At 61.2% G+C, this 57,671-nt stretch carries 49 protein-coding genes (2 of these 49 cut by a window edge); 23 read left to right on the top strand and 26 right to left on the bottom strand.

What is annotated here, in order from left to right; translation table 11 throughout:
* The 6 genes from ABID12_RS14635 to ABID12_RS14610 all read right to left on the bottom strand — a co-directional run.
* On the bottom strand, positions 1-627 hold the 5' portion of the coding sequence (locus ABID12_RS14635) for a M20 family metallopeptidase (RefSeq protein WP_354434851.1). 603 nt of this gene lie to the left of the window's left edge; only the first 627 of its 1,230 coding nucleotides appear in the window; the start codon lies at positions 625-627; the stop codon falls past the left edge of the window.
* Between the two features lie 136 nt (positions 628-763).
* Positions 764-2,407: a nickel ABC transporter ATP-binding protein NikE gene (nikE, locus tag ABID12_RS14630; RefSeq protein WP_354434850.1), complete on the bottom strand. Its 1,644-nt coding sequence runs from the start codon at positions 2,405-2,407 to the stop codon at positions 764-766.
* Between the two features lie 10 nt (positions 2,408-2,417).
* Positions 2,418-3,245, bottom strand: a complete 828-nt coding sequence (locus ABID12_RS14625; protein ID WP_319520594.1) for an ABC transporter permease — start codon at positions 3,243-3,245, stop codon at positions 2,418-2,420.
* Positions 3,238-4,185, bottom strand: a complete 948-nt coding sequence (locus ABID12_RS14620; RefSeq protein WP_354434849.1) for an ABC transporter permease — start codon at positions 4,183-4,185, stop codon at positions 3,238-3,240. Before ABID12_RS14620 ends, ABID12_RS14625 begins: the two co-directional genes overlap by 8 nt.
* Before the next feature lie 112 nt (positions 4,186-4,297).
* Positions 4,298-5,851: an ABC transporter substrate-binding protein gene (locus ABID12_RS14615; RefSeq protein ID WP_354434848.1), complete on the bottom strand. Its 1,554-nt coding sequence runs from the start codon at positions 5,849-5,851 to the stop codon at positions 4,298-4,300.
* Positions 5,851-7,197, bottom strand: a complete 1,347-nt coding sequence (locus tag ABID12_RS14610) for a M20 family metallopeptidase (protein ID WP_354434847.1) — start codon at positions 7,195-7,197, stop codon at positions 5,851-5,853. The genes ABID12_RS14615 and ABID12_RS14610 overlap by 1 nt, the downstream gene beginning before the upstream one ends.
* A 112-nt stretch (positions 7,198-7,309) precedes the next feature.
* On the opposite strand from ABID12_RS14610, the gene ABID12_RS14605 reads away from it, so the two are divergent.
* The gene (locus ABID12_RS14605; protein WP_354434846.1) at positions 7,310-8,077 is read left to right on the top strand and encodes a GntR family transcriptional regulator; all 768 of its coding nucleotides are present in this window, start codon (positions 7,310-7,312) and stop codon (positions 8,075-8,077) included.
* A 34-nt stretch (positions 8,078-8,111) separates the two neighbouring features.
* Here the strand turns inward: ABID12_RS14605 and ABID12_RS14600 are convergent, their stop codons facing one another.
* The 7 genes from ABID12_RS14600 to ABID12_RS14570 form a co-directional block, all read right to left on the bottom strand.
* Positions 8,112-9,410 carry an amidase gene (locus ABID12_RS14600; protein ID WP_354434845.1) on the bottom strand — a complete coding sequence of 433 codons (1,299 nt, stop codon included), beginning with the start codon at positions 9,408-9,410 and terminating at the stop codon, positions 8,112-8,114.
* Complete coding sequence (locus ABID12_RS14595) at positions 9,407-10,504, bottom strand: M20 family metallopeptidase (RefSeq protein WP_354434844.1); 1,098 nt, start codon at positions 10,502-10,504, stop codon at positions 9,407-9,409. Before ABID12_RS14595 ends, ABID12_RS14600 begins: the two co-directional genes overlap by 4 nt.
* 4 nt (positions 10,505-10,508) lie before the next feature.
* Entirely contained in the window at positions 10,509-11,216 is a 708-nt protein-coding gene (locus tag ABID12_RS14590) for an ABC transporter ATP-binding protein (protein ID WP_354434843.1), read from the bottom strand.
* On the bottom strand, positions 11,216-11,992 hold the full coding sequence (locus ABID12_RS14585) for an ABC transporter ATP-binding protein (protein ID WP_354434842.1): 777 nt from the start codon (positions 11,990-11,992) through the stop codon (positions 11,216-11,218). The genes ABID12_RS14590 and ABID12_RS14585 overlap by 1 nt, the downstream gene beginning before the upstream one ends.
* Complete coding sequence (locus ABID12_RS14580; protein WP_354434841.1) at positions 11,989-13,167, bottom strand: branched-chain amino acid ABC transporter permease; 1,179 nt, start codon at positions 13,165-13,167, stop codon at positions 11,989-11,991. The genes ABID12_RS14585 and ABID12_RS14580 overlap by 4 nt, the downstream gene beginning before the upstream one ends.
* Positions 13,168-13,170: 3 nt before the next feature.
* Complete coding sequence (locus ABID12_RS14575) at positions 13,171-14,091, bottom strand: branched-chain amino acid ABC transporter permease (RefSeq protein WP_354434840.1); 921 nt, start codon at positions 14,089-14,091, stop codon at positions 13,171-13,173.
* 86 nt (positions 14,092-14,177) lie between these two features.
* A complete protein-coding gene (locus ABID12_RS14570; protein WP_354434839.1) occupies positions 14,178-15,359 on the bottom strand; it encodes a branched-chain amino acid ABC transporter substrate-binding protein in 1,182 nt (393 codons plus the stop codon).
* A 214-nt stretch (positions 15,360-15,573) separates the two neighbouring features.
* Here ABID12_RS14570 and ABID12_RS14565 point away from each other — a divergent pair, with 214 nt between their 5' ends.
* Positions 15,574-16,239 carry a cupin domain-containing protein gene (locus ABID12_RS14565; RefSeq protein ID WP_354434838.1) on the top strand — a complete coding sequence of 222 codons (666 nt, stop codon included), beginning with the start codon at positions 15,574-15,576 and terminating at the stop codon, positions 16,237-16,239.
* Positions 16,240-16,283: 44 nt separating this feature from the next.
* Here the strand turns inward: ABID12_RS14565 and ABID12_RS14560 are convergent, their stop codons facing one another.
* The 6 genes from ABID12_RS14560 to ABID12_RS14535 all read right to left on the bottom strand — a co-directional run bounded on the left by ABID12_RS14560 (position 16,284) and on the right by ABID12_RS14535 (position 23,452).
* A complete protein-coding gene (locus ABID12_RS14560) occupies positions 16,284-17,324 on the bottom strand; it encodes a DUF475 domain-containing protein (protein WP_354434837.1) in 1,041 nt (346 codons plus the stop codon).
* Positions 17,325-17,381: 57 nt separating this feature from the next.
* Positions 17,382-18,332, bottom strand: coding sequence for an alpha/beta fold hydrolase (locus ABID12_RS14555; RefSeq protein WP_354434836.1), 951 nt, complete (start codon positions 18,330-18,332; stop codon positions 17,382-17,384).
* A 72-nt stretch (positions 18,333-18,404) separates the two neighbouring features.
* A complete protein-coding gene (locus ABID12_RS14550; protein WP_354434835.1) occupies positions 18,405-20,027 on the bottom strand; it encodes a dipeptide ABC transporter ATP-binding protein in 1,623 nt (540 codons plus the stop codon).
* A complete protein-coding gene (locus tag ABID12_RS14545; RefSeq protein WP_354434862.1) occupies positions 20,020-20,946 on the bottom strand; it encodes an ABC transporter permease in 927 nt (308 codons plus the stop codon). Before ABID12_RS14545 ends, ABID12_RS14550 begins: the two co-directional genes overlap by 8 nt.
* Positions 20,947-20,967: 21 nt before the next feature.
* Complete coding sequence (locus ABID12_RS14540; protein WP_319520578.1) at positions 20,968-21,882, bottom strand: ABC transporter permease; 915 nt, start codon at positions 21,880-21,882, stop codon at positions 20,968-20,970.
* A 70-nt stretch (positions 21,883-21,952) separates the two neighbouring features.
* Positions 21,953-23,452, bottom strand: coding sequence for an ABC transporter substrate-binding protein (locus ABID12_RS14535; protein WP_319520577.1), 1,500 nt, complete (start codon positions 23,450-23,452; stop codon positions 21,953-21,955).
* A gap of 327 nt (positions 23,453-23,779) precedes the next feature.
* On the opposite strand from ABID12_RS14535, the gene ABID12_RS14530 reads away from it, so the two are divergent.
* Positions 23,780-24,958, top strand: a complete 1,179-nt coding sequence (locus tag ABID12_RS14530; protein WP_354434834.1) for a sialidase family protein — start codon at positions 23,780-23,782, stop codon at positions 24,956-24,958.
* Positions 24,959-24,970: 12 nt separating this feature from the next.
* Entirely contained in the window at positions 24,971-26,095 is a 1,125-nt protein-coding gene (locus ABID12_RS14525; RefSeq protein WP_354434833.1) for an iron-containing alcohol dehydrogenase, read from the top strand.
* A 14-nt stretch (positions 26,096-26,109) separates the two neighbouring features.
* On the opposite strand, the gene ABID12_RS14520 is transcribed toward ABID12_RS14525, so the two are convergent.
* Positions 26,110-26,844, bottom strand: a complete 735-nt coding sequence (locus ABID12_RS14520; RefSeq protein WP_319520575.1) for a FadR/GntR family transcriptional regulator — start codon at positions 26,842-26,844, stop codon at positions 26,110-26,112.
* Positions 26,845-26,855: 11 nt separating this feature from the next.
* Positions 26,856-27,890 (bottom strand): four-carbon acid sugar kinase family protein, encoded by a 1,035-nt coding sequence (locus tag ABID12_RS14515; RefSeq protein WP_354434832.1) that lies wholly within the window; start codon positions 27,888-27,890, stop codon positions 26,856-26,858.
* A 173-nt stretch (positions 27,891-28,063) separates the two neighbouring features.
* On the opposite strand from ABID12_RS14515, the gene pdxA reads away from it, so the two are divergent.
* Both pdxA and ABID12_RS14505 read left to right on the top strand, forming a co-directional pair.
* Positions 28,064-29,038 carry a 4-hydroxythreonine-4-phosphate dehydrogenase PdxA gene (gene pdxA / locus ABID12_RS14510; protein ID WP_354434831.1) on the top strand — a complete coding sequence of 325 codons (975 nt, stop codon included), beginning with the start codon at positions 28,064-28,066 and terminating at the stop codon, positions 29,036-29,038.
* 5 nt (positions 29,039-29,043) lie between these two features.
* The gene (locus tag ABID12_RS14505; RefSeq protein WP_354434830.1) at positions 29,044-29,928 is read left to right on the top strand and encodes a dihydrodipicolinate synthase family protein; all 885 of its coding nucleotides are present in this window, start codon (positions 29,044-29,046) and stop codon (positions 29,926-29,928) included.
* Between the two features lie 242 nt (positions 29,929-30,170).
* Here the strand turns inward: ABID12_RS14505 and ABID12_RS14500 are convergent, their stop codons facing one another.
* Positions 30,171-30,872, bottom strand: coding sequence for a GntR family transcriptional regulator (locus tag ABID12_RS14500; RefSeq protein ID WP_354434829.1), 702 nt, complete (start codon positions 30,870-30,872; stop codon positions 30,171-30,173).
* A gap of 284 nt (positions 30,873-31,156) precedes the next feature.
* On the opposite strand from ABID12_RS14500, the gene ABID12_RS14495 reads away from it, so the two are divergent.
* The 6 genes from ABID12_RS14495 (at position 31,157) to ABID12_RS14470 (ending at position 39,382) form a co-directional block, all read left to right on the top strand.
* The gene (locus ABID12_RS14495; RefSeq protein WP_354434828.1) at positions 31,157-33,082 is read left to right on the top strand and encodes an ABC transporter substrate-binding protein; all 1,926 of its coding nucleotides are present in this window, start codon (positions 31,157-31,159) and stop codon (positions 33,080-33,082) included.
* A 100-nt stretch (positions 33,083-33,182) separates the two neighbouring features.
* Positions 33,183-34,169, top strand: a complete 987-nt coding sequence (locus ABID12_RS14490) for an ABC transporter permease (RefSeq protein ID WP_354434827.1) — start codon at positions 33,183-33,185, stop codon at positions 34,167-34,169.
* Positions 34,166-35,311, top strand: a complete 1,146-nt coding sequence (locus ABID12_RS14485) for an ABC transporter permease (protein WP_354434826.1) — start codon at positions 34,166-34,168, stop codon at positions 35,309-35,311. The genes ABID12_RS14490 and ABID12_RS14485 overlap by 4 nt, the downstream gene beginning before the upstream one ends.
* The gene (locus tag ABID12_RS14480) at positions 35,308-37,008 is read left to right on the top strand and encodes an ABC transporter ATP-binding protein (protein WP_354434825.1); all 1,701 of its coding nucleotides are present in this window, start codon (positions 35,308-35,310) and stop codon (positions 37,006-37,008) included. The genes ABID12_RS14485 and ABID12_RS14480 overlap by 4 nt, the downstream gene beginning before the upstream one ends.
* A gap of 4 nt (positions 37,009-37,012) precedes the next feature.
* Positions 37,013-38,218 (top strand): D-mannonate dehydratase ManD, encoded by a 1,206-nt coding sequence (manD, locus tag ABID12_RS14475; RefSeq protein WP_354434824.1) that lies wholly within the window; start codon positions 37,013-37,015, stop codon positions 38,216-38,218.
* 9 nt (positions 38,219-38,227) lie between these two features.
* Entirely contained in the window at positions 38,228-39,382 is a 1,155-nt protein-coding gene (locus ABID12_RS14470) for a mandelate racemase/muconate lactonizing enzyme family protein (protein ID WP_354434823.1), read from the top strand.
* A gap of 36 nt (positions 39,383-39,418) precedes the next feature.
* Here ABID12_RS14470 and ABID12_RS14465 read toward each other — a convergent pair whose 3' ends face one another.
* On the bottom strand, positions 39,419-40,216 hold the full coding sequence (locus ABID12_RS14465; RefSeq protein WP_354434822.1) for a helix-turn-helix domain-containing protein: 798 nt from the start codon (positions 40,214-40,216) through the stop codon (positions 39,419-39,421).
* 227 nt (positions 40,217-40,443) lie between these two features.
* On the opposite strand from ABID12_RS14465, the gene ABID12_RS14460 reads away from it, so the two are divergent.
* The 6 genes from ABID12_RS14460 (at position 40,444) to ABID12_RS14435 (ending at position 49,676) form a co-directional block, all read left to right on the top strand.
* Positions 40,444-42,024, top strand: a complete 1,581-nt coding sequence (locus ABID12_RS14460; protein ID WP_354434821.1) for an ABC transporter substrate-binding protein — start codon at positions 40,444-40,446, stop codon at positions 42,022-42,024.
* A 50-nt stretch (positions 42,025-42,074) separates the two neighbouring features.
* The gene (locus ABID12_RS14455) at positions 42,075-43,106 is read left to right on the top strand and encodes an ABC transporter permease (protein ID WP_435528239.1); all 1,032 of its coding nucleotides are present in this window, start codon (positions 42,075-42,077) and stop codon (positions 43,104-43,106) included.
* Positions 43,103-43,927, top strand: a complete 825-nt coding sequence (locus tag ABID12_RS14450; protein ID WP_354434820.1) for an ABC transporter permease — start codon at positions 43,103-43,105, stop codon at positions 43,925-43,927. The genes ABID12_RS14455 and ABID12_RS14450 overlap by 4 nt, the downstream gene beginning before the upstream one ends.
* A gap of 58 nt (positions 43,928-43,985) precedes the next feature.
* Positions 43,986-45,572, top strand: a complete 1,587-nt coding sequence (locus tag ABID12_RS14445; protein ID WP_354434860.1) for an ABC transporter ATP-binding protein — start codon at positions 43,986-43,988, stop codon at positions 45,570-45,572.
* Positions 45,573-45,646: 74 nt separating this feature from the next.
* Positions 45,647-47,641, top strand: a complete 1,995-nt coding sequence (locus ABID12_RS14440; protein WP_354434819.1) for a CocE/NonD family hydrolase — start codon at positions 45,647-45,649, stop codon at positions 47,639-47,641.
* A gap of 295 nt (positions 47,642-47,936) precedes the next feature.
* The gene (locus tag ABID12_RS14435; protein ID WP_354434818.1) at positions 47,937-49,676 is read left to right on the top strand and encodes a M14 family metallopeptidase; all 1,740 of its coding nucleotides are present in this window, start codon (positions 47,937-47,939) and stop codon (positions 49,674-49,676) included.
* A gap of 62 nt (positions 49,677-49,738) precedes the next feature.
* On the opposite strand, the gene ABID12_RS14430 is transcribed toward ABID12_RS14435, so the two are convergent.
* The gene (locus ABID12_RS14430; protein WP_354434817.1) at positions 49,739-50,527 is read right to left on the bottom strand and encodes an IclR family transcriptional regulator domain-containing protein; all 789 of its coding nucleotides are present in this window, start codon (positions 50,525-50,527) and stop codon (positions 49,739-49,741) included.
* 221 nt (positions 50,528-50,748) lie between these two features.
* Here ABID12_RS14430 and bglB point away from each other — a divergent pair, with 221 nt between their 5' ends.
* From bglB to ABID12_RS14405, 5 genes are all read left to right on the top strand, one after another.
* Positions 50,749-51,855, top strand: coding sequence for a beta-galactosidase BglB (gene bglB / locus ABID12_RS14425; protein ID WP_354434816.1), 1,107 nt, complete (start codon positions 50,749-50,751; stop codon positions 51,853-51,855).
* A gap of 47 nt (positions 51,856-51,902) precedes the next feature.
* Positions 51,903-52,880, top strand: a complete 978-nt coding sequence (locus ABID12_RS14420) for a TRAP transporter substrate-binding protein (protein WP_354434815.1) — start codon at positions 51,903-51,905, stop codon at positions 52,878-52,880.
* A gap of 4 nt (positions 52,881-52,884) precedes the next feature.
* Positions 52,885-53,397 carry a TRAP transporter small permease gene (locus ABID12_RS14415; protein WP_354434814.1) on the top strand — a complete coding sequence of 171 codons (513 nt, stop codon included), beginning with the start codon at positions 52,885-52,887 and terminating at the stop codon, positions 53,395-53,397.
* A gap of 1 nt (position 53,398) precedes the next feature.
* The gene (locus tag ABID12_RS14410) at positions 53,399-54,697 is read left to right on the top strand and encodes a TRAP transporter large permease (protein WP_354434813.1); all 1,299 of its coding nucleotides are present in this window, start codon (positions 53,399-53,401) and stop codon (positions 54,695-54,697) included.
* A 207-nt stretch (positions 54,698-54,904) separates the two neighbouring features.
* A complete protein-coding gene (locus ABID12_RS14405; RefSeq protein WP_354434812.1) occupies positions 54,905-55,942 on the top strand; it encodes a Gfo/Idh/MocA family protein in 1,038 nt (345 codons plus the stop codon).
* 288 nt (positions 55,943-56,230) lie between these two features.
* On the opposite strand, the gene ABID12_RS14400 is transcribed toward ABID12_RS14405, so the two are convergent.
* Positions 56,231-57,445: an ABC transporter ATP-binding protein gene (locus tag ABID12_RS14400; RefSeq protein WP_354434811.1), complete on the bottom strand. Its 1,215-nt coding sequence runs from the start codon at positions 57,443-57,445 to the stop codon at positions 56,231-56,233.
* A gap of 15 nt (positions 57,446-57,460) precedes the next feature.
* On the bottom strand, positions 57,461-57,671 hold the final stretch of the coding sequence (locus tag ABID12_RS14395; protein ID WP_319520552.1) for a carbohydrate ABC transporter permease. It continues 719 nt past the right edge of the window; only the last 211 of its 930 coding nucleotides appear in the window; the start codon falls outside the window, past its right edge; the stop codon is at positions 57,461-57,463.

The raw sequence follows: 57,671 nt of genomic DNA, 5'->3' as shown, positions 1-57,671 counted from the left end.
AACGGCTTCCTCGCGTTTCGACAGGTGACGGGTGTCGCCGGTCAGCTCGATGGTAAAGCCGCTGCCTTCCGCATGCATGGTCAGCGCATAAAGGTCGGTGGGCTCGGAATTGATGAAATAGTCGGCCTTGTAGCCGGCCTTGATGGCATTATAGGTGCCGACGCCGCCCTGCAATTCGCCGACGACGAAGGTCAGGATGACATCGCCCTTCAGCTTGATCCCGGCGTCCTTCAGCGTCTTCAGCGCGCAGAAATAGGCCGCATCACCGGCCTTCATGTTGGAAACGCCGATCCCGTAGATAAACTTGTCGTCGACAATTCCGCCGACAGGGTCGATCGTCCAGCCTTCGGTCACCGGATTGGTGTCGAGGTGGCCGTTGAACAGCAGGCTCTTGCCGCCGCCCTGCCCTTTCCAGGTGCCGATGGCGTTGTAGCGCGTGCCGCCCTTGCCATCATCGAAGGCCTGAAGGTCGGAGACGACCCCAAGCGCTTCAAGCTCCTTCGCCATCACCTTGGCGAGTTCCTTCTCGCCTTCGGTCTCGGAGTGGCTGCGGTGCTGAACCATCATCGACAGAAAGTCGAGGCATGCTTTCTCGTCAACACGGTTGATGAGGTCTTTAGGGTCCATTTTGGTCTCCTTGCTAGAGCAATTCCAGCAAAGGGGAGAACCGGTTTGCATGCAGAATTGCGAAAATTACGTGGGCAGAGTGTCGTTTCGATGGGAGGGGGACCCGACACTCTGCCGCACAGCCTTGCAGGTCTGTCTACACAGACGCCTGCCGGGCAAGCGGAACGGGAACGGCGGCCAGCAGCCGGCGGGTATAATCCGCCGTTGCGGCCCCGGCGATATTGTCGGCGGGCAAAATCTCCATGAGATCGCCGCGATACATCACCGCGACGCGGTGGGCGATCTGGCGGATCAGGTTGAGATCGTGGGTAATGAACATATAGGCCGTGCCCTGCGCCCGATGCAGTTCCAGCAGCAGATCGACAATCGACGACTGGACCGACACATCGAGCGCCGATGTGATTTCATCGCAGATCACCAGACGCGGCTTCGAAGCAAAGGCGCGGGCAATCGCCACGCGCTGCTTCTCGCCGCCGGAAAGCTGGTGCGGGTAACGCCCGGCATAATCGGCCGGCAGATGCACCTGTTCCAGCAACGCGCCGATCCGCTCCTGAAGACGGCCCTCGCCCGGCGTGCCGAACAGTTTGAACGAGCGGCCGAGGATTTCGGAAATGCGCTGGCGCGGGTTGAGCGAGGCATCGGGATGCTGAAAGATAATCTGCACATCCTTGCGATAGGCCGCGTTCATGTCGCGCAGTCCGGTCAGCGGCCGCCCCTCGAAGGTGAAGCGCCCGTCAAAGGGCAAAAGCCCGGTCAGCGCCTTGGCAAGCGTGGATTTTCCCGATCCGCTTTCGCCGACAATGCCGAGAATTTCGCCCGGCCGAATGTCGAGACTGACATTGCGGTTGCCGTAAACCTGATCGGACCCCCGGCCCGCCAGCCGGTCAATGATCGACTTGCGCCCGTAGCGCACGCTGACATTGTCCACCGCAAGCAGCGGTTCGGCCTTCATGTCGGGAACCGTGTCCGTCAACCGGTGGTCCGGTTGCGGCACGGCAGCAATCAGCCGGCGGGTATAGTCGTGCTGCGGGTCGTGAAACACGGCATCGGCTTCACCCGTTTCCACCACATCGCCACGTTTGAGAACCGCCACCCGCGAGGCCGTGCGCGAGACAAGCGCCAGATCGTGGGAGATATAAAGCGAGGCGACGCCGGTTTCCGCCTGCAGATCGAGAAACAGATCGATAACCTGCCGGGAGGTGATGACGTCCAGCGCCGTTGTCGGCTCGTCGAAGATGATGCATTCAGGATTGCAGGCAAACGCCGTGGCGATCACCACGCGCTGTTTCTCGCCGCCGGAAACCTCGTGCGGCATCCGCTGCATCATCGCCGCCGGGGTCTTCAGCCCGACCCGGCCGAGCATGGCAATGCCTTCTTCCCAGGCCTGCTTGCGCGTCAGGCCGCGATGCTGTTCCAGCACTTCGGAAAGCTGCCGGCCGAGCGACAGCGTCGGGTTGAGCGATGTCGACGGGTCCTGAAACACCATCGATATCCGCCGGCCGCGAATGGCCTGCATATCTTTCTCGCCCAGCCCCTCCAGCTCATCGCCGCCAAGGCGGATCGCGCCGAATTTTTCAATGGCATTGCGCGGAAGATAGCGCATGATCGCCCAGGCCAGCGAGGTCTTGCCGGACCCGCTTTCGCCGACCAGGCCCAAAACCTCGCCGCGTTCAATGTGCAGGTTGATGTCGTTCAGCGCCGTAAACGGCCCGGCGGGTGTCTCGTAGGCCAGCGAATAGTTGCGGATTTCGAGAACGGGAGATGATTTTTCATTCAGCATGATCGTCTCCTCAGGCCGTCTTCGGGTTGAAGGCATCGCGCAGGCCGTCGCCCAGCAGGTTGAAGCCGATCGCCACCGTCGCGATGGCAAGGCAGGGCCAGAGCAGCAGCCAGACGGAGCGGTGCATGTACTGACGCGCCTCCGAAATCATCAGCCCCCATTCGGCCGCCGGCGGCTGCGCGCCAAGACCGAGGAAGGAGAGCGTGGCAAAGAGCAGAACCGCGAAGGAAACGCGGATGGTCATCTCGATGATGATCGGGGCCACCACATTCGGCAGCATTTCGCGCAGAACGATATAGGCGGTGCCCTCGCCGCGCGCGACGGCTGCGGAAACATAATCCTGCTTGCGCACCGAAAGCGCCACCGAGCGGGTGATGCGCGCCATGCCGGGCGCAAAGGCGATGGCGACCGACAGAAGCGCATTGACGGCGCTGGTGCCGAGCAGGTTGACGATCAGAAGTGCAAACAACAGGCTCGGGATCGCCATCACCGCATCGACGGTGCGCATGATCGCCTCATCGAAACGGCCGCCGAGATAGGCCGATGTGGTGCCGAGAACCGCACCGATGGCCGCGCCCAAAAGCGTGGCCGCAACGGCCATCAGCACCGTGGCGCGCGCGCCCACCAGAAGGCGGCTCAGGATATCGCGGCCATACTGGTCGGTCCCGAACAGATGGGTCATTTCCGGGCCCTGGAAACGGGCCAGCGGCGACATGTCTTCGGCACCATAAGGCGCCAGCATCGGTCCGAAAACGGCAGCCAGCAGCACGAGGACAACGAGGGCGGTCCCGATCGCGCCCTGCGGCGTGCGCACCAGGCGTTTCAGGAAATCAGTCATATTGGATCCTCTTGTCCAGCACGGCGTAAAGCAGATCGGCAATGAAATTCACGATGCAGTATGTCGCGGCCATGATCAGCGTTCCCGCCTGAATGGCCGGCAGGTCACGGGCCTGAATGGCGACAATCAGTGCACGGCCGATCCCCGGAATGGCGAAGATTTCCTCCACGACGATCACCCCGCCCAGAAGATAGCCGACATCGAGCGCGACGACGGTGATGGCGGGCAACAGCGAATTGCGCACGGCATGGCGGAAAAGAACAGTGCGGCGGGGCAAACCTTTAAGCGTTGCCGCGCGGATATAGTCGCTGTGCAGCACGTCCACGAGTTCGGAGCGGATCATGCGCGAAACATGCGCAATCATCACCACGGAGATGACGCAGACCGGCAGGATCAGATGCTGAAGACCGCCCCAGAAATTTTCCGTCAGCGGCACATAGCCTGTGGGCGGCAGCCATTTCATGTAATCGGCAAACAGGGTGATGGCCAGCGTCGCGGTCACGAATTCAGGCAGCGACACGCCGAGATAGGAAACCAGGCTGACGACCAGATCGGCAATGCGCCCGCGCCGCACCGCTGCCAGAATGCCGAGCGGCACGGCAATCACCAGCATCAGCGATATCGACAGCACGGCCAGGAGAAGCGAGCGCCCGAGCGCCTGCATCATCGCCGGGCCGACGGGCTGGCTGGTGCGCAGCGAAATGCCGAAATCGCCGCGAATGACATTGCCCACCCAGCGCAGATACTGCATCCAGAGCGGATCGTTGAGGTGCATCTGCGTGCGCAGCGCCGCAAGCGCCGCGTCGGTCGCGTTCTGGCCGAGCATCATCACCGCAGCATCGCCGGGCAGAACCTGCGTCATGGCAAAAACGATCAGCGACACGATGAACAGCGTGTAGACGATCAGCAGCAGGCGTTTGATCAGATAGGGTGTGGACAAACCGTCCTCCGTTTACACAGACGCGCCCGAGCAAACAGGCGGAAAACGTCCGTTACGCAGGAACTTCCGCGGCACCCGGCCGCGGAAGCGATAGAGATAATGACGGGCGCAATCAGCCGCGACGCGGCGCGTCTTCGGCCAGCCAGACCTCGTCGATCATGAACACGGCCGCGCGCGGGTGTACATCATAGCCGTTAACCCAGGACCGCTTGGCGCCGAGAATGTCCATGAACGCCGGAATGATCGACGGCACGTCCTCGTTCATCAGCTCCTGTGCCTTGCCGTAGAGCTCGGTACGCTTGGCCTCGTCAGCCGTGGCTCTGGCCTCGTCAACGAGCGCATCGAACTCGGTATTGTTCCAGCGCGTTTCGTTCCACGAAGCATCCGAGGTGTAAAGCAGCTTGAAGATGCCGTCGGCCGTCGGCTGCATGTTGTAAAAGCCGATGTAGAAATTGCCCTTCTTCCAAACCTGGTCGAGATAGGTGGCATGCGGCATGGTCTGAACATTGATCTTGATGCCCGCATCCTTGGCCATTTCCCGGAGTGCGACGGCCATCTGCGTGCGCACCGGCGGATTTTCGGATGCCACCAGCGTTGCCTCGAAACCATCCGGCATGCCGGCTTCGGCCAGCAGCTTCTTGGCTTCGGCAATATTCTGTTCGCGCTGCGGCAGGTCCTTGTAGAAGCGATAGGCGGGGCTGATCGGCGTGTCGTCGCCGAGCGTGCCGAAGCCTTCGGTCACGAAATCCAGCATGGCATTGCGGTCGACCGTCAATGCCAGCGCCTTGCGCACGCGCGGATCGTTGAAAGGCGGCGTGTCACAGCCGAAATTGACATTGCAGAACTGCCCGGAGGCGACCCGCAACATGTCGACGCCATCGCTGCCGTCCATGCGCAGATATTCGCCCGGATTGACCGGCGTGATGATATCGACATCGCCTGCAATCATCGCCGAGCTTTCAGCGCTGGTATCGGGATAGACGGAGACGACGACCTCGTCGACATAGGGTCGCTCGGGATCATAATAGTCAGGGTTCTTGGCAACCACGATCTCGCGGTCGGGCTCGTAGGAAACCAGCGTGAACGGACCGGTTCCGACAGCCTTGGAGGCCAGGACATTGATATCGCCGCCGGCAATTGCCGCGGGAATGATCTTGGCATTGGTATAGGCAACGGCGACCGGGAAGTCGGCATAGGCCGTGCTCAGCCGGAACAGGACGCTGAGGTCGTCAACGGCTTCGATAGTGTCGATCGGACCGACATTCTTGCGGCCCGGCGAGGCATTATCCGCGTTCAGAATGGCCTGGAAAGTGGCGACGACATCTTCCGATGTGCAGGGCGTACCGTCGTGGAAGACGATGCCGGAACGCAGCTTGAAGGTCCATTCCGTCAGGTCGTCATTGGCCGTCCAGCTTTCCGCCAGATCCGGCGCGACCGACATGTCGCGGCGCAGTTTCGTCAGCGCGCTGTAAAGCATTTCGGCAACGAGATATTCCGGGTTGACCCGGACCTGCAGCGGATTGATGACGCTGACGGCCTGATCGACGGCAATGTTCAGCGTACCGCCCTTGACCGGTTCGATGGTTTCGGCATGGAGGCCAAGCGGCGCAACCAGTGCTGCTGCAGCAACGCTACTGAGAAAAGTTCGGCGGCTAATATCAAACATCAGTTCGGTTCCCCTTTGATTTTGGATGAAGTCTGTTCCGGGATCATGCCCGTGGAAAAGTCGCGGGCGAGATAGGCAAGGATCGCGCGCGCCAGCGCGGTCAGATCCGAAATCGTGGTGTGCTCATCGGGTCCGTGGCCGTTTCGGCCCGGCCCGCCAAGGCCGCTCAACAGCGCCTCCTGCGTCAGGCCGGTGCGCTGCACGTAACCGAAATCGGAGGCGCTGGCGCCGGCCCATTTGGCAAAGCTTTCCGGGGCATAACCGAAACCTTTTGAAAGTGCGGCCTGCCAGCGCGGCCAGTGCGGCCCGTCGGCATCCGCCGTCGGCGTCAGATGGCCGATAAGATCGATCGAAAGTCCCAGCCCTTCGCGGGCGGGAACGGCATCGCGGATCAATTTTTCAAGCCCGTCGCGCAGCGTGTCGAAATCCTCTTCAAGTGCATAGCGGCGCGAGACAGTAACCTCAAAGGCGGCAGGAATCTGGCCGCCGCAGGTGCCGCCATGGGCGGCCGAGAGCGACAGGACCGGGCGCAACGGGCCTTCGGCATCAGGCGGGGCCGGCATGGCCGAGGTGATCGCCGCGACATTCGCCTTTTCAGCCACGAGCGCGTTCATCATCGGCAATGCCGCTTCGATGGCGTTGATGCCGCTGGCCGACGAGCCGTGACTGGTCACACCGGTGATCCGCACCAGAAGGCTGAACGAGCCGAAACTGCCGCCCCAGATGCGCGGCGCGGCGACGCCGTTGAAATTGAGAAGATGCGGCGGGAGCAGCCCCTGTTCGGCGAGGTAGCGCACGCCCGGATAAAGACCGCCCTCCTCATCCGTGCAGAAATAAAGCTGCGGACTGTAGGCAAGCGCAATCCCGGCTTTTTTGGCCGCGGCCAGCGCCAGCCATGTGGCCGCAATCGTGCCTTTCATGTCGGCAGCGCCAAGGCCGTAAAGACATTCGCCCTCGCGCGTCAGACGAAACGGGTCGCGCGTCCATCCGGGCGCGACAGGCACGGTATCGACATGATAGTAGAGGCCAAGGGCGGCCCGTTCCTCATCCTGCATCCAGGACTGTGCAGCGGGCTCGCCGATAACATTGATGCGGTCGCCGGAAGCGGGGCCGCCGGGGACATGCCACAGTGATTCAGGAACGGTTACGCGCCGGAAATCATAGCCAAGATCGACAAACAGGCCTTCGACCAGATCGGCAAAACCGGCATAGCCACTGCCGGGCGGGAACGTCGTGTCAGCGGCGACCAGCGCGGAGAAAACATCCAGCGCCGGTTCCAGCAGACCATCCAGCAATGCCGCCGCATCATCAAATCCATCGCGACGATCGATATTCCCGTTCTTCACCTAAAATCCTTTATGCGTTCCAAAACAGGCGCGACAATCATTTCTATATTCTATATAGAAATATAGAAGGTTTTCCATGTCAACTCCGAAAAGGCCGGACTCCGATTTCCCAATGACAAAATCATCCCAGACAACGCCCATCGACTTCGCCTCGGTTGATAAAACCGCCATGCCGCGCTTTGAGGTGGTCAAACAGCAGATCACCCGGGAAATCCTCGACGGGACATGGGCGGCGGGCACCGTTCTGCCCGGAGAAACGGCCATGGCGCAGCAGTTCGGCGTTGCCGTCGGCACGGTGCGGCGCGCGCTCGCCGATCTGGTTCAGGAAGGTCTGTTGAGCCGGCGGCGGCGCACCGGAACGGTGGTTACCGGACGCATGCCGAAACATTCCATGCGGTTTTTCTACGACTATTTCCGCCTGCACGACCAAGAAGGCAAGCTGCAACGCTCGCAACCGACATCACTTTCGCTGGAGCGCCGCGCGGCATCGGCCGAAGAAGCGGAAAAGCTGGAAATCCCCAAGGGCAGCGAGGTTATCGCATACCACCGTCTGCGCAGCGTTGCGGACCGCCCGATCATGCACGAAATTTACCTGATCCCCTCGGCCCTTGTGCCAGGCTTTCCCGAACAGGCCGAAGACGTCCCGGAATTCCTGAGCCGCGCGCTGGCGGAAGACTATCATCAGCGGATCACCGCGATCCGCGAGGCGGTGACCGCCGAACTTGCCACGGAAGAAGATGCCCGCCTGCTGAAACTTGAACGCCCTGCCGCCATTCTCCGGATCGTTTCCGTCAACTACGACCAGAGCTCCCACCCGGTCCTGATCGCCACCCATTGGGCCACGACCGAAGGGCAGCTCTATATCAACGAGATTTTCTAGACACCAGATATTCTAGACACCACATTGCGCCGGTTCACCGGGCGAACAGTCTCATAAGCCAGTCGGCCACGGCGAGAACGCCACGGTCATTGCCCATGGTCCCGGTGACCTGCACGCCCATCGGGCGGCCTTCCGCATCCGAAAGCAAGGGTATGCTGCAGCTCGGCAGTCCCAGCAGGGACCAGGTCTGGTTGAAGGCCGGATTGCCGGTGGTGTTTTCCTCCAGACGCGGCGCGGGGCCGGTGGAGGACGGGCTGAGCCAGACGGCATCAGCCGGCAGGCGTTCGATGAAACCGGCGCGCAGATGACGCAGGCGGCGATAGTCGTCAGCCCGTTTTTCGGCAGGCGTTGAACGTCCGCCCGCAAGCTGGCGCGCGAGCCCTTCGGACAAGAGTTCGGGCGCTGCGGTTGTTTCATACGCCAGAGCATCGGCGGCTTCCGCGGCCATGATCCGCGCATGAAGCGACAGCGCATCCTCAAGTTCGGGCGCGAAAGCGGATGGCGCAGCGTCGCACAGCGCCACGCCTGCCGCCTGCAGGTCGCGTTCGAATGCCTCCCATGCGGCAATCATGGCGGGTTCGGCATGCGCCCACGCCGCCGACCGGAACAGGCCGAGCGGGGCTGGCTGGGCCCCGATGTCGGGAGCCGTCATCGGCAGCCCGCTGAGCGCTTCGATGGCGAAGGCGACATCGCCGACACTGCGCGCGAACACGCCGACGGTATCAAAGCTGCGGGCAAATGCCGCCATTCCATAGGTGTCTATCGTGTCGAAACCGGGTTTGAACCCGACCACGCCGCAATAGGAGGCCGGCCGGATGATCGACCCGGACGTCTGGGAGCCAAAGGCCAGCGGCACCATGCCGGAGGCAACGGCTGCGGCCGAACCCGACGACGATCCGCCCGGCGTACGGCCGGGTGCGGCCGGATTGAGGGTCGCGCTCGGCTTGTAGCCGGCAAACTCGGTGGTGACCGTCTTGCCGAGGATAACGCCGCCTGCACGGCGTGCGATGGCCACCGACGACGCATCGAACGCCGCGTCACGGGCGGCCCAGATCGGCGATCCGCACCGCCACGGCAGTCCTTTTACCGCAAAGATGTCCTTCACGCCGATGCCGGTTCCGTGCAGCGGCCCGCGCTCCGGCCCCTGATCCAGAAGCCGTGCGGTTTCGCGCGCGCCTTCGGCATCGACAGCCACCCATGCGCCGATTGCGGGCTCCAGCGCGGCGATGCGCGCGAGCAGGTCTTCAACCGCCGCCACAGCCGTCAGCCGCCCGGACGCAATCGCCTTGCGGGTTTCAAGCGCCGAAAGCGGCGCATCCGTTTTTGTCGTCATCGCTTGTGTCCGTCCCAGCCTTCAATCGCGGCGCCATAGATCGCACAGGCCTCATTGAGCCTTTCGATCGAAACGCTTTCATCGGTCTGGTGGGCCAGTTCGGGATCGCCGGGGCCGAGAATAATGGTCGGCACATTGCCGAGGGCCGGGGTCAGGATCGAGGCATCGGTAAAGTAGGACGCCGCCGATACCGAAACATCAGCACCTGCGAGACGCGCGGCATGTCCGGCCATTTCGGTGATCCATGGGTTTTGCGGATCTGTCCACACCGATGGAAGGTCGATCAGCCTGTCGATTTCGATGTCGGGTCCGCAGCGTTCGGCAAGATCGGCATAGATGCCGGCATGGTCGACACCCGGCACGGAGCGCATATCCACCGTGACTTCGCAGAGATCAGGCACCGAGTTTGTGTTCAGACCGCCACGAATCGTACCCACATTGAGCGTCGGCTTGCCCATGACCGCATGGGCGGAACCGGGAACATAGCCCTCCAGCGCGACCAGAGCCCGCACCATCCGGCTGATGGCATTGTCGCCCTTTTCGGGCATCGAGCCATGGGCCGTAATGCCGCGCGCGCGCAGCCGCAGCCAGAAGGCACCCTTGTGCCCGTAAACGGGACGGTTGGATGTCGGTTCGGCAACGATCAGGCCGCCGATTTCGGGAAGTCCGCCGGCTTCAGCCATCAGGCGCGCGCCTTCGCTGCCGGTTTCCTCGCGGACGGTCAGCATCAGCGCAATGCCGCCCGGCGGTGGCGGCCTAGTGATTGCCGCACACACGAAAGCGGCGACGCCACCCTTCATATCCGTTGTGCCGCGCCCGAAGATCCGGCCATCGGCGATGGCTGCGTCATGGGCGGGATAGCGCCATGGCGCATCGCCAAGGGGCACGGTATCCAGATGGCCGGTGAAGGCCAGTGCCGCAGCGCCGTCGGTGATCCCGCGCGTGGCCAGCAGGTTGCCCTTTCCGGCTTCCCGGCAGTCAAACCCCGCCTCGGAAAGAAGACCGGCACAAAGCGCCATCGCCTCTTTCTCGTTGCCGGGCGGGTTCACCGTATCGATGGCGACGAGACGGCGGGTCAGTTCTGTTACATTCATTGCCTTATCCAAAATATGCCGCGTGGACGGCGCTGTCGTTTTGCAGCGCGTCGGCCGTGCCTTCGCCCACCAGTTTTCCGCCCGAAAGAACATAGCCGTAATCGGCGATGGCCAGTGTCTGGCGCACGTTCTGTTCGACCAGAAACACCGTGATCCCCTGATCGCGGATATCCTTGATGATGCGGAAATTCTCCTTCACATAGAGCGGCGAGAGGCCCAGCGAAGGTTCATCGATGAGCAGGATTTTCGGCGCGCCCATCAGCCCCCGGCCAATGGAAACCATGGCCTGTTCGCCGCCGGACATGGTCCCGGCCAGCTGGTCGCGGCGTTCGGCCAGCCGCGGAAACGCCGAAAACACGGTTTCCATCCGCTCGCGGATCACCTTTTCCTCACGCACCTGAAACGCGCCGAGACGCAGATTTTCCGTCACGGTCAGCTTGGGAAACATCTTGCGCCCTTCGGGAATGGCGGCAAGGCCACGGGAAATGATCCTGTGGGTCGGCAATCTGGTGATGTCCTCGCCGTCGAGGAGAATTTTTCCGGTATGGGGCTGCGTCAGGCCGAGGATTGCCCGGATCAGCGTCGATTTTCCCGCACCGTTGGATCCCAGCAGGCAGGTAATCGAACCGGGTTTGATCTCAAGCTTGATATCATGAAGGACATCGGCCTTGTCATAGGCTGCATAAAGTCCCTGAATTTCAATTCCGGCCATCAGTCCACCCCCAGATAGGCATTCTGCACCTCTGCATCCGAGGCGACTTCGGCATAGGTTCCCTCGGCGATCTTGCGCCCGTAGCTGAGAACGACGCAGCGGTCGGTAATCCGTTCGATAACACCCATCTCATGCTCGACGATGATGATCGAAAGGCCGTCGCCACGGGCGCGAACGTCGAGAATATCGCTCATCAGCTGATCCGTCTCGTCATGGGTCATGCCGGCGGACGGTTCATCGAGCAGAAGCAGTCTCGGATCGGAAATCAGCGCCCGGCAGATTTCGATCCGGCGGCGTTCGATCATCGGCAGGCTGCCGACGGGCTCGAACATCCGGTCCGCAAGATCGCCGGAAAAAGTCGCGACGAGCGAACGCGCCTTCTCGAAGGTTTCATCGAACTGGGTGCGAAACTGCCGGCGGCGAACGAGGTTCGACCACAGCCCGCCATTCAGACGCGCGGTGTCGCCGATCATGATGTTGTCGTAGATCGACAGCGGCAGGCACAGGCGGGAGCGCTGGAACGTGCGCACGATGCCCGCTTCATAGACCTTGCGGGCGCTCAGATTGGTGACATCGCGGCCGTCAAAATGGATGCTGCCGTCCGATGTCGGGTAAATCCCCGTCAGCAGATTGAAGCTGGTCGTCTTGCCGGAACCGTTGGGGCCGATCAGCCCCAGGATTTCGCCACGGTTCAGCTGCATCGAAAATCCGTCAAGCGCGGTAACGCCGCCGAAACGCTTGGTCAGATTGCGGAATTCAAGAAGCGAAGAACTCATCGGCCACTCCTCATGCCCGGAAAATACTGACGAACCTGGCGGGGCAGAAGACCGTCCGGGCGGAACAGCAGCATCAGGATCACCAGAACCGAAAACAGAAGGAAGCGATATTCCTGCAGGATCTGCAGCTTTTCCGGCAACAGCACGACGATGGCGGCCGCAATCGCGCCGCCCCATGGGCTGCCCATGCCGCCGAGAAGCACGATGGACACCATCAGAAGACTGTCGGCAAAGGTGAAGGATGTCGGCGCGATGAAGCTGATCATCATGCCGTAAAGCGCACCGGCAATGCCGAGGATCAGATTGCCGGAAAGAAAGGCGATGATCTTGGTGCGATGAACCGAAATGCCGAAACAGGCAGCCGCCGTCTCGTCAAGGCGTACGGCATCCATATGCATGCCCAGCCAGCTGCGCTCAAGCCGCCGGATCAGAATGAAGATCAGCGCGGCAAGCACCGTCGCCAGAATGGCGTAATTGGCATAAAAAGACATTTCCACGCCGAAGATCACAGGGCTGTTGTCAAAACTCCAGCCCGGCAGCCGCATGGCGTTGACCATCAGCCCCTGCGGCCCGCCCAGCACTTCGTTGACCTCCAGAAAGGTCTTGAACAGGACCACGAAGGCAATGGTCACGATGGCCGAGTAATGACCGGTTGTGCGAATGATCGGGAAAACCAGAAGCAGGCTGAGGGCCATGGCCACAATGCCGCCCGCAAGAAGCGTCAGCAAGGGCGGAAACCAGGCCTGTGTGCCGAGCACCGCAGCGGTATAGGCCCCGGCGCCGAAAAACGCCGCCCCGGCGAAATTGACCATGCCGGCGTAACCGAACTGGATATTCAGCCCGAGCGACACGATGAAATAGATCAGCATCGTGGTCAGCATCAGCAGCGGGAAGTGCTGGTCAGACAGCGCGAAAATGACGGCAAGAAGCCCCAGAACGGCGCCGCCGTTCAGCATTTTTTCGTTGTCAGCCCAGGACGCCTTGAGGCGCGGGCCAAAACCCGTTGCCCATCCGGCAACAAAGGCGGCTGCGGCCAGCACCAGCAGGCCGATGACCTCCCAGTTTTCCTCGGCACGCAGAAAGGCCCAGCCATAGACGGCAGCGGCAATGATGGCGGCAGCGCCGATCAGCCAGCCCTTCGGCTGCGACGGCGTTTCAATGGCAATATCACTCATCAGTCAGACCCGGTCGCTGGTACGTTCAGGAATAAGGCCGGTCGGCTTCCACGCCATGATCGCGATGACCACGGCAAAGGCGAACACATCCTTGTAGGCGGAGGCGAAGGGCAGAACGGCAGCGCCGATCGTCTGCAGCGCGGCGAACATAAAGCCGCCGAGAATTGCGCCATAAAGATTGCCCAGCCCACCGACGATTGCGGCGGAAAAGCCGATCAGGCCGAGCAGAACGCCCATGTTGAAGTTGATTTCATTGTAATAGAGACCGTTCATGACGCCGGCGAAGGCGGCAACGCCCGAACCGATGGCGAAGGTCGCAAGAACGATCAGCATATAGTTGATGCCCATGATCCTTGCCGTTTCCTCGTCCTGCGCCACGGCCCTGATCGCCAGACCGAGCCGCGTATGGTTGAGGACAAGGCTCAGCCCGATGATCAGCGACAGGCCGGCAATCACCAGGATGACGCTGTCGGCGCGCAGCAGGAAACCGCCGAGATCAACGGACATATCGGGCAAAAGCGCCGGAAAGGCTTTCGGGTTGGAGCCATTGGGGTAGAAAAGCCGCACGCATTCACGGATCGCGGTCCCCAGCATCAGGGTCACCAGCAGAATGTTGAGCGGCGGCGCCTTTTTCAGCGGCAGCACCAGCCATTTGGCGATGACCGCGCCTGCGGCGGCGGTGAAGGCCATGCTGGCGATCAGGATCACGATCAGCTGCAGCCACGGATTGACAATTCCGACCGCTTCAAGCCCGAGCCAGACGGTGAAACCGGCAAAGGTGCCGAGCATCAGCACATCGCCGTGGCTGAACTTGACCACGTCCAGAACACCGAAGAAGAGGGTGAAGCCGACAGCGACAAGAGCATACATTGTACCCAGCATGACCCCGTTGGCCACATACTGTGCGATCAGTCCGAAATCCATGTTCGAGCCTTATCTGAAGAAAGGTGACGCCTTGATTTCCGTCCGGGCCGGAAAACCGGCCCGGGGAATATTTTGCGAGAGCGGTCTTATTGGCCGGGAAGCGTCCGGGCGCCCATGGCATATTCGCTGTCGTCCCAGAGAACCCACTTGCCATCCTGGGCCACATAGGCGGTGATCAGGGCAACGGTATTCTGTCCGTGGTCGTCAAATGTGATCGGACCGGTAATCGAATCGTGGTCGGACACCTTGGTCAGGTATTCCGTGACCTTCTTGCGGTCGGGGCCGACGGCTTCGACTGCATCGATAAGAAGGTCCATGGCGGCAAACGCGAACGGGCCATAGGCTTCCGGCGCGCTGTCATATCCGGCCTTTTCATATTCGCTCAGGAAATAGGCGCCGCCGGGCAGTTTTTCCGCCGGTGCCCCCTCGAGGAAGGTGAACGTGCCTTCGGCAAGTTCCGGACCGAGCCCGTCGAAATAGGCATCCGACTTGATGCCCGAAACGCCTTCGAAAGCGGCATCGATACCGAGCTTGTCCATCTGCTGGCGCACGCGCACGCCGAGCGGCGTGAGGCCGGCGAAGTAGACGACATCCGGGTTAAGCTGCTTGATCTGGGTAAGTTCCGCCGTGAAATCCTGCTGGTCGGAGGTGACGCCGAATGTGCCGACGATTTCGCCGCCGTCTTCCTGCAGAAACTTCGAGAAATACTCGTTATGCCCCTTACCGTAGTCGGTGGTGTCGTGAATGATCGCAAAGGTCTTGTAGCCGTGATCGACCATGAATTTCGCGGCCGTCTCGTTCTGGTTGATCATCGTGCCGTTGACGCGCGAGATCTCGGGATAATCATTGCCATAGGTGATATCGGGCAGGACCGCGCCCCAGACAATCGCCGGCAGGCCGAACTTGTGGTAGATATCGACCGTTCCCATGGCAACGGCCGAGCAATAATGGGCGATCGTGCCGATGACCTTGCGATTGGCCGCCAGTTTGGTCGCGACCTGAACGCCGACATTGGGCTTGCACTCATCGTCCAGCGCTTCAAGTTCGTAGGTGTATTTGGCATCCGGATCGGCATTGCGAAGCGCGATCGCCAGATCGGCGGAGTTGCGGCCGCCAACGCCAACCGAGGAAACGCCGCCGGTCAGCGGCCCGACGAAACCGAGTTCCACCGTGTCCTTGGCCATGGCCGGCGCGCTCAGGGTCAAGAGTGCCGCTGTTGCGGCCGTGAATGACAATGTCTGCGCCAGGCGCAGGATATTTGAATGCATTTCGCTGTCCCTCTACTATGATTTATAAATATTGCAGCTTAGGATCGGCGCATGAGACCGCGATAGGTCGATACAATTGCCTTATGTAAAGGCTTGCAGGAATTTGAATTCTATTCAACTTTTTTTCGGTAGTTTCGCCAATAATTTGAATAGAATTCAAGTTTTGTTATTTTATTGAGCAGTTTGGTGCGCCTTGAGCGCAAAAGATAGGCAGATGGCATACGCTTCCGGTTCCACCACAGTGACGCAGTCAGATTCTCAAGGCGACACGGCACAGAAAAACGCGACCGGCGACGACAACCGGACAGAAACGGCGATGTCGGATCTGGGCGCGCGAATCCGGCGGCTGCGCAAATCCAGAAAACTGACCCTGCGCGAGATTTCCGCCAAGGTCGGGTGCTCGCCATCCATGCTTTCGAAGATCGAGACGGAGCAGGCCACCCCGTCGCTGCGCACGCTTCACCGCATCACCGCGGCCCTCGACACGTCGATTGTCGGTCTGTTCGGTTCCGACGACACGCCCGCCGAAGACATCAGCGTCATCCGGTCGGCTGAACGACCCGCCGTCCGGGTTCGCCGCGATGGCGGCGGGGCGTCGATCACGCTGGAGCGCCTGTCGCCCACATTCCCCGATCTGATGCTCGACGCCAATATCCACACCCTTGAAGAAGGCGCGGAAAGCGGCGGCAATATTCAGCACGCCGGCCAGGAGGTCGGCTATGTCCTGCAGGGCGCAGTGGAACTGATCGTCTCGGAGAAAAGTTACCGGCTTCAGGCCGGCGACAGTTTTTACTTCGCATCGAACCTGCCGCACCGATACCGGAATCTGGACGCGGGCACGACCCGGATTTTATGGGTGGCGACGCCGCCGACGTTTTGAACCGGTCCGAAGAATGGCGTTTTGCCCACCTTTTCCGAAGTGCCCTAATACTCCCGCGCCTGCCGGTTAAAGCGCAACGAGGAAATCAGCGACAGCGCGATGATCGAGGCGCCCAGCAGACCGGTAATCACCTCCGAAATATGGACGAAGCTCTGCGCGAACATGATCACGGCGAGCGCGAAGATCGAATAGAACGCTCCGTGTTCGAGAAAACGGAACTGGTTCAGCGTTTCCTTTTCCACCAGCATGATCGTCATGGACCGCACATACATCGCGCCGATGCCAAGACCGATGGCAATGAGGATGAGATTGTTGGTCAGCGCGAACGCGCCGACCACGCCGTCGAAACTGAAAGACGCATCCAGCACTTCCAGATAGAGAAAGGCCCCCAGCCCGCCGGCGCGCGCGGCATTCTGCACTTCCGCCTGCGCATCCAGAACGTGGCCCAGCGTTTCCACGCACATGAACACCACAAGGCCCAGAATGGCCGCCCTGAAAAAGGTCGCCTGATCATTGGTATCGAGAAGGAAGCCGAATCCGAGAACCAGAAGCAGAACGAGACCATAGGTCACGCCCTTGATCGTGCCCATTCGCCGCAACCGCTTTTCGATACGGTGGATCCAGTCGACGTCCTTGGCCTCATCCACGAAAAAGGAAAGCGCGACCATGGCCAGAAATGCGCCCCCGAAGGCGGCGATGGAAAGGTGGCTTTCGTCCATGATACGCGCATATTCCTGCGGCTCCCTCATGGAAAGAACCAGCGCCTCGACCGGCCCGACATGCGCGGCAACCGCCACGATGGCAAGCGGGAAGACGATGCGCATGCCGAAGACAGCTATCAGGATACCCCAGGTCAGAAACCGCTGACGCCATAGCGGCGTCATGGTCTTCAGCTTGTTGGCATTGACGATGGCGTTGTCGAAGGAGAGCGAGATTTCCAGCACAGCCAGAACCATGCCGATGAGCAGAAAGGAAAGCCCCGCGCTCACCGTGCCGTCGGTCCGGTAGCCAAGCCAGAAGCTGCCGACCAGACCGATAAGGGTGACAAGGAACGCCCATTTGAAGTATTGTAAAGCGCTTGCCATGAAGGGCTCCCTCGGCAGGAGCTGCGACAGCACATCCGTCGCAGCAAAGGTAAAATGTCAGTCAGTGTTGCGCAGGGTGCGGGTGAAAAAATCAATCAGCCCCTGTTCGATCTGTAGCGTGGTCATCGTGTCCTCAATCGAGTGACCCAGCCCTGCGACCCGCAGAAAGGTGGCGTCGACGCCCGCGTCGGTCAGCGTGTCGTAGAAACGTTCGCTTTGCGTGACCGGAACGATGGCGTCGGTCGTCCCATGGATCAGCAGCACCGGCGGGTCGCCTGCATCGACATGGGTCGCGGGTAAACCGGGCGCCACCGCTTCGGCATTGGCCGGGTCGCCCGCCATCAGACCGAAATGCTGATTGATGAGGCTCAGGCCGTCGCCAGCCATTTCGTCGGGATAGATCGCCGGATAGATCGCAGCGATGGCCTGCACGGCGGCACTCTCCCCCTCGGTCCCGGCGCCAAAAGCCGTCTCGTCGCTCAGCCCTGCCAGAAGAGAGATATGCCCGCCTGCGGAATTGCCCATGATCCCGATGGCCTCGGGATCGATGTTCCAGGTTTCAGCATGGGCGCGGATATAACGGATCGCGCGTTTCACGTCCTCCTGTGGCGTGGGAAACGTGACCTCGCCAATGCCGCGATAATCGACCGCCGCCACGGCAAAACCGGCCTCGGCGAGCGGCACGAGTTGCGGCAGCACACGGGTGACCTCGACCGGTTGCCAGCCGCTGCCCAACACGAAGACAATCACCGGAGTGGGCGCATCTGTCACCGGGCGCAGCAAATGGAAATAGAGTGCGTCGCGCTTGAAGCCGTGATCGTTTTGCGCGAACTGGATTTGAGGCAGGAAATCGACCGGCAGACGCGCAGCATGTTCGGGGGTGATGTCGATGATGTCGGCCTCAGCCTTGAGACTGCCGAGCCCGAACAGGGCCGCAATCAGCGCCAGGCGTCCACAGTTGGACAGTGTTTTCCATGTCAGCCCTTGGCTGACTGTCTGTCGTGCCATCGAAATTCCTCCTCCTGGAAAATCCCATCGGCCTGCGGCAAGCTCTGTGCCCGCCCGCGCCAAAAGCAGCCCTCAGCCGTCGGCCAGTGCCATGCGGATCCGGCGGCGTTCAGCCTGAACATCCGGATCGGCATCGAGCCCTGCGGCCAGCAATTTCTGGGTATAGGTTTCGCGCGGTGCTTCGAAAATCTGCTCCACGCTTCCCTGCTCCACGATTTCGCCCTGCTGCATGACCAGAACCCGGTCGGCAAAATCGCGCACCACCGGCAGGTCATGGGCAATGAAGATGAAGGCAATGCCGAGTTCATCGCGCAGCTTGCCGAGAAGCGCGATCACCTGCGCCTGAATGGAAACATCCAGCGCCGAAACCGCCTCGTCGCAGATGATCAGATCCGGTTCCAGCGCCAGCGCGCGCGCGATGGCAATGCGCTGACGCTGCCCGCCGGAAAACTGGTGGGGATGACGTTCCGCATGCTCTGCCTTGAGGCCGACCTGATCCAGAAGCTGGTTCACGCGGCTGCGCCACTGGGATTTCGGCACGATACCCGGATGGATGACCCAGGCCTCCGAAATAATCTCGAAAACGGACATATGCGGATTGAGCGACTGGGTCGGGTCCTGAAACACCATCTGCAGGTGGCGGCGCAATTCCCCCATCTGACGCGGCGATTTGGTCAGAAGGTCTTCGCCCCTCCAGCGCACCGCGCCGCCGCTGGCCTCTTCAAGGCGCAGCATCAGCCGCGCAACCGTGGACTTGCCCGAGCCGGATTCGCCGACAACAGCCAGCGTTTCGCCCGCATGCAGGTCAAAACCGACGCCCTTCAGCGCGACAAAGGCACCGTAGTTCTTCTTCAGGTCGCGCACTTCCAGGATCGGCCGTCGCGCCTCGCCGGCCTTGCGCATTTCGCCCCGGCCGGGGGCTGCCGCCAGAAGCTTGCGCGTATAGGGGTGCTGGGCATTGTGATAGAGATCGCGCGGCGTGCCGCGCTCCACAATCCGCCCGCCTTCCATCACCACGGCGCGCCCGGCCGCTTCCGCGACAACGCCCAGATCATGGGTAATCAGCAACAGCCCCATGCCTGTCTCTTCCTGCAATTCTTCCAGCAGCGAAAGCACTTCGGCCTGAACCGTCACGTCCAGCGCGGTGGTCGGCTCGTCGGCAATCAGGATGTCGGGCTTCAGGACAAGCGCCATGGCAATCATCAGACGCTGACGCTGGCCGCCGGAAAATTCATGCGGGTATTTTTTCATGGCGGCTTTTGCATTGGGAATGCCGACGCGTTCCATCAACTGAAGGGTGCGCGCATAGGCTTCCGCCCTGCCCTGACCGTGCGCCATCGCCGTTTCGGCAATCTGCCAGCCGACGGGATAAACCGGGTTGAGATGGCTGAGCGGATCCTGAAAGATCATCGAAATCCGCTTGCCGTTCAGGCTCCGCCTGTCTTCATCCGTCGCTTTCAGGAGATCCACGCCGTCAAACAGGATTTCCCCGCTGACGATCTCGCCCGGCGGCATGTCGATCAGGTTCATGATGGCGGAGGCGGACACCGACTTGCCCGAGCCGCTTTCCCCGAGAATGGCAAGGGTTTCGCCACGGTCGAGATGCCAGGAAATACCGTTGACCGCATTGACCGTGCCGGTTGCCGTGTGGAAGCGAACCGACAGATCGCGCACTTCGAGAAGATGCTCAGTCATTCTTTTTGCCTCCGGTTTCAAGGCGCCAGCGCTGGGTCGGATTGAGCGCGATGCGCATCCAGCTCGAAAGCAGGTTCAGCGACATGGTGGTGAGGATGATCGCCAGACCGGGCCAGAAGGCCAGCCACCAGGCGCTGGTGAGATATTGCCGCCCCTGGCTGACCATCAGCCCCCAGGTGATTTCCGGCGGCTGGATGCCGATACCGAGGAAGGAAAGCGCGGATTCGGCAAGCATCACGAAGGCGAAATCCAGCGTGCCAATCGTCAGCAATGTCGGCAGGATCACCGGCAGTATATGCCTGAACACGATGCGGATATTGGAAGCCCCCATCACCCTTGCAGCCTGCACAAACATGCGTTCGCGCACCTCAAGCATTTCGGCCCGGGTCGTGCGCAGATAGATCGGGATGCGGGTGATCGCCAGAACCAGCACCAGATTGGCGATCGACGGCTCGAGCATGTAGAGCACGATAACGGCCAGCAGCAGCGAGGGAAACGACATGATCACGTCGGCCAGGCGCATGACGATTTCGCCCGTCCAGCGCCCCGCATACCCTGCGACCAGGCCGAGCATGGTGCCGATGACCAGCGAGGCGGACACCGCGCCGGCGGCAATCACCATCGTGTTTTGCGCCGCCACGATAATGCGCGCCAGCAGCGGACGGCCCAGCGCATCGCCGCCGAGAATATAGAGAAAGCCGCGGTCGAGCACGAACGGAGCGGCATTGCGCGCCCGCAGGTTGGTTTTTGCGGCAACGTCGCCAAGCAGGGCGGGACCGAAAATCGCAAAGGCGAAAATCACGATCAGGAACAAAACTGCCACAAAGGCAAACTTGTCGGCCCACAGCAACCGCAGAACCCGCATCGGCGCGGAGACTGCATTGGCTTTCTGTTCGCTCTCAAAAGTCGGGTTCACCATTTCACTACTCATGCTCGCCCCTTAGGTACGGATACGCGGATCGAGGAGCGCGTAGGCGATATCGATCAGAATGTTCATTACGAAGATGGCCACGGCCGTGACCATGATGGCGGCCATGATCACATTGAAGTCGCGTTGCAGAATGGAATCGATCATCAGTTTGCCGATGCCCGGAAACCCGAAAATCGTTTCCACCACCACCGCGCCATTGAGGAGTGCCGCCCCCTGGTCTCCGATCACGGTCACCACCGGCAACATCGCGTTTCGCAGCGTATGAACGAAGATGATCTTGCGGTTCTTCACACCCTTGGCCCGCGCCGTTTTCACATAAGCGGAACCAAGCGCATTGATCATGGACCCGCGCACGACCTGCAGAATGAGACCGAACGGACGGATGAAGAGAACCGAAACCGGCAGGATCCAGTGCCAGATCGAGCCGGTGCCCGAGGTCGGCAGCCATTGCAGCTTGACCGAAACCAGCACGATACCGACGATCGCGACCCAGAAATCGGGAGCCGAGGCGCCGATGAGCGACATCAGCGAGGCAAAGCGGTCAAACGGGCTGCCCACATGAAATGCAGCCACGGAGCCCACAACGATTGCGCAGACCGTCACCAGCGACATCGTGATCAGCGCCAGCCAGAATGTCCAGACGAAGGCTTCCAGCACCACATCGATGGCGGGCCGCGCCTTGCGCAGGCTCTCGCCGAAATCCAGATGGACGAGATCGGAAATATAATGGCCGAACTGAACCAGAACGGGGTCGTTCAACCCGTGAATTTCACGGAAATTCTCGCGCATTGCATCGGATGCATCAACCGGCAGATACAGTGATGCCGGATCCCCTGTCAGCCTTGAAAGGAAGAACACAAGAACAACAAGAACCAGCAGCGAGACGAAACTCGACAGGGACCGTTTTCCCAACTTCGCAAACATGGGGCTCTCCAATCGGAAGGAAAACACGCGCGAACCGGTTGTCCGCGCGTGGCATTCGGTTTTCAGGTGCTTACTTCACGCCAACCTCTGCAAGCTGCAGCTGGCTGTTGGTGGCAATCGTCGGCGTGAACGCCACGTCATTGCCGATCCGGGCGTGACCGACCATGTGGAACAGCAGCACATCGGCAACCACATCATCATGCAGGTAGGCAAACAGCTCGGACCACAGGGCTTCACGTTCTTCACCCGTTGCCGCCGTGGCACGCGCGATCAGATCGTCCGCCTTGGCATCGGAAATGCCGGACTGGCGGCCTTCCGAGTCGTATTTGAAGTACATGGTGAACACCGGATCGCCGCGCGAATTGTCATGCTGCGCACCGACCAGGATCGGACCGCGATCATCGACATATGGCTTGGAGTAATACTGTTCGTGCTCGGCCACCTCGACCATTTTCAGGTCGATGTTGAAGCCGACTTCCGACAGCATCGACTGGATCGCCTCAAAGGTCTCGGTCGCGCCGGGGAAGTTGCCGATACGGCCCACCAGTTCGATTGGCGTGTCCACGGGAACACCGTCGGCCTTCGCTTCGGCCAGAAGCTCCTCCGCACGCTCGGGATCATAGGGCCAGGCTTCGACGTCCGGGTTCCAGCCGAGCGTCGTCGGTACATTCAAAGCCGTGGCGATCTGCGTGCCCTCCGACAGGATCGTGCCGATGAAGGCCTCGCGATCGATACCGAGATTGAGGGCTTCACGGACCCGCTTGTCATTGAGCGGCGCTACGGAATTATCGATGCGCAGATAGGTGGTTTCGGAATTCGGATACGCATGATCCATATCGGTCGTGGCATCGATGGCGGAAATCGACGGCGCGATGTCGGCCTCACCGGTCTGCACCATTGCCGCACGCACAGACGGATCGGCGCGGAACAGATAGGTCGCGGATGTAACCTCCGGCTCGTCGCCCCAGTAGCCGTCACGGCGGTTGAGCGTAATGCTCTGGCCCGGCTTCCAGTCGGCAAGCGCATAGGGGCCCGTTCCGACCGGCTCGCGGGTGAATTCCATCGGCGTCTCGGACGGCACGATGGTCAGCAGCGACAGCAGCAGCGGCAGGATCGGCTGGGCCGGATCGGTGGTGAAATCGATCGTATGCTCGTCCACGACGGTCGGCGTGATGTCGATACCTTCGTAATAGCGCGACACTTCACAGGTGATCTGGTCGCTCTCTGCGCGCTCGAAGGAGTGCTTCACGTCTTCGGCATCAAAAGCCGTGCCGTCGGAAAACGTCACGCCCTCGCGCAGATGGAAACGCCAGGTATTGTCGCCGGTCATCTCCCAGCTTTCAGCCAGGCGCGGCTTGACGCCTTCATCGCCACGCACGTCGAGTTCGGTCAGCGTTTCACTGATATTGCCGAGAAGAATGCGGCCGATATTGGAACGCGTGGCCATGCACGGCTCCATCAGGTCCGGCTCCTCGCCCAGAACGATCGTGACGTCTTTTTCCTGTGCAAATGCAGGGCTTAGCGCCGAAGCGGACAGAAGCACGCCTGCCAAAAATGCAGAATATTTCATATTCCCTCCCTGAAAGCCGATTGCTTTCCTCAAAATCCTGACGTCACCGACCATGTCAGCCTTGTGCCGACGCATCGTGCAACGACCAAATGACACGACCGCCTCCTGTGGCCGCGCCGTAAATTCATATTGGTAAAGTTGAAAATAAATGTCAAACGTCAATTTTAAAAATTCATGAATACGAACATAAATAATTGATTTATTTATCATAATTTCGACAAAGAGAGCACTCTTTCCGGAATTGCAAAGCGCACAATAGAGCTTACCACTTGACATCTTGTTAAGTTGCCTGCTCATTTGTCATCTCTGCAGGAGGAGAATGCACGCATGACGCCAGAGGAAATCGCAGCCGGAATGAACGGAAGGCTCGAAACGCGCCCGGACGGGGCATGGGCCATATTGCCGGCCGAAACAATCCAGAATCACGCCGCCTTTCTTGCCCGGCTGCCCGATGGCGCTATCGCCTGCGCATGGTTCGGCGGCACGCTGGAAGGCAAATCCGATATTTCGATCCATGCATCCATTCTCGATGAAGGCGCCGCGCAATGGTCGCCGGCCTGCCGCCTGACCGACGATCCCGACCGATCCGAGCAGAATCCGGTTCTGTTTACCGCGCCGGACGGCAGGATCTGGCTTTTCAATACCGCACAGCCGGCAGGCAACCAGGATGAGGCCCGCGTTTTCATGCGCCCGGTCAGCCGTGACGGCGATCGGCTCGTCACCGGCGAAAAGCGCGATACCGGCCTGCCCAACGGCACGTTCATCCGCGCCCGTCCCTTCATTCGCGACGATGGCGCGTGGGTTCTGCCGCTGTTTCGCTGCAATCCGCGTGACGGCATTCGCTGGACCGGCGCGTTCGACACGGCCGCCATCGCCGTCAGCCAGGATGACGGCGAAAGCTGGCGCGTCATCGATATCCCCGATTCCCCGGGCGCAGTGCATATGACGCCCGTTTCGCTCGGCAAGGATGAAATGCGTGCGTTCTACCGCCGCCGCCAGTCCGATTTCGTCCACCGCTCGCAAAGTCACGATGGCGGGCGAAGCTGGACGTCGCCCGAACCCACAGACGTCCCCAACAACAACAGCTCGATCGGTGTTGCAGCACTCGAGGACGGCATCGTCGCAATGGTCTGCAATCCCGTCTCGGCGGCGCAATCGCAGTCCCGTCGCGCCTCACTCTATGACGAGCTGGAGGAAGAGGACAACCGGCCCGAGGCGCAGGAGGGCTGCCGGCCGATCTGGGGTGTCGAGCGCGCGCCGCTGAGCCTCTGCCTCTCCCGTGACGGCGGCAAGACCTTCCCGACCCGCTACACCGTGGAAGACAGCGCAGGCACCTGCCTTTCCAACAATTCCATCGACGGAAACAACAAGGAGCTGTCCTACCCCGTGCTGCTGCCGCGCGCCGATGGCGGGCTCGACATCGCCTATACGCTGCATCGCCGCGCCATTCGCCATGTGCGGCTCGATGCCAAGACCGTCAATGCGCTCGTCGCGCAAACCGCCTGAAAGGAACGCGCCATGTCCACACTCGGTCGCCTCATCACCATCCATCAGCCCAGGCGCCTCGAAATCGGCGCCGGCGCCGCCGCAAAGGTCGGCGAATGGGCGGATTTCTCCACCCGGACACTGATTGTCGCCACCGCCGCCACGGCCCCCTATGCCGAAAGGTTGGGCCTTTCCGGCGCAGTGAAGGTCATCGACGACGTGCCGGCGGAGCCCGACCTGCCAGCCTTTGAAAGCGTCCTTGAAACCGCACGCAGTTTCCAGCCCGATCTCGTCGTCGGGCTTGGCGGCGGCTCGGTGCTGGATATCGCCAAACTTGTCGCAGCCCTGTGGAACGGCAAGCAGAGCCTGCCTGACGTTGTCGGCCCGAACAGGGTGGCCGGGCGCACCACGCCGCTTGTCCAGGTGGCAACGACCGCCGGAACCGGCTCCGAGGCCGGCATTCGGGCGCTGGTGACGGACCCGGAGACAAAATCGAAAATGGCTGTCGAAAGCCCGTTCCTGATTGCCGACCTCGCCATTCTCGACCCGGAGCTGACCTATTCCGTCCCGCCTGCGGTGACGGCAGCGACGGGCGTCGATGCCATGGCGCACTGCGTCGAGGCCTTTACCAATATCAGGGCGCATGACCTGATCGACGGTTACGCCCGCATGGGCTTTGCCCTTGTCGGCAAATATCTGAAACGCGCGGTGGAGGATGGTTCGGATGTCGAGGCGCGCGCGGGCATGATGCTCGCTTCCTATTACGGCGGCATCTGCCTCGGCCCGGTCAACACGGCGGCGGGCCATGCGCTCGCCTACCCGCTGGGAACCCGGCTTTCCCTGCCGCACGGTCTCGCCAACGCCATCATCTTTCCGCACGTTCTGGCCTTCAACCAGCCCGTCGCTGCACTAAAGACCGCCGAAGTGGCTGCCGCCCTCGGACTGCGCGATGCGGACAGTCAGGACGCGCTGAAGGACGCAGCCTTCGGTTTCTGCCGCGATCTCGGCATCGAAATGCGGTTGAAGGCACATGGCGCGAATGCCGATGATCTTGGCTGCTGGGCGGAGGAAGCCCACGCCATCCGCCGCCTGATGGACAACAATCCGCGCGACATGAGCGTTGCGGATGTGCACGCGATCTACAAGGAAGCCTATTAAGGCGGCTCAGCCGGTCACATCGACAAGTCCAGCATGCCGCCGCCGAAAAGCCGTTCACGTGAATTGGTAATGTGCTGACGCATGACCGCGCTGGCGCGGGCCGCATCACGCGCCTCGATCGCCTCGTAAATGCCGCGGTGCTCGCCCAGCACATGTTCGAGCGCCGCCGCACCATCGGACATGAGCGCATCGCCGTGCATCTTCATGCCGACATAAATATGGTCGCGCAGGGCTTTCAGCGTCTCGGCGTAATACTGGTTGTTGGAGCCGCGCGCGATTGCCAAGTGAAATGCAAAATCGGCATCTTCGCGATGCAGGCGTGAGCCAGTCGCGTCGGACAACAGGTCAAGCGCCTGCATCATTTCCGCCAGCACCGCATCGTTGCGGCGCAGCGCCGCAAGACCGGCAGCCTCGACCTCGACCGTCAGGCGGAACTCGTAACAGCGCTGGATATCGGCAATGGTTTCGACCGGCGTATAACCGAGCGCCGGCTCCCGCCGCACGCGCACGAAATTTCCCGCACCCTGCCGGGAAACGATCAGCCCCTCATCGCGCAGATGTTCCAGCGCCAGCCGCAGCACCGGCCGCGAAACCCCGAGCTGGACGGACAGGTCCTTTTCTGCAGGCAGCTTTTCATTGGAGCCGTATTCGCCGCGATTGATACGGGTTTTCAGTGTAGTGTAGACCTTTTCGGACAGGGGCGGACGCCCGCTGCGACCGGTGGAACTGTCCTGTTTGTGCTGATCCATCTCGCCTGCCCTCATACCACGGCTCCGGTTTCTTCAAGGACCGAGACCATCAGGTCCGGCGGGCCGAAGCCGCCCGACTTGGTCACGATCCGCACGCGCCCCCAACCCGTTTCAACTTCACAGAGCGGCAAGCCGGGTCTGAGCTCGGCAACCACTTGTAAACTGTTTATGTCAAGCCGGTCCAGTATGGCATGCGCGCTTTCCCCACCGCAAATGAGCAGACCCGCGGGCCTGTAAGCGCTGGAAAACACCTCAACGCTTTCGGCGAAGCGCCGGGCAGCCTCCTGCCCGGACACGCCGGCTCCGCCATCTGAAATGGTCAAAACCAGCCGATCATTGGTAAAATTCGTCAAATCGGCCCGACCATCAGGCGCCATGACAACCTGAATGTCAGACGGAAGCGCAGCGATCTGGGCAAGCGTGACCGGATCGCGCGAACCATTGACAACCATCATCGGCGCGTCGAGCCGCGCCGTTTCGGGCGCGCGAACCCCTAGCCGGCGGGCAAGCGCAAAGGCCAGACCGCGCGCACCAACCCACAATGTCGACCCGAGATCGCGTCCGACAATGGCATCGAAATCGTCCTCGTCCACGACATCCGGCACCTCCACTGGCTCATCGAAACGACCGGCAACAGGGACCGGCGTCGCAACGCCGTCACCCAGCAACATTCCGGCCTCAACCCGCCGTCCCATCGAGGGGATCGCCGGACTGACCACACAGCGCGAACCGCCCTGCCAGCGCATCACGGTAAGCGTTTCGGCCGAAAGATTGCCTTTCAGGCGGGAATCGACCTTTTTCATCACGACATCGAATGCAGATGACTGAAGATGCGAAAGCGCCGCCGTCACCTCTGCAACAGCTGCATCCGGCGCGATCTCGCGGCTCGCCGTGTTGACCGCCAGCACGTCAGGCTGCATTGCAAGCGCCTCCGGCACGGAACCCGGATGGCGGGCGACAACGACCTTTCGACCGACACCGGCAAAGCCAACGGCCGAATCCAGCGCCCCGGTCAAATCATCCGCTATGATCAGTACGCGTGCCATATTTTACCAATCCTCCCCATGTTGTAAACATGGCATACATTCCACGACAACTCAATATCTATCTATTTTACCTATAGTATTTAGATTCAAAAAGAAAATTATCTGCCGCTTATTGAAACCTATTTACCTATAAGTTAATAACGTTCAGGTCATGCTGTTCCGAGGAGAGAGAAATGAGCGAGCAGATTGTCATCACCATGGGCGATCCCTCCGGTGTCGGAGCAGAGGTAACCGTCAAGGCGCTGGCCCGACGCGACGCGGCGCTGCGCGCCCAGACCACCGTGATCGGTGACCGGGACACGATGGAACGGGCCGCAAAGGCAAGCGGCGTTTCCTTCCCCATTATCGCCCCCGAGGACGAAGGCGACGGCATCCGCGTGGCGCATATTGCCGTCGACGGCCTGCCCGGCGCATTCGGCAAGCTGTCGCCGGCCTGCGGCGAGGCGTCGTTTCAGTATATCAAGCGCGCCGTGGACATGACCATGGCCGGCGAAGCGGGCTGCATCGTCACCGCGCCGATCAACAAGGAAGCGCTGAACGCCGCCGGCCACCACTATGACGGCCACACCGGCATGCTGGCGCATCTTACCGGCTCGAAATCATCGTGGATGCTGCTGGCCTCCGAACGGCTGAACGTGGTGCATGTTTCCACGCACGTCTCGCTGAGGGATGCCATCAGCCGCGCGACCACCGAACGGGTTCTGGAAACCATCCGCACCGGCCACAAGCATCTCGTACGCATGGGGCTTTCCGCACCGCGCATTGCGGTTGCCGGCATCAATCCGCATTGCGGCGAAAACGGCCTTTTTGGCAATGAGGATGACCTGCATGTCGCCCCCGCCGTTCAGGCCGCGCGCGAGGAAGGCATCAATGTTCAGGGGCCGATCTCGGCGGATACGGTCTATCACCGCGCCTATGAGGGCGCCTTCGATCTGGTGATCGCACAGTATCACGATCAGGGCCATATCCCGATCAAGCTGGTGGCCTTCGACACCGCCGTCAATGTGTCGCTCGGGCTGCCGATCGACCGTTGCTCCGTCGACCACGGAACCGCCTTCGATATCGCCGGGACCGGCAAGGCCAACCATGAAAACATGCTGTGTGCGCTCGATTACGCAGCGAAAATGTCAGCCGCGAAACGGGGATAACCGCCATGACCGAAACGAAAGAAGCCTTCGTCGCCCTCGTGACCTGCTTCAACGATGACGAAACCATCAATTATGAAGCCACCCGCGCCCAGGTGCGCCGTCAGGTGGCTGCCGGCAACAACATCATGTGTGCGGGAACCAACGGCGATTTTTCCGCGCTGACCTTCGATGAGAAAGTCAAACTGTGCGGCGAGATGGTCGAGGAAGTCGGTGGGTGCGCAAAGGTGATCGTCAATGCCGGCATGCCCGCGACCTATGAAACCGTGCTGCTCGCGCGCGAATTCGACCGCATCGGCGTCGACGGCATCGCCGTCATCACGCCGTTCTTCATCGCCTGCACGCAGGACGGGCTGATCCGCCATTTCACCACGGTCGCCGATGCGGTGGATACGCCAATCTACCTCTATGACATTCCCGCCCGCACCCAGAACCATATCGAGCCGGAAACCGCCAGAACACTGGCCGCGCACGGCAATATCGCGGGCATCAAGGATTCTGGCGGCGCGCAGGAAACGCTCGAAGCCTATATGGCCGTCGGCCGCGAGATGGAAAATTTCGACGTCTATTCCGGACCGGATCATCTGGTGCAGTGGTCGCTGACCAACGGCGCGAAAGGCTGCATTTCCGGCCTCGGCAATGTTTTGCCGGATGTCCTGGCCGAGATCATCGCCGGCGTAAATGCCGGGAATGAGGAACGCGCGACAGCCGCCCAGAAAATCTATGCGGATTTCCGCACGGATCTTTACAAGCTCGGCTATCCTCCGGCACTGGTAAAGCGCGCGCTTTATCTGCGCGACCCCTCCGTCGGCGCCTCGCGCCAGCCGGCCCTCCTGCCCGACCCGGAACAGGACCAGCAGATCGACGCCATCCTGAAGAAATACGACCGATAAACGGAAGAGGATGCGGCGACCGGTAGCGTCGCCGCTCCAAAACCAGCACAAGAATGCCGGTCCGGCACTCCAGACTGCTGATAGCCATTCCCAAGTTTTTTTTCGTCATACCGGCCTTGAGCTGGTATCCAGGGCCGCTTGTTATGCGCTTTCAGAAAGAGTCTTTGCGCGCAAGGACTTGGCCCTTACTAAATTCCGGCTCAAGGCCGGAAACGCGCGCCCGGTCGAAACTGTCTGTTTTGTCAGGCGGGATAGGCCGCGCGGCCGACATTGCCCTGCACGCGCATCTGTTCGATGATGTGCTGGCCCGCGCCTTCGACATGGGCGGCGATCACGCGCGCCGCCTCGTCGGCATCCTGCCGGCGGATGGCGTCGAGCAGGGCCCGGTGTTCGCGCAGCACTTCATTGCGCCGTTTCGGCGAGATCGTGAACGGCCGGCCGATCGCCCCCAGAATATCGCGGTGGCGCCACCAGAGCTCCATGGCGTGGCGATTATAATGGCGCTCATACATATACTGATGGAACATCGCATCGAGACGTGACTGCTCGGCGTGGTCCTCGTCGAGCTTCAGCGCCTCCATCTGGGTGCACAGACCATCGAGAACCCGGATATCTTCGGCGGTGGCATTTCCGACATACCAATGCGTCAGCTTCGGTTCGATCAGCATCTCGATTTCGATGATGTCGCGCACGAAGTCCGCATCCATCGGCCGCACGCGCGCGCCGCGGTTGGTCTCCATGATCACGAAACCCTCGCCGCGCAATTGCTGCAGCGCCTCGCGCACGGGGTTGGTCGAGGTGCCCATGCGCCGCGCCAGTTCGGAAACCTTCAGCCGCTCATGCGGTTTGACGCGGCCGAGCACGATATCCTCACGCAACCGGTCATAGACCGAGGCATCACCGCCCTGCTCCGTTTTGATCTGGTTTCGCGCCTGCATCGTCATCCGGGTTTTCTCGAACCACTCCGTTTCCTTGACATTCCATCTCTTAACCTAAGCATCGGCGAACACAAAGTCAAAGCGATTAAAATATGATAATTGACAAATAATGTACGATATGGTCTTTTTCGTACAGCACGGCGATCAGGAGGGACCTTTCGTCATGCCCGCAGCCGACCGAAGAAGGCCCTGCCCTCTTTGCCGGCGGCACTGGTATCAAACTGCGGAGCGCAGGACAGCTACGTCCGATCGCCCGCTACGCCCCACTGGAGAGGGGCCGGAGGAGACACATGATCTATTCGCGTTTACTGAAGCGCCTTGCGCTGTCGACGGGCGTTGCGCTCGCACTGGCCGGTGCGGCCGGAGCGGTGGACTACCACCAGGCGCCGATGCTCGATGCCAAGGTCGAGGATGGCAGCCTGCCGCCCGTGGCAGAGCGCCTGCCGGAAGACCCTTATGTGGAAACCATGGTTGACGGCATTGGCCAATATGGCGGCACGCTGCGCACCACGATCCTGGCCAATGGCGACCATTACAACCTGACCCGGACCATTGCCAACGAGCTTCTCGTGCGCTGGGACCCGGCATGGCAGAAGATCGTCCCCTCGCTTGCCGAGGACGTCACCGTATCTGACGACGCAACGACCTATACGTTCAAGCTGCGTGACGGCCTGAAGTGGAGCGACGGCGAACCCTTTACCGTCGACGACATCATGTTCTGGTACGAAGACGTGTTCATGAACGAGGCGCTGACGCCGAGCAAGAGCTCGGTCTTCGTCGCCGGTGGCAAACCGGTTGTCGTCACAAAGATCGATGACGACACGGTCGAGTTCAAATTCGACGTGCCTTACGGCCTTTTCCTGCAGCAGCTTGCCTATGGCCAGGGTCACCAGCCGGTGATCTTCCCCAAGCACTATCTCAGCCAGTTCCACGAAAAGTACAACGCAGACGGCATTCCGGCCCTGCTTGCGGAGAACCCGGCCGCCAATGACTGGGTTTCGCTGTTCAATTCCAAGGTTTCGCTGAGCTTCCAGCCGGCCTACTGGCAGAACACCGAACTGCCGACCATGAACCCGTGGACCCTGACCGTGCCCTATGCCGACGGCGAGCACGTGGTCGCCACCCGCAACCCCTATTACTGGAAGGTCGATCCGGACGGCAACCAGCTGCCCTATATCGACAGCGTCACCTGGGCGAAGGTCGACGATCCTCAGCTGATGGTGCTGAAGATGACCTCCGGCGAATTCGATTTCGCCTTCCGCCACATCAACAACGCCACCTTCCGCTCGGTGCTTTACGACGGACAGGAAAGCGGCAATTACCACTTCCTCGACGTGCAGGACCTTCCGGCCAATGACGCGGTTCTGCTGCTCAACCTCAATTCCGACGACCCCGTCAAGAACGAGGTGTTCAACAACAAGGACTTCCGCATCGCGCTCAGCCATGCAATCGACCGTCAGGAAATCATCGACCTGATCTATGTCGGTCAGGGCACGCCGGCACAGGTGGCGGTCAACCCGTCGCACGAGCTCTATAACGAGCGCGAGGCGACGCAATATACCGAATACGATCCGGACCTTGCCAACGAGATGCTCGACGCGATCATGCCGGAAAAGGATGATCAGGGCTATCGCCTCGGCCCCGACGGCCAGCGCTTCACCATCAACTTCATGGTCGCCGATGTCTTCGGCCTGTCCTATCCGGACGTGATGCAGATGGTGCAGCAATATGCGCAGGACGTCGGCATCGACATCCAGATCCGCACCACCGACCGCACCCGCCTCAACACCATGTGGAGCGCCAACGAGCAGGACGCCTATATCTGGAACTGCGTCGGCGGGCTGTCGGAAGTCTATACCGATGTGCGCTGCTACATGCCTTACCAGAAGGCGGATATCTTCTTCGCGTCGAAATGGTCGGACTGGTATTCCGATCATTCCAAGGGCGAGGAACCGCCGGAGCAGGTCAAGGAGCTGATGGCGGCCTATGATGCGGTGACGCTTGCCGTGACCGATGAAGACCGCAAGGCGCGGATGGAGGAATTCCTCGACCTCTCCGCCGATGCGTTCCTCAATATCGGCATCATCCGCCCGGAACCGAAATACATGATGGTCTCCAACGATCTGAAGAACGTCTATGACGGCATTCCGATCAACGGCATCCTCTGGCATCCGGCCCCGACGCTGAGCCAGTGGTATTTCGACGACGCCCGGTAACACGGCCACGCGCCGGTTCTCTCCTCCCATAGTCCGGCGCGCCTGATCCGGCGGCAGGTTCCTCGCCTGCCGCCGGACCAACCCCAGGAAACCCAGAGCCATGATTCATTTTCTCGCCAAACGGCTTCTCTATGCCGTGCCGACGCTGTTTGCGGTGTCGATCATCGCCTTCATCATCATCCAGCTGCCGCCGGGTGACTATCTGACAACGCTGATGGCCGACTGGGCGAGCCAGGGCGGCGCCGTGGAAGCGGGCACCGTGGCCGCCATGCGCGAGCGCTATGGCCTCGATCAGCCCGTCTATATCCAGTATTACAAATGGATTGCCGGTATCCTGCTGCATGGCGATTTCGGCATGTCGTTCGAATATGGCCGGCCGGTTTCCGACCTGATCTGGTCGCGGCTTGGCTTTTCCTTCTTGCTGGCCTTCCTGACGCTGGTTTTCTCCTGGGTGATCGCCGTGCCGATCGGCATCCTGTCTGCCGTGCGCCAGTATTCGATTGCCGATTACTGCGCCACGCTGATCGCCTTCGTGTTTCTGGCGCTGCCGAACTTCGTGCTGGCACTGGCGCTGATGTATATGATGTCGGCATGGTTCGGCCAGAGCGTCGGCGGCCTGTTTTCCCCCGAATATATCGATGCGCCGTGGAGCCTTGGCCGGTTCTGGGACTTCCTCAAACATGTCTGGCTGCCGGTCTTTGCCATCGGAACCGGTTCGCTGGCCGCGCTGGTGCGGATCATGCGCGCCAACCTGCTTGACGAGTTGCGCAAGCCCTATGTGACGACGGCGCGGGCCAAGGGCGTTTCCGAATTCAGCCTGCTGATGCGCTATCCGGTGCGCATCGCGCTCAATCCGCTGATTTCCGCGCTCGGCTGGATCCTGCCGGCTGCGGTGTCGATGGAGATTCTGGTTTCCGTGGTCATGAGCCTGCCGACCACCGGCCCGCTTCTGCTGCGCTCCCTTCTGGCACAGGACATGTATCTCGCCGGATCGCTCATTCTGCTGATCTCGGTGCTGACCATCATCGGCACGCTCGTGTCGGACATTCTTCTGGCGATCGCCGACCCGAGGATCAGACTGCAATGACAAACACAGCCGCCCCCACAGCGGATGCGATTCGCGATCCGCGCGCCAACGAACTTGCCGCCGCCGGCCAGTGGAAATTGTTCTGGCTGCGCTTCCGCCGCCACCGCCTCGCCGTCGTCAGCCTGATCGTGGTTCTGGCGCTTTACCTCATCGCCGCCTTTGCCCAGTTCATCGCCCCGTTCGATCCGAACGAGACCAATGCGCGCTTTACCTACGCACCGCCGCAATATGTCTCGCTGTTTTACGACGGCCGGTTCGCGCCGCATGTGGACGGGCTGGAGATGACGCTCAACAAGGATTCGATGCGCCGCGAATTTACCAAGGACGCGGAAAATCCCGTCTTCATCGACTTTCTGGCGCCGTCCGAACCCTACCGTCTGCTCGGCCTCTTCACAGTCGAAACCAGGCTTTTCGGCATCAGGGACGCCGAGCGCGGCGACAGCCTCTATCTGTTCGGCGCCGACCGGCTGGGCCGCGATATCTTCTCGCGCGTGATCTACGGCGCGCAAATCTCGCTTTCGATCGGTCTTGTGGGCGTGTTCCTGAGCCTGATCCTCGGCGTCGCGATCGGCGGAATATCCGGCTTTTTCGGCGGCTTCACCGATATCGTGATCCAGCGTTTCATTGAGCTTCTGCGCTCCATCCCGACGATACCGTTATGGATGGGGCTGGCCGCTGCCATTCCCGTCGGCTGGCCGCCGCTTCGGACCTATTTCTTCATCACGCTGATCATCTCGCTGATCGGCTGGACGGCACTGGCCCGCGAGGTGCGCGGCAAGTTCCTGTCGATGCGCAACGAGGATTTCGTGATCGCAGCAAGGCTCGACGGCATGAGCGAGATCGGCATCATCTTCAACCATCTCGTGCCCTCCTTCGTCAGCCACATCATCGCAACGCTGACGCTGGCGATCCCGACCATGATCCTGGCAGAAACCGCGCTGTCCTTCCTCGGCATCGGCCTTCAGCCGCCGATCATCTCCTGGGGCACGCTGCTGCAGGAGGCGCAGAACATCCGCGCGGTCGCCCAGGCGCCGTGGCTGCTGTTCACGCCGGCCGCCGCCATCGTGCTTGCCGTTCTGGCGCTGAACTTCCTCGGTGACGGCCTGCGCGATGCCGCCGATCCTTACGGAGAGACCTCATGAGCGAAACCGCAGACATCATTCTCAGGGTCGAGAACCTGAAGACCTGGTTTCCCACGCGCCAGGGCGTCTTCAAGGCCGTCGACGATGTTTCCTTCTCGCTTGAACATGGCAAGACGCTGGCGATCGTCGGCGAAAGCGGTTCCGGCAAGTCGGTGACGGCCCGCTCCATCCTCCAGATTGTCGACCATCCCGGCCGGATCGAGAGCGGATCGATCATGTTCACCCGCGCCGACGGTTCGTCCGTCGATATCGCGCGCCTCGATCCGCGCGGCCGCGCCATTCGCGATATCCGCGGCAAGGACATCGCGATGATCTTTCAGGAGCCGATGAGCTCGCTGTCGCCGGTTCACCGGGTCGGCGACCAGATCGGCGAGGCGCTGCGTATCCATGAAAAGGTGTCGCGCGTGGAGGAACGCCGCCGCGTGATTGACCTGCTCCGCCAGGTGGAAATCCCGAACCCCGAAACGGCGATCGACCGCTACACATTCGAGTTTTCCGGCGGCATGCGCCAGCGCGTGATGATCGCCATGGCGCTTGCCTGCAATCCGCGCCTTCTGATTGCCGACGAGCCGACAACGGCGCTCGACGTCACCACCCAGGCGGAAATTCTCGACCTGATCCGCCGCCTGCAGAAAAGCCACGACATGGCGGTGATCTTCATCACCCATGACATGGGCGTGGTCGCCGAGATCGCCGACGACGTTCTGGTGATGTATCGCGGCAAGGTGCGTGAAACCGGACCGGCGGAGACAATCTTCCACAACCCGCAGGACGATTATACCCGCAATCTCATCCGCTCCGTGGTGAAGCTCGAGCAGAAGGCCGAAATCCGCCTTTCGCGTCCGCCGATCCCGAAGGACGAGACGCCGCTGCTCGATGTGCGGGACATGACGCTGACGTTTCCAAACGGGCTGACGGCGGTCAACAACGTATCGCTTTCGCTGCGCACCGGCGAAACGCTCGGCATTGTCGGCGAAAGCGGCTCGGGCAAGACCACGATGGGCCGCTGCCTGCTGCGCATCTACGACCCGAGTGCGGGCCGCGCCGATTTCCGGCGGAAGGACGGCAGCATCGACGATGTCCTGAGCGCCGACAAGGCCGGCCTCAAATCGATCCGCCGCGAAATCCGCATGGTGTTTCAGGACCCCGTCGGTTCGCTCAGCCCGCGCAAGACGGTCGGCGAGATCATCGCCGAACCGCTGAAGCTTGCCGGCATGCGCGGCAGGGAACGCGAGGACGAAGTCTGCCGGCTGATGGAACAGGTCGGGCTGGAGCCCTCATGGCGCGAGCGCTATCCGCATGCCTTTTCCGGCGGCCAGCGCCAGCGCATCGGCATTGCCCGCGCCATTTCGGTCAAGCCGCGGCTGATCATCGCCGATGAGGCCACCTCCGCGCTCGACGTGTCGCTGCGCTCGCAGATGCTTGACCTGATGATGCAGCTGCAGGACGAGATGGGCCTTTCCTATATCTTCATCTCCCACGACATGTCGGTCATCCGCTACATGTGCGACCGGGTCGCGGTGATGTATCGCGGCCAGATCGTCGAGACCGGCGCGACCGATGCTGTCGTCAACAACCCGCAGCACCGCTACACCCAGGCATTGCTTTCCGCCATTCCCAACCCCGATCCGCGCCATCCGCGGCTGAAGGACCGGTTCCGCTACGATCCGGAGACGGCGGCTCCCACTCATGGATAAGAAAATGAAAATCACGGACGTCAAGATCATCGTCACCGCGCCGGGCCGCAACTTCGTCACCGTCAAGATCTTCACCGATCAGGGGCTGACCGGCATTGGCGATGCGACGCTGAACGGGCGCGAAAAGGCGGTCGTCGCCTATCTGGAAGACCATCTTGTGCCGATCCTGATCGGCCGCGATGCAAGCCGCATCGAGGATATCTGGCAGTATTTCTACAAGGGCGCCTACTGGCGCCGCGGGCCTGTGACCATGGCCGCGATCGGCGGCATCGACACCGCGCTCTGGGATATCAAGGCCAAGGCGGCCGGCATGCCGCTCTACCAGCTTTTGGGCGGGGCAAGCCGCGAGAAGATGCTTTGCTACGTCCACGCCCAGGGCGGCGAGATTGCCGAGGCGGTGGATAATGTCGCGAAATGGATGGACAAGGGCTATCGCGCCGTGCGCGCCCAGGTGGGCATTCCCGGCCTTCCGGCAGTTTATGGCACGGACAATTCCACCACCAACACCGCCGACCGCAACAATCTTCCGCAGGAGGAAACCTGGTCGACGGCGAAATATATGCGTCATGTGCCGATGCTTTTTGAAGCGCTGCGCGATCAGCTCGGTTTCGACGTGGAACTGCTGCACGATGTCCATCACCGGCTGACCCCGATCGAAGCGGCCCGGCTTGGCAAGGATCTGGAACCCTACCGCCTGTTCTGGCTGGAAGACGCGGTGGCGGCCGAACACCAGGAAGGCTTCCGGCTGATCCGCAACCACACGACGACGCCGCTGGCCGTCGGCGAGGTGTTCAATACGATCTGGGACGCAAGGCTGCTGATCGAGGAACAGCTGATCGACTATATCCGCATGACCACGGTGCATGCCGGCGGCGTGACGCCGATGCGCCGGATCATGGATCTGGCCGGCATCCACAATGTCCGCACCGCCTGCCACGGGGCGATGGACATGTCGCCCGCCTGCTTTGCCGCAAACCTGCATCTCGGCCTCTGGGCGCCCAATTTCGGCATTCAGGAATATTCGCCCTACCTGCCCGAAACGCTCGCGGTCTTCCCCGGCGCATGGACGGTGGCGGACGGCCATCTCCATCCGGGCGACGCGCCCGGCCACGGTGTCGATATCGACGAGACGCTGGCGGCGAAATATCCCTATGAGCGCTCATACCTTCCCGTGAACCGTCTGGAAGACGGCACGCTCTGGCACTGGTGAGGTCCCGTCATGAAGATTTCCGCAATCCGCGCCTATGCCGCGCGCGTCGGCATCCGCAACCAGCTTCTGGTCAAGGTCGAAACCGATGCCGGCGTTTATGGCTGGGGCGAAAGCGGGCTTTCCGGCCGTGAACTGGCCGTCATCGGCGCTGTCGAGCACTATGCCGGATTTCTGACTGGCCGCGACCCGCTGGCGATTTCCGCTCTCTGGCAGGAGATGTACCGCAGTCAGTATTTCGAGGGCGGCCGGGTGCTGACCGCCGCGATTTCCGCCATCGATATCGCGCTTCACGATATCAAGGGCAAGGCGCTCGGTGTGCCGGTCTACGAGCTTCTCGGCGGCAGGAACCGCGACGTCATTCCCACATTCGCCACCACCTCGGCGCCCCCCGGCCCGGAAATGATCGCCCAGGCGCAATCACTGGTCGATGCCGGCTGGCGGGCGATGCGGCTTTCCGTTTCCGGCCACGAGGAAAAGGCGGTCTACGAGCCGCGCGAGCATATCGCCGAAACCGCGCGCTGGTGCGTGGAAACGCGCAAGGCGCTTGGCGAGAAGATCGTGCTCGGCGTCGATTTTCACCACCGGCTGAGCGTCGCAGAAGCGGCGAGTTTCTGCCAGAAAATGCCATCCGGCACGCTCGATTTCATCGAGGAGCCGATCCGCGACGAAACGCCGGAAGCCTATGAGAGCCTGCGGCGGATGACGGATGTGCCTTTCGCCATCGGCGAGGAATTCGCCTCCAAATGGCAGTTCCTGCCCTACATCGAGCGCGACATTCACCAGTTCAACCGGCTGGATGTCTGCAATGTCGGCGGGCTGACGGAATCGATGAAGGTCGCGGGCTGGAGCGAGGCCCATTATGTCGACATGATGCCGCATAATCCGCTCGGCCCGGTCTGCACCGCCGCGACCCTGCATTTTGCCGCCGCCGTTGCCAATTTCGCTTGGCTGGAAACGCGCTCGAGCCCGGTCGAAACCCATCTCGGCTTCGACGACGCCACCCTGTTTCCGCTCTGCCCGCAACTCGACGGCGCCGTCTACAAGGTGCCGGAAGTCCCGGGGCTGGGTATCGAGGTCGACGAGACCCTCCTGAAGGAAGCCCGCTTCACCCCCTGGGAAGCGCCACACCTCAAACGCCGCGACGGTTCGGTGACAAACTGGTAGCTGTCCGGAAAAGCTTCCGGCACGGCAGAAGCATTGTTAACGCGCCGCCACGAGCGTGTGGTTTTCTCCCTCGCTGTTGAGATAGCGGCGCACGGGAAGCGGGACTTTCGGCGACTTCTCCACAACCAGCCCGCATCCTTCCAGAAGCCTGCGCTTGTCGGGATTCGTCCCGACCGCCCGCCAGATCGTGCGCGTGGAATAGGGCACGTTCTGCTGGCGCCATGAAACGCCGGTGGTGACACCATACAGATAGGTGCGCTGATGCTCGGCAAATGGCATCAGGGTTGTCTGGCACAGGAAGGAATGTTCGCTGACGCCGCGCTCGACGATGAAAAGCCGGTTGCGCCAGTAGGCCGCCAATCCGGCATATTTCGAAAATTGCCGGATCTCCAGATCCCGGTCATAAATCCGCTCGATCGATTTCACCGTGATCTGGCCGCTCTTTTCCTCGATCTTCGCGCAGCTTCTGACGATTTTTCCGGGCCAGGAGAGACTTTTGTGGAAAAGTTCGTAGTAGCCCGCATACTGGCGCAGCTCCGCCAGATCGCCGGGAAATCCTTCGCGCAGAAGTGAGGCGGGCCCGGCGGATTCGGCCGGCGCGTCGAGCACTTCCTGAAAGCGTTTTTCCGGCAGCAGGAAATCCTGCGGCTTCAGACCGAAATATCGCGCGATTTTCCCTGTATTATAGGGCGAAGGCCGGGTTTGAGCGGCAAGATAGCGATTGAACTGCTGCCGGTTGATTCCGATTTCGCGGCAGATTGCCGTGATCGACGGACGGGTGTCGCAGGCAAACCGTAAATTGGCCGCAAAACTCCTGTTATTCGGGGTTGTCATTGTGTACGGAGCCAATCCTGTTAGCGTCAACTAGCGTCACTACGCGTCAATAAGCGAAGTTGTTTGGTCTCTGCAAGGCCCTTATGCCTTCGCTCATGATTTTTTTGACGGGCCCGTCAATCGCGCCTTCCGGCGCTCCGACACTGCCTATTGCCAATATCCACCGCCCGCCGTTCTGATACGGTTGGGGCGAAACATGTACCGTTTAAACAGACAGGGGAAAGCAGATGAAAAACAGGAAAACAGCCATTCAGCAGGCGGGCCTCAACCGCCGCGCCTTTCTTGCATCCGCCGCTGCAGCCGGGTTTGCGGCCACCGCTTCCGGCCTTCTGATGCCGCGCGAAAGCCTTGCTGCTGAAGAACCGCAGCGTGGCGGCCACTTCGTTCTCGGCCTCGACGGCGGCCAGACGACCGACATTCTCGATCCCGGCACCTATGCCGGCAGCACCATGTTTCTGGTCGGCTACACCTGGGGCGACCGGCTGGTGACCACCGACCCGGTTTCCGGCGAGGCGCTGCCGAGCCTGGCTGAAAGCTGGACGTCTTCCGACGACGCGAAGGTGTGGACCTTCAAGCTGCGCAAGGATGTACGCTTCCATGACGGTTCGCCCTTCACCGTCAGCGATGCGGCCCAGACGCTGCGCCGCCATTCCGACAAGGACTCCACCTCCGCCGCCCTCGGCCTTCTCGAAGAGATCGAGACCATCGAGGAAAACGGTGGCGATCTGGTCATCACGCTGAAGAACGGCAATGCCGACCTGCCGCTGATGCTGACCGACTATCATCTGCAGATCCAGAAAAACGGCGGTATGGACGACCCCAACAGCGCCATCGGCACGGGACCCTACAAGCTGGAAAGCTTCGAGCCGGGCATCCGCATCACCTTCTCGAAGAATGAGGATGACTGGAACGAGGATCGCGGTTTCGTCGACAGTGTCGAGGTTCTGGTCATCAACGACAACACCGCGCGCATCGCCGCCCTTTCCTCGGGCAAGGTGCATTTCATCAACACGCTCAGCCCGAAGACGATGTCACTGTTGTCGCGGGCGCCGAATGTCGAGACCATCAGCACCAAGGGCAAGGGTTTTTATTCCTTCCTGATGCATGGCGACACCGCGCCCTTCGACAATAACGACCTCAGAATGGCGCTGAAGCTCGCCATCGACCGCCAGGCGATGCTCGATACCATTCTCGGCGGCTACGGCACGCTCGGCAACGACTATCCCGTCAACGATGCCTATGCGCTGGCACCGACGGATATTCCCCAGCGCGCCTACGACCCGGAAGAGGCGGCGCATTATTTCAAGAAATCCGGTCATGAAGGCCCGGTCCTGCTGCGCACCTCCGATGCCGCCTTTACCGGCGCAGTCGACGCCTCTGTCCTGTTTCAGGCCAATGCCAAGGAAGCCGGCATCGACATCAAGCTCCAGCGCGAACCGTCCGACGGATACTGGTCGAATATCTGGAACAAGAAGCCGTTCTGCGCCTCCTACTGGGGCGGCCGGGCAACGCAGGATATCCGCTACACCACCACCCAGCTTTCGACGTCGACATGGAACGACACCCGCTTCAAGGACCCCGCATTCGACAAGATGCTGCTTGAGGCCCGTGCCGAAACCGATCAGGACAAGCGCCGTGCGCTCTACCGCCAGATGGCGATGACGGTGCGCGACAACAGCGGCCTCATTCTGCCGGTGTTCAACAACTATCTCAATGCCCGTTCGACAAAGCTGATGGGCTGGATCGACGATGTCGGCAACGACCTGTCCAACGGACAGATCGCCAGCCGCGCCTGGTTTGCCGCCTGATCTGGAGAACGAGGAAGCCGCGGGAAAGACCCGCGGCTTTCATGGAGACTATGACAGAAACCCAACCCTCTCCTTCCACCCCTGTCGACGCGCCCTCTCCCGGCCTGATCGTCATTTTGCGCGCGCGCTTTCCCATGGCGAGCCGTATCATCGAGCGGATCGTGCTTGGCGTCGGCCTGCTGTTCGCCAGTTCGATCCTGATTTTCGCCGGGATTGAAATCCTGCCCGGCGATTTTGCCACGACCTATCTCGGTCAGGCGGCAACACCGCAGGCGATTGCCAATCTGCGTGCCGAATTCGGCCTCGACCAGTCCCTCGTGACCCGCTATTTCGACTGGCTCCTCGGCATCTTGCACGGCGATTTCGGGCATTCCTGGGCAAGCGGCCAGTCCGTCAGCGGGCAGATTGCCGATCGGCTCGGCAATTCGCTGCTTCTGGCCGGGACGGCTGCGGTCATCGCCGTGCCGCTGGCCGTCGGCCTCGGCCTCATCGCCGTGCTCTACCGCGACCGTCTGGTTGACCGGCTCATCAATCTGGTCTCGCTTGCCGCCGTCTCGCTGCCGGAATTCTTCGTCGCCTACCTGCTGATCATGGTATTCGTGGTCCAGCACCCCGTCGCGGCGTTTCCCGCAACCGTCTATGACAGCATGAGCCTGTGGCAGAAGCTTCAGACCATCGTTCTGCCGGTGGCAACGCTCGTTCTGGTGGTTCTGGCGCACATGATGCGCATGACCCGCGCTGCGATCATCAATGTCATGGCGTCGGCCTATATGGAAACCGCCGAGCTGAAGGGCATCGGCGCATTGCGCGCGATCGTGAAACATGCCGCCCCCAACGCGCTGGCGCCGATCATCAATGTCGTTGCGCTCAACCTTGCCTATCTGATCGTCGGCGTCGTCGTTGTCGAGGTCGTCTTCGTCTATCCGGGCATGGGGCAATACATGGTGGATGCGGTGACGGTGCGCGACCTGCCGGTGGTGCAGGGCTGCGGGCTGGTGTTCTCCGCCATCTACATTCTCCTGAACATGATCGCCGATATCCTGTCCATTCTTGTCAATCCGCGTCTGAGGCACCCACGATGAATATCCGTTCCGTTCCGTTGACGGCATGGATCGGCATGGCCGGCATCGCCATCGCCGTCATCGCCGCCGCTTTCGCCCCCTGGCTTGCCCCTTACGGCGAAAACCAGGTTGTTGGCAGCCCCTGGGAGGTGGCCAGCAAGGCCTTTCCGCTCGGTCTCGACAATCTCGGCCGGGATCTGCTGTCGCGCATGATCTACGGCGCCCGGATGACGCTGTTCGTGTCGTTCTGCGCCACCATTCTCGCCTTCTCGCTGGGCGTCATCTTCAGTTTCGTGGCAGCCGTCATGCGCGGCATCGTCGATATGGGCCTGTCGCGCCTCAACGACCTGATGATGTCGATCCCGACGCTGATCTTCGCGCTGATCGTGCTGGCGGCGCTGCCGCAGAACCTGTTCGTGCTGATCGTCGTCATGGCGGTGCTCGATTCGACCCGCGTGTTCCGGCTTGGCCGGGCGCTGGCGGTCGATATCGCGGTGATGGATTTCGTCGAGGCGGCCAGGCTGCGCGGCGAAAAGACGCTGTGGATCGTGTTCCGCGAAATCCTGCCGAATGCGATGACGCCGCTTTTGGCCGAATTCGGCCTGCGCCTTGCCTTTGCGGTGCTGTTCATTTCGACCCTGTCCTTCCTCGGCCTCGGCATCCAGCCGCCGACGGCCGACTGGGGCGGCATGGTCAAGGACAACAAGGACGGCATCATCTTCGGTGTCTCCGCAGCCCTCGTGCCGGGTGCAGCGATTGCCGCACTCACCATCTCGATCAATCTCGTCGTCGACTGGCTGCTGAAACGCACGTCCAGCCTGAAAGGAGGCCGCGGTGGCTGAACTTCAAAAAACAGACGAAGCGCCCCTTTTTGAGGTCCGCAATCTGCAAATCGGCGCCATGGCCTACCCGCCGGGCGAACGTCCCCGTCCCATCGAGATCGTGAAGGGCGTGAGTTTCACGCTGGAACGCGGCAAGGTTCTGGGCCTGATCGGTGAATCGGGCGCGGGTAAGTCCACGATCGGGCTTTCGCCGCTGGCCTATGGGCGCGGCGGCGTGACGATTACCGGCGGCGAGGTTCTGCTGGACGGCGTCGACATCCTGAAACTCGGCAAATCCGGCACGCGGGCGCTGCGCGGCGCGCGGGTCTGCTACGTTTCGCAGTCGGCGGCTGCATCGTTCAACCCGGCCCACAAGCTCGGCGATCAGGTGAGCGAGGCCACCGTGCGCCACGGGCTGATGAGCCGCAGCGAAGCGCGTGCGCGGGCCGTCGAGCTGTTTACCATTCTCGGCCTGCCGGACCCTCAAACCTTCGGCAACCGCTATCCCCATCAGGTGTCCGGCGGACAGTTGCAGCGGGCGATGACGGCGATGGCGCTGTGCAGCCACCCGGAGCTCATCGTCTTCGACGAGCCGACCACGGCGCTGGACGTCACCACCCAGATCGACGTTCTGGCCGCGATCAAGACCGCGATTGCGAAAACCGGAACCGCCGCGCTTTACATCACCCATGATCTGGCGGTGGTGGCACAGGTGGCCGACGACATCATGGTGCTGCGCAACGGCGAAACCGTGGAATATGGCAGCGTCGAGAAGATCATCGACAATCCCGACGCCGACTATACCCGCGAACTGGTGAATGTCCGCGCCATCCGCCACGAGGAAGCGACCGACCAGTCCGACCGCTTTTTCGAGATGAAAAACATCTCGGCGGCCTATGGCGCAACGCCGGTTCTGTTCGATGTGTCGCTGCATGTTCCCAAGGGGCAGACGCTGGCCATTGTCGGCGAATCCGGCTCGGGTAAATCGACGCTGGCGCGGGTGGCAACCGGGCTGTTGCCGCCGACGGCCGGCAGCGTGCGCCTTGACGGGACGGAACTGCCGCCGGCGCTGAAGAAGCGCAGCCGCGAGGAACTGCGCCGGCTTCAGCTGATCTACCAGATGGCCGACACGGCGATGAACCCGCGCCAGACCGTCGGGCGGATCATCGGCAGGGCGGTGACGTTTTACGAGGGCCTGAACGGTTCCGCACGGAAAAGCCGCGTCAACGACCTGCTCGAGCAGATCGAAATGGGCAGCGGCTTTTACGACCGCTATCCAGCCGAGCTTTCCGGCGGCCAGAAGCAGCGCGTGGCCATTGCCCGGGCGCTCGCCGCACAGCCGGAGCTGATCATCTGCGACGAGCCGACATCGGCGCTCGACCCGCTGGTTGCCGACGGCATCCTGAAACTGCTGCTGCAGCTTCAGAAGGAAAAACAGCTTTCCTATGTATTCATCACCCATGACATCGCCATTGTCCGGGCCATTGCCGACAGTGTCGCGGTGATGCACAGGGGCCGGCTTGTCCGCTTCGGCCCCAAATCGGAGGCGCTGACCCCGCCTTTCGACGATTATACCGACCTGTTGCTGAACTCCGTGCCGGAAATGAAAACCGGCTGGCTGGAAGACGTGCTTGCCAGCCGCAGGATTTCCAGCGCCGGCAACTGATGCATTCGGCCGGGCCGCACCTTCGGCCCGCGCCCCGTTTCCCGATAAAACCGAAATACGAGAAGGTCAAAACCATGGCGCAACAAGGTTTTTCGACGTCCGAAGACCAGTGGATCACGCTGAAGGACGGCACCCGCCTGGCAACGCGAATCTGGATGCCGGACGGCGCGTCTGACAAGCCGGTTCCAACCGTGCTGGAATATCTGCCCTATCGCAAACGCGGCGGAACCGACCCGCGCGACGAATCCACCTATCCCGTCTTTGCCGCCGCCGGCATTGCCGGTGTGCGCGTCGATATCCGCGGTTCGGGTGAATCCGAAGGCGTCATCGATGGCGAATATACCCCGCGCGAACTCTCCGATGCCTGCGAAATCCTCGAATGGATCGCCGCCCAGCCCTGGTCGAACGGCAATGTCGGCATGATGGGGATTTCCTGGGGCGGGTTCAACTGCCTGCAGGTGGCCGCCCTCAAGCCGCCGCAGTTGAAGGCCGTGATCTCGATCGCCTCCACCGTCGACCGCTACAATGACGACATTCACTACAAGAACGGCACGCACCTTTCCGCGCAGCTTTCATGGGCGGGCACAATGCTGGCCTATCAGTCGCGCATGCCGGATATCGATCTGGTCGGCGACAAGTGGAAGGACATGTGGCTGGAGCGACTGGAAGGGCAGCCGTTCTTCATGGAGGAATGGCTTGCGCACCAGCGCCGCGACGATTTCTGGAAACACGGCTCGATCTGCGAGGATTTCGACGGTTTTCCCGTTCCAGCACTGGTCATTGCCGGCTGGGCGGACGGCTATCGCAACACCCCGCTGAAGGCCGTTGAAGGCCTGGGCGACAAGGGCAAGGCCATCAACGGTCCGTGGGTGCACAAATACCCGCATTTCGCCTGGCCGAAGCCGCGCATGGACTTCCACGCCGAAGCCATCGCGTGGTGGAAACGCTGGCTGGACGATGAAGCCAACGGCGCGGAAGACCTGCCGCAGATGCGCGCCTACATCCTCGACGGACCGCGCCCGGCGCTTAGGCGCGACCGCGATCCCGGCTATTGGGTTGCAAAACAGGCCTGGGAAGCACCGCAGACGGACACCCTGACCGTTGCCGCCGACGGCACGCTCAACGCAACAGGCGCCAGCGAGGGCACCGGCGACATCTATCTGCGTTCGCCGCTCGATACCGGCATCAGCGGCGGCGAATGGTTCACCCTGAAGCCTGACGCGGAAATTGCCGGCGACCAGCGCATCGACGATGGCGGTTCGCTGGTTTTCGAAACCGCGCCGCTTGCCGATGAAAGCGTCTATCTCGGCGCGCCGGAACTTTCCGTCGATGTCACTTGCGACGGCGACTGGGAAAACCTTGCCGTGCGCGTCATCGATGTCCATCCCGACGGCACGGAGACCCGCGCCTGCTACGGCGTACTGAACCTCGCCCATCGCGATGGCAACGAAACGCCGGCCAACATGCCCCAGGGCGAGAAGACGCGCATCACCATGCGGCTCGATGCCATGGGCTACCGTTTTGCGCCCGGCCATCGCATCAAGCTCGCGCTGTCGACAAGTTACTGGCCGATCATCCTGCCGTCGCCGCAGGCCCCCGGCCTGACGATCGATACGGCGAGCATCCGCCTTTCCATGCCGCTTCTCGGCCAGCATGAACGCATCGCCGTCGAGGAGCCGGAAAACCCCGATCCGCTGCCGCAATATGAAATGCGCCTGCCGGAGGAAACCCGCCGCTCGGTCGAGCGGGATCTGGTCACCGGACTGACCCACTATCGCATCTACGAGGATGCCGGGCTGGAAGTGCATCCCGAAAACGGCTTGCGCACGCAGGAAATCCGCAACGAGGACTGGTCGATCGACCCGAATGACCCGCTGTCGATGAAGGGCGATATCGACTGGAAAATCCGGCTCGAACGCGACGGCTGGTCGGTTTCGACGAAAACCACCACGACAATGCATTGCACGGCGGAGGACTGGACCATCACTGCCAGCGTGACGGCCTTCGAAGGCGACCGGGAGATCTTCACCAAGACCTTCGAAAAGCGCATCCCGCGCGATTTCATGTAACGTCCGCACTCAGTCGGCTGACCCGCCGACCTGAACAGCACCCCGGAACGGCTTCCTGAACTTTCAGGGAGCCGTTTTTTTCGGGCTTGCATACCCCCGAACGGAACGTGCAGGGCGGCCTGACAGCGGACCAGTAAAATATCTGCGACAATGCTCCGGTCTGATCACATTCAGTGCATCGCAAGTGCCGAATTCGTTATATCATCATTGCCAACGCCAAAGGATCAAGAAAAGCCCGCGAGCTTTGTACACACGCGCTGCGCGACCTGCTGGATCCAACCGGAAAGACCTCGCTGTGACTGCAATCTTCCACGAGACGTTCGAGCCGACCATCGACAGCCTTGTCGCCCGCTTTGCCGGTGGCGGCGTGAACATGGTCGAGGCCTGGGTGTTTTCCGACACGGCGACACGCCGGAAGGCGGAGCAGGCCCTTGCGGAAAAGGGCATCACCGCCCGGTTTCGCAGCGGCTACAAGCCGCTGGTGCATTTCTTTCGCGAAGAGGTGGAGACCGAGGGGGTGATCTCCGCCCGGATCACCTACCCGGTTCATCCGGCGGCCCCGGAAAATCGTTTCCTGCTGGAAGCCTATCCGCTTTCCGGCATGCTCGGCAATGCTGAGGTTTCTTTCACGCCGTCGAGGGGCGAGCCAGACCTGTTCTATAGCGTGGCTCTGACATGGGCCGACGGCCGTCGCGACACAAGAAAGGTGTTCGCGCCGAACCGTCTGCACCAGGATTTCGCCGGCCAACAGGCGCTTTCGCCGACAGGCTGGCTGCGCATCGACGGCAATGCAGGAGAACGCATCGAGACCGATTACGAGGCGCTGTTTTCCAAGACGATACGGACCATCGCCGATCGGGACTGGGGCGACAGTGAGCCCTATTTCGAGGAACTGAATATCACGGCGACACTGCCCGTTGAAGACGAATGGCTGCCGCTTGCCCCGACGGATGCGATCATCAGCCTTCGCGAGGCGCTGCATGAGGACCTCTATTTTTCGCTGCTGGAGGTGTTTCAGACGCGCTCCGGCCGGCCGCTCGGCGATCGCGGCCTGCGCCCCGGCCAGATCGTGCCGGAGATACGCCTTGCCGCAGGCCCCTTGGATGCCCGCGTTGAAACCCGGCCATTCACAACAGACGAGACGGACAATGATGCCGGCGAGGCGCCTGCCGCGGCGACGAAACCGTTTTCCGCCGCCCGTGTGCGCCGCGAACTTGCAACCATCGAAGGCGAGGCTTTCGTCGCCCGTTCACGTGCCGGCCGCGCGGTCTGCGCGCGCTACCGCAAGGGCAGCGACCGGCCGGTGATGGTCAGCGGCGGACAGCATCCCAACGAGGTCACCGGCATTGCCGGCGCGCTCAGAGCCGGCCTTGCGCTTGCCGGTCGTGACAATGCACATTTCACGGTTTCCCCGCTTGAAAACCCCGACGGCTACGAACTCGACTGGCGGCTGCGGGCGGACAATCCGCATCACATGCACCACGCCGCCCGCTATACCGCCTTTGGCGACGATCTGGAATATCGCCCGCGCGACGCGCCATTCGAGACCGAAATCCGCTACCGCGCCGAGGCGATCAGCGGCGCGCTGCTGCACATCAACCTGCACGGCTATCCGGCCCATGAATGGACACGGCCGCTCTCGGGTTTCGTCCCGCGCGGCTTTGGCATGTGGACCGTGCCGAAGGGCTTCTTCCTGATCATGCGCTACAGGTCCGGCTGGGAAACGCAGGCCCGCACGCTGATCGATCGGGTCACGCAGCGGCTTGCCGAAAACCGCGCCCTTGTCGATTTCAACGCGCGCCAGATCGAGCTCTATGTCGCGCATTCGGGCACCCCGTCCTGGCCGATGGTCAATGGCTTTCCGGTGATGATTTCGCGCTACGACCACCAGCGCGTGCCGGTCACGCTGATCACCGAATATCCCGACGAAACCATTTATGACGACGCCTTCATCCAGGGCCACACCGCCCAGCTCGAGACCGCGCTCGGCGCCTATGAGGCGTGGCAGACGATGGTGTTGCCCGAAGGGGTATAACGCAGCCCGCATCCGCCCCGCCCGGGGGGGCAAGCGGCAAGCGCTTCACGCACTGCGAAATCTCAGCTTTCCAGAAAACCGAATGCCTGCGAGGCATCGCGCGTCGCGGACAGCAAAGTCTCCAGATATTCTTCTTTCCTGCTCTCGTCGAACCGCATGACGGGAAACGAAACGGAGATTGCCGCGACCGACTTGCCCGCCTGATTGAGGATCGGGGCGGCGAGACAGCGCACGCCGACCTCGCTTTCCTCGATTTCTTCGGAATAGCCCCGCGCCCGTGTCTGCATCAGTTCGGCGCGGAATGCGTCCTTGTCGGTAATGGTTCCCGGCGCCGAAACCTCCATCTTCATGTCCGCCAGTCGCTCCTCGATCTCCTCGTCATCGCGAAACGCCAGCAACGCCTTGCCAAGCGAGGTGGAGTGCAGCGGATTACGCTTGCCGAGGGTCGAATTCATCGACAGGCTGTAGGTGGAATCATACTGATGAATATAGACGACCCGCTGCTCGCGCCCGTCGAGCACGCCGAGATTGATCGATTCACCGGTGGCGCGGGAAATCCGGCTCATGACCTTGTCGGCAATGCGCAGCAGGTCGGCCTGGCCGGTCAGGGAATGCGCCGCAAGGCTGAACAGCCGCAATGACAGTTCGTATTTCTCGGTGTCCGGGTCCTGTTCGACATAGCCCAGGTCGATCATGGTGTGGAGCAGCCGGTGGGTCGTGCTTTTCGAGGTCATGGCCCGCTGGGCAATATCGGCAAGACCGGCCGTGCGGTTTTCGGCAAGGGTTTCAAGCACCGAAAACACCTTCAGGACAGCGGCGACATTTTCGGTTTTGGGTTTGGGCGTGCTCATTTTTTGTTCCATTTTTATTGGAATTCGATTTTGAAAAAAATGGACAATTTTGTCAACTGGAAACCAGTGGCCTCATAACAGAATGATATATCTACTTTATTCGTATTTAATCAGGGAAATAAAAGATATTGCCTTCGCGGCAAGTTTATGCTCCTATCAGAAAACGGAACGTAATTTCAGAAAAAATGGTTCGGGAGGCCGGAATAATTATGGACCCGCTTTTGCAGCAAAAAGAACACTTCATTTCGCGTGATGAAGTGTGTGGGCTGATCGACCGTCTGGCTGACAACCTTGTCAATATCGAGGACACGACCGGCGAGTTCCTGCTGCGGCTGGAGGATGGCCGGGTCATCGACACCAAGGGCTGGGCCGGATGGGAATGGACCCACGGGATCGGGCTTTACGGTCTTTTGAAATACTGGCAGCTGACGGGCAATGAACGGGCGATGGACATCGTCGAGACATGGTTTTCCGACCGCCTGCGCGAAGGCACGCCGACGAAAAACGTCAACACCGTCGCGCCGTTCCTGACACTGGCTTTTCTCTACGAGCACAACCCGAACCCGGTCTGGCGGAGCTATCTCGAGGAATGGGCCGAATGGGTGATGCACGACATGCCCCGCACGCGCGAAGGCGGCATCCAGCACATCGTCTACAACTCCGTCAATCATCAGCAGATGTGGGACGACACGCTGATGATGAGTGTCCTGCCGCTGGCCAAGATCGGCCTTGTGCTTGGCCGTCCCGATTATATCGATGAAGCGAAGTTTCAGTTCCTCACGCACATTCAGTATCTGTCGGACCGCAAGACCGGCCTCTGGTATCACGGCTGGACCTTCGACGGTGACCATAACTTCGCCGAGGCGTTGTGGGCGCGCGGCAACAGCTGGATCACCATCGCCATCCCCGAATTCATCGACCTGCTGAAACTGCCCGAAAGCGATCCGCTGTATCGGCATCTGGTTTCGACGCTTCACCGGCAGGCAGCAAGCCTGCGCCAAACGCAGGACGAAAGCGGCCTGTGGCACACCCTGCTCGATGACCCGCAAAGCTATCTCGAAAGCTCCGCGACGGCGGGCTTCGCCTACGGCCTGATGAAAGCCCGCCGCATGCGCCTGCTTCCCGAAGACTATCTGGAAACCGCCGAGAAGGCGATGCGCGGCGTTGTCGAAAACATCAGCGACGACGGCGAGCTTCTCAATGTCTCGTTTGGCACCGCCATGGGCAACGATCTCGATTTCTACAGGGAGATCAAGCTGACCTCGATGCCCTACGGGCAGGCCATGGCGATGTTCTGCCTGACCGAATATCTGCGCTCGTTCATCTGAGGAAACGGCGCCGGACACAAACTTTCAATTCCGACTGGGAGGAAAAAATGCTGAAATCAGTCCTGATCGCAAGTGCAGCCGCACTTCTCGCCTCAACAACGCTGGCCGAAGCCAGAACCCTGCGCTTGGCCTATGCCAGCAACGCCACGCCGACAAAACAGGCCATGACCGAGTTCGGCGAGCTTCTGTCGGAAAAGACCGATGGTGAACTGACGGTCCAGTTCTTTCCCGACAGCCAGCTTGGCGGCGAGCGCGAACTGGTGGAAATGGTGCAGTCCGGCCTTCTGGACCTGACCAAGGTTTCCGGCGGGCTGATGGAAAGCTTCTCGCCGATCTACGGCGTCTTCTCCATGCCTTACCTGTTCGATGATCAGGACCATTTCTACAAGGTCATGGACGACCCGGAAATCATGGAGCCGATCTATCAGTCGACGGCCGACACCGGCATGATCGGGCTGACCTATTACGACAGCGGCGCCCGCAGTTTCTATACCGCCGCAGAACCGGTCGAAGGCGTTGACGATCTCGACGGTCTCAAGATCCGCGTCATGCAGAGCCCCACCTCGATTTCCATGGTCGAAATGCTCGGCGGCTCCCCGATCGCCATGGGCCAGTCGGAAGTCTATACCTCCATCCAGCAGGGCGTTCTGGACGGCGCGGAAAACAATGAATTCGCGCTGACGATTGCCCGCCACGGCGAAGTCGCGAAATACTATTCCTACGACATGCACACCCGCATTCCCGATGTCATGCTGATCTCGAAGGCCACATTCGACAGCCTCTCGCCGGAAGAGCAGAAAGCCGTCATCGCCGCTGCGAAGGAATCGACCGCGTTCCAGAAAACCGCCTGGGGCGACGCCATCGCCGCCACCAAGAAGGAAGCCGAGGAGGAATTCGGCGTTCAGTTCTTCTATCCCGATGTCAGCGAATTCCAGGCCGCGGTGCAGCCGATGTATGATGCGCTGCAGTCCGAGCCGGAAAAATACCAGGTCTACGAACAGATCCGCGCAGCTGCAGGAGACTGATCTGATGCACACGCTGCGTCGTATTCTCGACGCCGTTGTGGGAACGGCCTGCTGCATCGTGCTTGCCGCGATGGTGGCCGTTCTCGCCTGGCAGGTCTTCAGCCGCTATGCGCTGAACGCGCCATCGACCTTTTCGGAAGAGTTCCTGCGTTTCGGCGTCATCTGGATGTCGCTTCTGGGGGCTGCCTATTCCGCCGGAAAGGGCACGCACATGGCCATCGACCTTGTGCCGGAGATGACGAGCGGCAGGCTGCGCATGATCCTGAAGGCGCTTGTGCCGATCTCCTTCATGATCTTTGCCGTGCTGGTGCTGATCATCGGCGGCATGCGCGGCGTCAACATCGCCGTGGGCCAGCACTCGCCGGTGCTGCGCGTGCCGATGGGGCTGGTCTATGCCAGTCTGCCGGTCTCAGGCGGCTTCATCCTTGTCTACAGCATCCTAAACCTGGTCGAGATCCTCTTCGGAAAGCGCGACTTCCCCGATCAGGTTGAAAAAATAGCGGCGACGGGAGACTGAAATGGCCGGTCAAGCCAGTCTTGTAATGATATCGGTTTTCGCGGTTCTGGCGCTTCTGGGCCTGCCGCTGGCCGTTTCCATTGTCGCCGCCGCCCTGTCGGCCGTCGTGCTTGTCGCCCCCTTCGATATGGCGCTCTTCACCTCGGCGCAGAAGATGCTGGCAAGCCTCGATACGTTCTCGCTGCTGGCGGTTCCGTTCTTCATCCTCTCCGGGGTGATGATGAATTCCGGCGGCATTGCCGTGCGGCTGGTGAATTTCGCCAAGCTGATTTCCGGGCGCATTCCCGGGTCTCTGGCCCAGACCAATATTGCCGGCAACATGCTGTTCGGCTGCATTTCCGGTTCGGCAATTGCCGCATCGACCTCGATCGGCGGCGTCATGGTGCCGATGCAGGCCAAGGAAGGGTATGACCGCGATCTCGCAGCGGCCGTCAACATCGCCTCGGCGCCGACGGGCATGCTGATCCCGCCGACAACGGCCTTCATCATCTATTCGCTGGTCTCGGGCGGAACTTCCATTGCCGCCCTGTTTCTGGCCGGCGGCGTTGCCGGACTGATGTGGGGGATCGGCCTTATCGTCATGACCACTAGCATAGCCTGGCGGCGCGGTTATCCGACATCCGGCTGGATCGGCCTTCGCGCGGCGGCGGTCGTGACACTGGAAGCCCTGCCCAGCCTGTTTCTGATCGTTCTGGTGATCGGCGGCATCATGTTCGGCATTTTCACCGCTGTCGAAGCCTCGGGCATTGCCGTCCTCTATACGATGCTGCTCACCTTCGTGATCCACCGGACAAAACCGCTGAAGGCCTTTCCGCAGTTCCTGCTGGAAACGGCGCAGATGACCGGCACCATCATGATGCTGCTGGCGGCTTCGGCGGCGCTGTCCTTCGCCATGGCCTTTACCGGCATTCCCGCCGCCGTTACATCGCTGATACTGGGGATTTCCGATAATCCGATCATCATCATGCTGGTCATCAACCTGCTTCTTCTGGTGATCGGCTGCTTCATGGATATCGGCCCGGCAATTCTGATTTTCACCCCAATCCTGCTGCCGATTTTCGAGAAGCTGGGCGGCGACCCGATCCATTTCGGCGTGATCCTGGTGTTCAACCTCGCCATCGGCACGATTACGCCGCCGGTCGGCACGGGCCTGTTCGTCGGCGCCAGCGTTGCCCAGGTGAAGGTCGAGCGCTGTATCCGCGCCCTCGTTCCCTTCTACGTGCTGCTGTTCGCCATGCTGCTGATCGTGACATTCTTCCCCGATATTTTCCTGGCTCTGCCGCGCAGTTTCGGGCTGTAGGGGCAAACCGGAGAAGAAAACCGGCGCCGGCGCTTGCGGGATCACGCCGGCGCCGGTTACATCTCACCATCGGACGCACCGGCTTCTCCCGGCATCATGCGCGCCCATTGTCCCGCAGCGATCAGCAGTAAACGCACGGACAAAGCGCCTGAGGGAACGGCCATATGTCCGAGACAGCGCACGAAAACCGGAAGAGGAATTGAGAAGATGGCAGCACGCGTGGCATTGATCGGCATCGGCATGGGCTCGGACGCCCATGTGAGGGCGATAGCGGCCAGCGAAAACCTCGTTCTGCATGGAGTGCTGTCGCGCAACCAGCAGCGCGCGGGCGCATTCTGCAAAACCTACGGCGAGCAACATGACGCGCCGGTACCGGTCGCCTATGCCGATCTTGAGGCACTTGTGGCCGATGACGCGGTCGACTTCGTCATCGTCTGCACCCCACCGGATGCGCGCGCCGACATCGTCAACGCCCTGTGCGCAGCGAAAAAGCCGATCCTCATGGAAAAGCCGGTCGAGCGCACGCTGGAACAGGCAACGGCCATCGTCGAGCGCTGTGAACAGGCGGGCATCCCGCTGGGCATCGTGTTGCAGCACCGCATGCGCGATGCGTCGATGCAGCTGGCGGACCTGCTTGAAAGCGGACGTTTCGGACCGATCGGCGTCGTCGAAATCAACGTTTCCTGGTGGCGGCCGCAAAGCTATTACGACGAACCCGGCCGGGGGACATACGCCCGTGACGGCGGCGGCGTGCTGATTTCACAGGCCATTCACCCGCTTGATCTGGCGCTTTCGCTTTGCGGACCGGTTTCCCGCGTTCAGGCCATGACCCGGACGTCCTCTCTGCACCGGATGGAAGCTGAAGATTTCGTTGCCGCCGGACTGGATTTTGCCAATGGCGCCTGCGGTTCTCTGGTGGCAAGCACGGCAAGCTTTCCGGGCATGCCCGAAAACATCGCGATCCACTGCGAGAATGCGTCCGCGCGCCTGCAATCCGGCCAGATCGAGGTTCACTGGCGCAACGGTGAGCATGAACTGCTGGGCGAAACAACCACATCAGGCGGCGGCGCCGACCCGATGGCCTTCCCCTATGTCTACCACCAGAGGATCATCGAGGATTTCGCCGAAGCCATTGCCACCGGCCGCGATCCGGCGGTGACAGGCCGAAAAGCGCTCGACGTGCACAAACTGATCGCAGCCCTCGTCCGCTCCTCAAAGGAACAACAGGCCGTCAGCGTCAACTGACGAATAAAGTCTGCGGACAAGGCCGGACCCTTTCCAATCGTGTCATCCTCGTGCTTGACACGAGGATCCATGTGCCTCTCCACACGTGACGCCGCTTGCCGGTTTGCTACCCTGAAACACAAGCTCAACCGCCTTCCTTGCTGCAATCGCGACTGGATCCTCGTGTCAAGCACGAGAATGACGCCTGAGAGAATCGCGAATGCAGGCCGTCAGCGCTAACTGAAGGCCCTGAAACCTTGTGGAGCAACGGAGCCCGGCCGGCGCGCATGGCCGGCCATGGCGGCGACCTCAGATGCCGACCGGCGCCTGTTCGCGTCCCCTCTCCTTCTCATCGGCGGCCTGCGCAAGCGCGGGCAGTGTGAGGTTTTGTCCGGTTTCGACATCGAACACATGCGTCTTATGCATCATGAACGCCAACTGGAGTGCGTCGCCGCGCGCCGCATAGTCGATTTCATCCGAGAAATCCGAGGGAACACGCGCGGCAAATTCCAGCCCGCCCAGTTCGAAATGGGTGTAGACCTCATTGCCCATATGCTCGCGAAGACGAAAACGGCCGGTGACCGGATGCGTCATCCCGCCCTCCTTCAGCGCCGCCCCGCGCACGCTTTCGGTCGTGCCGATATGTTCGGGACGAATGCCGAACTGGACCTGATCGCCGACCTTGTTGCGCAACAGATCGGCATGGCCTTCGGGAAGCGGCAGCATGACGCCGCCGATCTCGACACCGAGGCCGCCATCGCGGGCAACCACCCTGGCGGCGTGGATGTTCATTTCCGGAGAACCGATGAAACCGGCGACAAAGGCATTGACCGGGCGCTCGTAAAGGGTGGTCGGGGTATCCACCTGCTGAATGGTGCCATCCTTCAAAACGCAGATCCGCTCGCCCATCGTCATTGCCTCGACCTGATCGTGGGTCACGTAGATCGCCGTGGACGGCTGGCCCTGCGCGCGCAGCGAGCGGTGAAGTTCGGTCAGTCTGACGCGCATCGAGGCCCGCAGCTTGGCGTCGAGGTTGGACAGCGGCTCATCGAACAGGAACACTTCCGGGCGCTTGACGATGCAACGGCCGACCGCAACACGCTGCGCCTGACCGCCGGAAAGCTGGCGCGGAAGACGGTCCAGCAGCGGCTCCATTTCCAGCGCTTCGGCGGCCTCCATCACCCGTTCGTGGATTTCCTTCTTTGGAAGTCCGGCAAGCTTCAGCCCGAAGGCCATGTTCTTGTAAACGGTCATATGCGGATAAAGCGCATAGTTCTGGAACACCATGGCAATGCCGCGTTCCTTGGCCCTGAGATTGTTGCACAGGGTATCACCGATCTTCAAAGCCCCGCCGGAAATCGATTCCAGCCCGGCAATCATTCTGAGGATGGTGCTTTTCGAGCATCCTGAAGGGCCGACGAAAACCATGAATTCGCCATCGCGCACTTCAAGATCGACACCATGCACCGCCTCGAAACCGTTGGGGTAAATCTTGACGATCTTTTCGAGATTAACACTCGCCATAGCTAGCTCCGTTTCTTATCCCTTGATGCCACTCGAGGTCGCGCCCTCGATAAAGTAACGCTGCGCTGCCAGGAACACGGCCAGCGACGGAAGAAGCGCCACGATGGAAATGGCAATCACATTTGCCCATTCGACGTCGCCGGTAATGTCCATGCTCATCTTGAGCGCCAGCGAAACGGGGTATTTCCCGACCGTCGAAATGTAGATCAGCGGGCCGAGAAAGTCG

The sequence above is a fragment of the Martelella mangrovi genome, assembly GCF_040545495.1.
GTDB classification, from domain to species: domain Bacteria; phylum Pseudomonadota; class Alphaproteobacteria; order Rhizobiales; family Rhizobiaceae; genus Martelella; species Martelella mangrovi.
This window is presented reverse-complemented; position numbering and strand designations above follow the sequence as displayed.

Bases quoted from the DNA above. Each gene is read 5' to 3' on its own strand.
- ABID12_RS14625 (WP_319520594.1), bottom strand. From the start codon at position 3,245: ATGACTGATTTCCTGAAACGCCTGGTGCGCACGCCGCAGGGCGCGATC.
- ABID12_RS14520 (WP_319520575.1), bottom strand. From the start codon at position 26,844: ATGGATCAGCACAAACAGGACAGTTCCACCGGTCGCAGCGGGCGTCCG.
- nikE (WP_354434850.1), bottom strand. From the start codon at position 2,407: ATGCTGAATGAAAAATCATCTCCCGTTCTCGAAATCCGCAACTATTCG.
- ABID12_RS14470 (WP_354434823.1), top strand. From the start codon at position 38,228: ATGAAGATTTCCGCAATCCGCGCCTATGCCGCGCGCGTCGGCATCCGC.
- ABID12_RS14420 (WP_354434815.1), top strand. From the start codon at position 51,903: ATGCTGAAATCAGTCCTGATCGCAAGTGCAGCCGCACTTCTCGCCTCA.
- ABID12_RS14600 (WP_354434845.1), bottom strand. From the start codon at position 9,410: ATGACGACAAAAACGGATGCGCCGCTTTCGGCGCTTGAAACCCGCAAG.
- ABID12_RS14450 (WP_354434820.1), top strand. From the start codon at position 43,103: ATGAATATCCGTTCCGTTCCGTTGACGGCATGGATCGGCATGGCCGGC.
- ABID12_RS14570 (WP_354434839.1), bottom strand. From the start codon at position 15,359: ATGCATTCAAATATCCTGCGCCTGGCGCAGACATTGTCATTCACGGCC.
- ABID12_RS14550 (WP_354434835.1), bottom strand. From the start codon at position 20,027: ATGACTGAGCATCTTCTCGAAGTGCGCGATCTGTCGGTTCGCTTCCAC.
- ABID12_RS14445 (WP_354434860.1), top strand. From the start codon at position 43,986: ATGGCCTACCCGCCGGGCGAACGTCCCCGTCCCATCGAGATCGTGAAG.
- ABID12_RS14465 (WP_354434822.1), bottom strand. From the start codon at position 40,216: ATGACAACCCCGAATAACAGGAGTTTTGCGGCCAATTTACGGTTTGCC.
- ABID12_RS14455 (WP_435528239.1), top strand. From the start codon at position 42,075: ATGACAGAAACCCAACCCTCTCCTTCCACCCCTGTCGACGCGCCCTCT.
- manD (WP_354434824.1), top strand. From the start codon at position 37,013: ATGAAAATCACGGACGTCAAGATCATCGTCACCGCGCCGGGCCGCAAC.
- ABID12_RS14545 (WP_354434862.1), bottom strand. From the start codon at position 20,946: ATGGTGAACCCGACTTTTGAGAGCGAACAGAAAGCCAATGCAGTCTCC.
- ABID12_RS14525 (WP_354434833.1), top strand. From the start codon at position 24,971: ATGTCCACACTCGGTCGCCTCATCACCATCCATCAGCCCAGGCGCCTC.
- ABID12_RS14540 (WP_319520578.1), bottom strand. From the start codon at position 21,882: ATGTTTGCGAAGTTGGGAAAACGGTCCCTGTCGAGTTTCGTCTCGCTG.
- ABID12_RS14500 (WP_354434829.1), bottom strand. From the start codon at position 30,872: ATGACGATGCAGGCGCGAAACCAGATCAAAACGGAGCAGGGCGGTGAT.
- ABID12_RS14575 (WP_354434840.1), bottom strand. From the start codon at position 14,091: ATGGATTTCGGACTGATCGCACAGTATGTGGCCAACGGGGTCATGCTG.
- ABID12_RS14555 (WP_354434836.1), bottom strand. From the start codon at position 18,332: ATGGCACGACAGACAGTCAGCCAAGGGCTGACATGGAAAACACTGTCC.
- ABID12_RS14605 (WP_354434846.1), top strand. From the start codon at position 7,310: ATGACAAAATCATCCCAGACAACGCCCATCGACTTCGCCTCGGTTGAT.
- ABID12_RS14595 (WP_354434844.1), bottom strand. From the start codon at position 10,504: ATGAATGTAACAGAACTGACCCGCCGTCTCGTCGCCATCGATACGGTG.
- ABID12_RS14410 (WP_354434813.1), top strand. From the start codon at position 53,399: ATGGCCGGTCAAGCCAGTCTTGTAATGATATCGGTTTTCGCGGTTCTG.
- ABID12_RS14530 (WP_354434834.1), top strand. From the start codon at position 23,780: ATGACGCCAGAGGAAATCGCAGCCGGAATGAACGGAAGGCTCGAAACG.
- ABID12_RS14565 (WP_354434838.1), top strand. From the start codon at position 15,574: ATGGCATACGCTTCCGGTTCCACCACAGTGACGCAGTCAGATTCTCAA.
- ABID12_RS14415 (WP_354434814.1), top strand. From the start codon at position 52,885: ATGCACACGCTGCGTCGTATTCTCGACGCCGTTGTGGGAACGGCCTGC.
- ABID12_RS14505 (WP_354434830.1), top strand. From the start codon at position 29,044: ATGACCGAAACGAAAGAAGCCTTCGTCGCCCTCGTGACCTGCTTCAAC.
- ABID12_RS14480 (WP_354434825.1), top strand. From the start codon at position 35,308: ATGAGCGAAACCGCAGACATCATTCTCAGGGTCGAGAACCTGAAGACC.
- ABID12_RS14560 (WP_354434837.1), bottom strand. From the start codon at position 17,324: ATGGCAAGCGCTTTACAATACTTCAAATGGGCGTTCCTTGTCACCCTT.
- ABID12_RS14485 (WP_354434826.1), top strand. From the start codon at position 34,166: ATGACAAACACAGCCGCCCCCACAGCGGATGCGATTCGCGATCCGCGC.
- ABID12_RS14615 (WP_354434848.1), bottom strand. From the start codon at position 5,851: ATGTTTGATATTAGCCGCCGAACTTTTCTCAGTAGCGTTGCTGCAGCA.
- ABID12_RS14400 (WP_354434811.1), bottom strand. From the start codon at position 57,445: ATGGCGAGTGTTAATCTCGAAAAGATCGTCAAGATTTACCCCAACGGT.
- ABID12_RS14490 (WP_354434827.1), top strand. From the start codon at position 33,183: ATGATTCATTTTCTCGCCAAACGGCTTCTCTATGCCGTGCCGACGCTG.
- ABID12_RS14440 (WP_354434819.1), top strand. From the start codon at position 45,647: ATGGCGCAACAAGGTTTTTCGACGTCCGAAGACCAGTGGATCACGCTG.
- ABID12_RS14430 (WP_354434817.1), bottom strand. From the start codon at position 50,527: ATGAGCACGCCCAAACCCAAAACCGAAAATGTCGCCGCTGTCCTGAAG.
- ABID12_RS14495 (WP_354434828.1), top strand. From the start codon at position 31,157: ATGATCTATTCGCGTTTACTGAAGCGCCTTGCGCTGTCGACGGGCGTT.
- pdxA (WP_354434831.1), top strand. From the start codon at position 28,064: ATGAGCGAGCAGATTGTCATCACCATGGGCGATCCCTCCGGTGTCGGA.
- ABID12_RS14405 (WP_354434812.1), top strand. From the start codon at position 54,905: ATGGCAGCACGCGTGGCATTGATCGGCATCGGCATGGGCTCGGACGCC.
- ABID12_RS14590 (WP_354434843.1), bottom strand. From the start codon at position 11,216: ATGGCCGGAATTGAAATTCAGGGACTTTATGCAGCCTATGACAAGGCC.
- ABID12_RS14535 (WP_319520577.1), bottom strand. From the start codon at position 23,452: ATGAAATATTCTGCATTTTTGGCAGGCGTGCTTCTGTCCGCTTCGGCG.
- ABID12_RS14580 (WP_354434841.1), bottom strand. From the start codon at position 13,167: ATGAGTGATATTGCCATTGAAACGCCGTCGCAGCCGAAGGGCTGGCTG.
- ABID12_RS14515 (WP_354434832.1), bottom strand. From the start codon at position 27,890: ATGGCACGCGTACTGATCATAGCGGATGATTTGACCGGGGCGCTGGAT.
- ABID12_RS14460 (WP_354434821.1), top strand. From the start codon at position 40,444: ATGAAAAACAGGAAAACAGCCATTCAGCAGGCGGGCCTCAACCGCCGC.
- ABID12_RS14585 (WP_354434842.1), bottom strand. From the start codon at position 11,992: ATGAGTTCTTCGCTTCTTGAATTCCGCAATCTGACCAAGCGTTTCGGC.